Source organism: Limnoraphis robusta BA-68 BA1 (genome assembly GCF_034932365.1).
In the GTDB taxonomy this organism is placed as follows: domain Bacteria; phylum Cyanobacteriota; class Cyanobacteriia; order Cyanobacteriales; family Microcoleaceae; genus Capilliphycus; species Capilliphycus robustus.
Genome location: NZ_JAYGHR010000087.1, coordinates 1 through 57,671 on the forward strand (window position 1 = coordinate 1; position 57,671 = coordinate 57,671).

The window sequence follows — 57,671 nt, forward strand, 5'->3', positions numbered from 1 at the left end:
TTGCATCGATTAGATGCTGGGTTTTTCAACTGGTTGAATACCCTGCCAGTAGAGTTATTATAGCATTTGAAAGAGCCTTATATCCCCATACCTAAAAGGTAGGGGCGTGTGCGGCAATTTTTGGTAACAAGCTGTTGGATGTTAAAACATCCCTAAAAAGGATGATGATTTGATTTGGGCGAGCATTGCCTTCACAATAAGATACCAGAAAGCGCATCTCTGCTTTCAGCTTTTTTTCACTCAGCCCGATCAGCCACTCGAACCTGCCGCTTTGCTGCCGACTTCTCCTGAGTCCCGTTCACCGACTCTCGGTTAATTATCGCCACTGAATTGACTCACCCACGGCTTCGGTGATCGAAGGTTCGATCACTTCTCCCTGAAGCAATTGGGCGATCGCCTGTTTGAGATAGGGCCTACTGATTGACTCGGCTGAGTCTGGGTTATCATCAATTTGGCCACGATAACAAATAATGCCCTGTTGATCCAGTAAGAAGGCTTCTGGAATGACACGCGCCCCAAAGCAATTCGCGACATCTTGAGTCACGTCCCGAATATAGGGAAAATTCAGGTGATTGCCTTGGGCAAATTCCTTCATTTTCTCAAAATTGTCTTCTGGAGATCGGATCGCATCATTGGCGTTAATCCCCACCAGAGTGACACCTTGATCCGCATACTCCTGTTGAAGCTGTTTGAGACGCTCAAGATACAAAAGCACACTAGAGCATTGGTTCGACATGAAAATCACAGCAACTGCCCTATACCTCTCTAAATATCGAGCTAAATGATGCACCTCGCCATCTACTCCAGGCAGTTCAAAATCAGGAGCATAACTATTAATTGCAGTACCCTTCATGTTTAGACGTATTGCCAAATCTCTATCACAACAATAAACCAGCACGTACTCGTTTCAGTAGACCGATGCTCTAACCCCTACTTTAACTCACAATCTGAAAATCCCCTAATTCGTGACAGGGGAGGCGGGGGAAGTGGGGGAGAATCACAACAATTGCATTAAAAATCTCTACTGGAGTAAACCTGTCGCTAGGGCATGATATCCAATTAATTTATAAGTCAGTTTTGCGGATGTAAATTCAGAAACCACACAATCTGCTACAGGCGCCAACTCCATGACATCACAGCCAATAACAGTATGAGTGGTAAATAAACGCCGCAAAAACGCCAGTAAACCATACCAACTCAATCCTCCCGGTTCGGGTGTGCCGACTCCGGGCATGGAACTAGGGTCAATTCCATCTAAGTCTATCGTGAGAAAGACTCGTTTTGTGGGAATTGCGGCGATCGCTTTTTCGATCCAGTCAGGTTGAGTGGCGATGTCTCGCGCCCAAAATATGGGGAGTTGTTTTTCTTTGATTAAATTGGCTTCTTCGAGACACAAACTGCGAATTCCCACTTGAACTGTGGGTAGTCCCATCTCAACGACTCGCCGCATCACACAAGCATGATTGTGGATTGTCCCTTCATATTCATAGCGTAAGTCGCCATGAGCGTCAATTTGAACGACGGTAAACGGTTCATCGGACAGTTGTTGATACCCGGCAACGACTCCTGCGGTAATACTATGTTCACCGCCCAAGGCAATCACAAATTTACCGGAACTTGCCAAATCATAAACGGTTTGTTGGGTAACTTGCAGCATTTGTTCAGAAGAAACCGTTTGGCTGCGAGTATCAGCGATGGGAGAATGGGTGTAAATTCCCACTGCAAAACAGACTTCGCACTGGAGTTCGTCATCGTAGCATTCAAGCTGATGAGAGGCATCTAATAGGGCTTCTGGGCCGTTTTGACAGCCTTTGCGGTAACTGGTTGTTGCTTCAAAAGGAATCGGTAAAATGGCAATCTGGGCGGTTTCGGCGTCGGGTACAATTTCTGAGCCTAAAAAATCAACGAGGGAAGTTGAGGTTTGGGTTGATGTCATCGGGGTAATCAATCGGTAACTAGGGGTTGAATAATATCACCCTAGATTTTGACATATTCATACCCCATCGAGAGCTAATTGAGCAATAAAGGGATACGGTTGCCCCTGTTGGCGGCGATTCTATCATTTCCGGATTGAAAATCCATCGAATACTTGCTAGAGTTTTTATAGTCAATTCATAACAGCTTCCGAACATCTGTCAACCAACAATCATTCAATGATCGCTTTGATTAGGGAATTCAATCGTGTATAAAATTATCACCGTAGGCAAAGTCATTTTGGGAAGTTTTTTGATTTCTGTTCCTTCAATTGTCTTGCCCCTGGGTTGGGGTTTTAGAACTTCAGTTGCACAAGCTCAAACCATCCAGTACCAACTTGATGAAGAACTTAACTTCAAGTCTGAATTAAAACCGATAACGTCTAACGAATTTTGCGATCTCGATAGTACAATCTCTAACTTTCAACTCGGTCAACTGCAAGGGGATTTTCAAAAATGGCCGGAGGTTGAAGATTTTATGATTAACCAGATGTCAAAAGATTTGAAGAAGATTTTATTAACTTTCGCGGCGTTTGAAAAATCCTTTGTATCTAGTTTCTTAGAGGCCATAAATGAATCCCTCATAATAGAAAACTTCTTTACCACAGTATTGGTTGGCGGTAACGTTAAACAAGTCTTTGTTGATTTTCCAAAGTTATTTGCCAATACTCTCGCTAATTTTGGCGTGGCTTTCCTGTTCAATCAAATTATTCAACCCGGTCAGAAGAAAAAGCTAGCCAACTTAATGAATGAAGCTTATAACCTGGGCAACTATTACTACAACTTGAGACAATCCGACAGAGCATTTAAATTATTTGGTATCAGTATAGGATCGGCATCTAAGCTTGAAAATGACTTGATTACAATCCGAGCATTAAATCAAACTGCAAGTATTGCTAATGATTTAAAATACTATGACGTAGCCTTAGCGCAATACGCTCAGACCTTGAATATTTCTCAAGAGCTAGGCGATGGGATAGAAGCTGGAAATTCCCTTAACCAAATCGGAGAAATTTATAAACAAAAGTCGGATTATAAACAAGCTTTAGAAGCTTTTCAAAAAGCTTTGCAAGCGGTTCGAGAACCCAATCAAACTCGAATCACACTGGAAGAAGATGAGGATAAAAATCTACAACTCAATGAAAAGGTTGTTGAAGGAGAAATTCTAAACAATCTCGGCGAACTGTATAATCAGAGAGAAAAATACAATCAAGTAATTGATTATTCTCGCCAAGCAATAGCTCTTGCTCAGGAAGCTTCCGACCGAAAAATCGAAGCAAAAGCGCTCAATAACTTGGGAGTAGCTTACAAAAATCTCGGCAAATTTACCGAAGCACTAGAGGCTCATAAACAGGCTTTAATCATTTATCAAGAGATTGCCGATCCGGCTGAACTAGCCCAAACTCAAACCCATCTCGGGAGTGTTTATAATAGCTTGGGAGAATATGCTCAAGTTGCTCAACTTCATCAAAACGCGATCGCAACGGCTCAAGCCATTAATAACCCAGAACTCCAAACCAATATTTTCAGTAATATTGGTTACTTTTATAATAGTATAGGACAAGATGATCAAGCTTTACAATACCATCAACTAGCGTTAGAGATTGCCCGAGAAATTGAAAATACTTTTCTAGAAGGACGGGCTTTAAACGACATTGGAAATATTTATACACAACAGGGAAAATACGATGAAGCGTTGAATTTTAATCAGCAGGTTTTAGCCCTTGCTGAACAATCAGAGATTCAACAACTAGAAGCAATCGCCTTAAGCAGTATTGGTCGCATCCAACAAGAACAGGGGCAATGGATGGAGGCATTAGAATCATATCAAATCGGTCTTGTTCTTCAGCAGCGATTAGAAAATCGGGCTGGAGAAGCGGCGATATTAGCTAATTTAGGAGAGGTTTATATCAATCGACTGAGCTACGATAAAGCTCTAGAGTTACTGCAACAATCTTTATTAATTTATCAAGAAGCAGGTGACAAAGCTGGCGAAGGATTTACGTTAAATTTGATCGCCTCAGTCTACAATAGACAGGCAAAATATGCGGAAGCAGAACAAACATTATGGAAGGCGTTGAAAGTTCTAGAACCGCTACGAACCGACTTGAGCGACACGCAAAAAATTTCGATTTTTGATACCCAAGTTTCGACCTATTCTAGATTACAACAAGCCCTAATTTATCAGAATAAAATAGAGACTGCATTAGAAGTTTCCGAACGAGGACGTGCCAGACCTTTAGTTGAACTTCTGTCAGAACGATATAATCAATCCACATTTACATTACCCGATCTGGCAAAAATTCAACAAATTGCTAAAACTCAAAATGCAACCTTAGTACAGTATTCAATTCTCTACGAGCAAGTTCAACTTGACGGTCGAGTTCAATCCAAAGAATCCGAACTGTATATTTGGGTAATCAAACCGACAGGTGAAGTCGAATTTCGTCAAACCAATCTCCGACCCCTTTGGCAACAAAAAACCTCTCTTTCGGGATTAGTTCAAATCAGCCGTCAATCGATAGGAGTAGAGCGTCAAGCCTTACAATTTGTAGAGAACCAAGAGAGTTCGATAGACTCATCTACACCCCAACAAAATTTACAACAACTCCATCAACTTTTGATCGAACCCATTGCCGAACTGTTACCCACTGATGAAAATGAACGAGTTATTTTCATTCCGCAAGGTGAGCTATTTTTAGTTCCTTTTCCGGCGTTAAAAGATGCTGAAAATAACTATTTAATTCAAAAACATACAATTCTCACTGCACCTGCAATTCAAATCTTAGAACTGACTCAACAACAGCGCCAAAAAGTATCAGGTCAGGATATATTAATTGTAGGCAATCCCACGATGCCAACCGTGCCATCACAAACCAATCTTTCCGCAGAGGAAATCACCGCTCAGTTAAGTGATACCCGAGGCGAACAGTTAAGCGATCTTCCGGGTGCGGAAACAGAAGCTAGAGAAATTGCTCGGATTTTTCAGACTGAACCTTTACTCAAAGATGACGCCACCAAAGCTGCTGTATTAAGAAAAATGCCTTCCAGTCGAATTATTCATCTGGCAACTCATGGACTACTGGATAATTTTGGTTTGGGAATACCCGGAGCAATTGCTTTGGCGCCCGATACATCAATCCCTGAGAATTCTACAAACAATTCTAACTGTTTATTGAAGACCAAAAACTTGACTGAAAGCTATTGGGTTGATATAATTTCTTATTTAGCAAATCCTCCCAAAAAGCTTTTAAACTTCGATGGCTTTCTCACTTCTAGAGAAATTCTTGACCTAAAATTAAATGCGGAATTAGTGGTTTTAAGTGCTTGTAGTACCGGAGGTGGAGAAATTACAGGAGATGGTGTTCTGGGTTTATCTCGTGCGTTTATTGCTGCGGGTGTACCGAGTTTAATTGTTTCGCTGTGGAATGTTAAAGATCAACCGACGGCTGAATTAATGACAGCATTTTATCAAAACCTCAAAGCCAATCCTGACAAAGCTCAAGCTTTGCGTCAAGCGATGCTAACTTTAGCCGAAAAATATTCCGAACAACCCCAATTTTGGGCGGCGTTTACACTCATTGGTGAGGCTCAATAACAACTGAATTTTAAACTTTTAAAATAGGGGAATAGGTTTATGATTAGGCGCCGTCGCTTCCTAGAACTGACAGGTTCTACGACTTTAGCCACTCTCGGACTCAACGCTTATAATCTTCAACAAAAAAGCAATCGCTATGGTAAAGTTATCGCTCAAGATACCCCTCGCAAACTGGCACTTTTAGTTGGAATTAATGATTATCGCTCTTGGCCAAATCTCAAAGGTTGTGTCACTGATGTTGATTTACAGCAGGAACTTTTAATTCATCGTTTTGGTTTCAATCCTCAAGATATTATTCGGCTGACAACAGATTCAAACGATCAAAAACCGACCCGAAGTAATATTTTAACTGCATTTGAAGAACACTTAATTAAACAAGCTCAACCAGGCGATGTAGTCGTTTTTCACTTTTCGGGTCATGGTTCTCAACAGATGGACCCAAACCCAATTCAAGACTGTCCAAATAATCCAATTCCTGCTCAAAGTAATCCCGCAAATAGCACGTTTGTTGTGGCTGATACCGATTCAGCCCCCGATATTATGGGACGAACATTGTTTTTATTAATGTCTCTTTTGAAAACGGAAAATGTGACTGCGGTGCTAGATAGTTGTTATTCTGGCGGAGGAACAAGGGGAATTCATCGAGTGCGTTCTGTCTCAAAAAATGCAAGACTTGTTTTTGAAGAACTCGATTATCAGCAAAGTTTATTAACTCAACTTCAATGGTCTCAAGAAGAATTTTTTCGCCGTCGTTGTAGAGCGCGAAAAGGGGTTGTAATTGCTTCAGCCAGAGCGGATGAAGAGGCGATAGATGCTGATTTTGGTGACTTTCATGCGGGAGCTTTTACTTATTTTATGACTCAATATCTTTGGCAAGAACAGTCTACTGTTGAACGAACAATTACTCAAGTTCGTCGTTCGATTAGGAGGAAATCCAGACAGAATCCGCTTGCGGATGGGACTGAAAATAAACCTGTTTATTTTCAAAAGATTACAGCACCGCCAACCGATGCAGTAGTTACAAACGTTCAGAATAATGGAGCGACGCTTTGGTTGGGAGGACTCGATGAAAACAGTTTAGAAGCCTTTTCGTCGGGTTCAGTTTTTTCGATTTTAGATGAAAATAATCAGTCTACGGGGGATGAAATTCGTTTAGAAAAACGTCAGGGATTAGTGGGAGAAGCGACTTGGCAAAAACCAACGCCTGCGTCTCTCCAACCGGGAACATTATTGCGTGAAAAAAGCCGCACAGTTCCCACAGATTTAAACTTACGCATTGGACTTGATATTTCTATTGCTTCAGACAGCAAAACCGTTGAACGCGCAATTTCTAACATTAAGCGCTTAAAAGTTATTCCCATGCAGAGGGGAGATATTCCCTATCCCGGTGGAGTTGACTATATTTTTAGCCGGATAACTGCTGATATTCAACAACAATTACAGTCTCAAGAATTGACGGATTTACCTCCCATAGGAAGTTTAGGTTTATTCACCCCAGAACTCAATCCAATTCCTAAATCTTTTGGTGAACCCGGTGAAAGTATTCTGGCTGCAATTAATCGTTTAGAGGCAAAATTAAAAGCATTTTTGGTTGTTCGTTTAGTTAAAACAACTCTCAATGCTCAGTCTTCTCAGTTAGCAGTTGATGCCTCTGTTCGTTTAGTTGATCAACCTAATCAAATTTTAGCACGAACCCGCACCCAAAAAGCAAACAGTGAAGATGATTTTGAAAGCTCAATCGCTCAACTTAAATTGAAGCAACCCTTTCAATTTCATGTAAAAAACTACGGACTGAGTACGCTTTATGTGCTGATGATGGTAGTTGATTCTCAAGGTGGGCTTTACATTACTTTTCCGGGAGCGGGTGAGATTTCTGATGAGGAAATGCAACTTTTACCGAATCAAATTCAACAGAGTGAAACCTTACAAGCCGTTGAAATTGTAAGGGGGGAAGCTTTAATCATTGTCAGCCGTGATCCGATGAGTCAAACGATGAATATGTTACGCTCTCTAGCCAGTGAACTGAATCAAAATGAAGGGACTGTTTCACTTCAAGAAGAAAGAACAGATAAAGGAAAAGATAGAGGACTTGATTTTATGAGTAAGTTATTTAATGATTTACGGGAGCGAAGTTCGGGTTCGTCCAGTGGACAGTTAAGTACGACGGATATAGCAACTTTGTCTATTTCCTTTGAGATTTCAGAGTAGGTTCAATTGGCTGATTTGGTAATAATTTCCCGTTCAGCCAATCGTTATCTAATTTAATCTTCGCAAAAGTTATGAGCAAGAACTTGTTGAATACTTTGTTTTAACTCGACGGAAGGATTGGCTACAGAAAAAATTTCTCGTAAAGCATCTGACCACCATCCTTGTTTGGCTAAATAGTGAGCTTTTTCTAAAGAAATTTCTTCAACAGAGGCTCCTTGAGACTGAAGTTGATTTTCTAGCTTTTTTAATTCTTCCTGAATGCGGTTTTGCTCTGGTATAACTTGAAAATAGGTTTGCTTCTTCGGTCCGATGGCTGTCAATCTCCAGTAGTAAACTTTTCCGGGTTTTAAGGGTTCACCTTGATACAAAATATGCGTCTTTCCGTTGGGAATATCAGCTTTCCAAATCGGATCTTTGATGATTTCTGATTCTTCAAATACTTCAATTTTTGTCGCATTTTCTCCATTGCTTTTCCAGAAAAAAAGCGGTTGAGAACTGACAACTTTTACGGGTTCTAAAGCAGCGTTTTCATTATTGCTATCAACCCAAGTTTTAGGCGCAATGGGACAAATTGGTCCTCGACCGCCCCCCGGCTCTTTCTTGCGTTGGAGGAAAAATAAAGGTCCGGTAAAGTGATCGGGTAATTCTATGGATTCAGATTGACGTTTTTGGCTACTTGAAGCAAAAAAAGTTTGTGCTTTCAAAGGTAAAATGGAAGAAAAAACTATCAAGATTCCGGTCGTAATTAAAAGAGTCGAGATTAACTTTTTATTGGTCATCGTTCGATTGTCCTCTACTTACATAAGTCCAAAAAACGACAAGTGGAAAAAAATAGGGAATCAGTATCCCTGGAGACATATAGATTTGCAACCCAACTAATATATAAACAACTGTAGCACCTTTTAAAACTCTAATCCAGTATTTTCGCTGATGAAGGTTTTCTCCCAGAAATAACAGAGTCCCTTTTCCAAAGATTGCTGCTAATCCTATCATCCACGCATCAGGAATGGCAACCACAAATCGCTGTCTCAATATATGATGAACCATATAAGCATGGATTTCTCCACCCGTTATACGGTCTGTGTCTCTCCCCCAAAATTTCACGGCTAGTGGGAGAGAAAAATTATCTTTTCCTTGACAGTTTAATCCCGCTTCTGGATGACCTCCGGGTGCAATAATAATAACTTGTTCATCAATATAGGGGGGAACTTGACCTGTTAGTAAATTCTGGGCGGAAATCGTTTCATAAACTTGAGTCGGTGGAAAAGAATAATCAATAATAGGATGCAGCCATTGAAAAAAACTTGCGGTTAAGGGAAGCTTTAGGTTGTAAATTTTCTGAGTTTTTTTATCCAAATCAACTGTTTCTAAACTTTTCAATAATGTCGCACGCAAAAACTGCTCGTTTTGTAAGTTCGGTTGCAGGAAATCAGCAAAATTTGTGTCAGCCTTAAGCTGATGAATCAGCGCTAAAAGATAGGAAAATGGACAACTTTCTACACAACTACCGTGATTCGGTAAAAGTTCGAGATATTGAGGAAAAAAATAAATATCTCCTTCTAAACTCCAATTGAGACTCGCAATGCGATCGCTAACTCCCAATTGAGGTTCTTCATTTTCAACCGCACCAAAGACAAACCAAGTATTTTGTTGGATGCTATTTCTAACTGCTTGAGCAAGTTTATCTGTATTTTCAGGCTGTTTTTGGTCTTGATCTAAAATATAATCAATTCCGATAGTATGTGCTTTTAGCTGAGACAGTCGAGTAATAAGTTTAGCTAAATAACTATAATTAATCGGACAAATTTCTTGGAATTTTTCTGGGGAAGCTTTGATGGATTCCCGATCGACTTGTACAATGAGTACGGGGGATTTTTGTTCTAGAGGTGAGATAAACTCGGGCTGTATCAGAAAACGATAAATTGCTTGTGCAAAGAGTCTAAATTCAAGTAATTTTTCTTGTACGGGTATTAATAAACTGAAAATCACAATGGTTAACAGAGAGAAAGCTTCCAGAGAACTGGGTAGCCAAAGTTTCCATCCCTGTTGTTTCAAGCGAAATAACTCAGCTTCAGGATGACGAAAAATAGATGGGATGAGATACGCTGAAGGATAGTGAATTCGCTTTTCTTGCTGTTGCAAAAACTCACAAGCATCCTGCATCGCTTCATGGGCGTCTTTAAACTCACTCAAGCTTTGTAAAAATTGCTGAAGAAATTCACCTGCAACTTGATTATGAATCGGTTCGCGCATGACTACAACTTGATTGAGTCCTAAATTAATCAGGGATTCAGCAATATTAATTCCATTGCAAGAGTTAAAAATAGCAAATTGAAGTCCATTTTGTTTGGCTTGTCTGAGTGCGGGTTCAATTTCACGAATAGAAATGGAAAGTTTGGGTGCAATACTAATTTCGCCTCCGGTGAGTTCAGTTTCATTACTATGTCCGGCAAAGAATAGAATATCCCAACCTCGTTTATCAGCTATTGCTTGATACATTATAGACAAAATCGCTTCGATATTTTCGTCTTTTTCCTCATCTTTTTTCCACTCTTTATCTAATCGAATCTCAGCAATATTACTCAACTTTTGTTGAAGAATTTCCCAATCTCCCGTAAAATTGAGTCGGTTATCTTCGCCAAGAATAGCTAAAACTCGAATTTTTCGACGCAGTGGATGTACAGATTCACAAAGAATATTATTCGGTGTACGAGCAATCCGAATTTTTCCAACTGTACCTAAATCTGTGCCGATTTCCCACGTTTCCCAAGGAAGCCGTGCTAATTCTAACGGAGTACAAGTCAAAAATACATCGACTCCTCCGGTTTCAGAATGAATCGCAGTTTGAGCAATTTGACGGCGGATAGCAGCCAATTCAGGACTCAATAACCAGTGATGAAATCGATCTAATAATTTGGCTTGTGCTTGCACAAGAGAAGAACGCCAATCTTGAGAAGAAGGGGTGATCTTGACAATTTTTTTCACCCTTCCCCGCAGGTGTTGATAATAATTAAGATAGGCGTTTTTCCACTGTTTATAAAGTTCGATTAATTCTGGAGAATATTCTAGCTGACTCGTGAGTATTTGTCCTTTTCCCCAAGAGAGTTCAAAATCGCATAAAGAAGCAATTTGACGAATTCTCAGCTTAAATGCGGTGCGGTTCATGTTGTCAGTTAATTAATAATCTCTGAGTTGGGTGAATTGCGATATTCAAATAATCGAGAAACTTGTATTTCTCCATCTGTTGTCGTAATAGTTACGAGGAATTTTTCATCATAGGTTCCTTCTATTTGTGCTAACAAGTAACTTTGATTGTGTTGAGAATCGAGTTTTTCTTCTGCTAAGATTCCGGTTTGATCGCTAATTCTTAACTCAATTTCAGGTAAAGAGGGTTGACCGGGAATAGGAGTGACAATCAAAAATAATGTCCATTCTTCCTGGGAATCTGCCAGTGACCAACTGAGTGGATATAACCGTATTTTATTGAGGATATCTTGATAAGCACCAACCGCTTCTTCAGGAATTTCTACCCCAAAATTATCTCGAATTTCATTAAAAATATTTGCTTCAAAAGGAGATGATGATGTTAGGTTTTGCCGAAAAACTCCCATAGGTAATGGTTGCCATGATAGTTCTTGTGCGAGTTCATTGACTTGAGACTGCAACCATTGTCCGACATTAAGGGCTTGTTGAGTGAGAATTTGTAATAAATCGGATAAATAAGTCGTTTGTTGTGGGGTATTTTCTGAATTAGAATGATGCAACCAGTTGAGTAATTCCGGATGGGTTAATAGCACAGATCCTTGTTCCCAACTGAGGCTATTCCATAAGGGACGAGATTGCAATTGTAGCAATTGAGTAGCGAGTTCGTCACGAATTTGAGAGAGTTCTGCTTGGCGAGTTGAGGGGATAGCAGGTAAGGGAATTGTTGCAGGTTTTAAACATTGCAAATACAGCAGCAACTCATCAGGTTGGGGGTTAAACCATTCCTTCTGTAAGGAATAAGTCCAGTCAATTTGAGGTTGTAATTGAGGGTGATAGGAGTTGAGTTGATCGTAACGTATAAATCCTAAAATTGCCGCAACTTCTAAGCTTTCGTCTATTCCCACGATCACATAAAAATGGGCTGTAAATTCGGGTAAATCAAGGATAGCTCTAGGAACATTTACTTCCGAATCACTCCAGTAATTTGTCGGAATCAAACAGACTTTAAACTCTCCAACTTGTAAGTGACAAACAACATCTAAAATATTAGCATAAGCAGGTTGCATAACGGAAGCTTTTTCTACAATAATCGTTAGCTCAGGTTCCCGTTTTTTCAACCAATCTTCAAAGCCAAACAATGCTAATAGCTGTAAATAAATTTGCCATTGCTGAGTTGATTTGTTAAGCTGTTGACTGAGTTCTAAAGCTTGGTCAATCTTTTCTGAATTGAGTGAGATGATTTCGGCTTCTTCTGCAAATTCAATTAAGTCATCAGTTAAATCGGTGATATAACTTGTCATTTTAATTCCTCCTAATTGGTGAAAATATAGATTAAATTTATCGCTTTTTCCTACAAAGTCTATTTTAGCATTGAAAATTGTAGGATTTATCGAGATATTCACAGATTAGTTTTGAAAGCTGACTTCGCTCTTTCCGTTTTTCTAAAGGTGTTTGAACTTCTTGACTGTGGCGATTAACAATTTTAGAAATTTCTTCTCCCAAAATATCTTGTACTTTTGATTCTAAGTCTAAAAGTTGCTCGGGACTCACATAATTTTGTGCAAGTTTAAAAACGCGATCGCATAAGCATTTTAAAGTTGTTCGACCGATATCGTTGCGTAATGCTTTTAATTGAAGTAAACGAGTTACATTTGTTTGGTCATTGAACTGAAGTTGATAAGCGATCTGACTCATCGATATTTCGCGACAATGAAATAAATGCAATGCTTTGAGAAAATTATCCGTCTTTATTTGGGCTTTTTGTTGTGCTTTTAGAGTGTTTTTTTGACCCTGATAATAGGTAATACGACCTTGAATAACTCGCCCGACTGCATGAGTTAAGCAAGCTTCAATCTGCTGACGATAAGCAACAGCAAAATCTTCTTGTTTTTCGGTTTCAGAGTCTATTTTACAAGGGAAATCAACCTCAACCAAAGTTTCTATTTTCTGAATTTCAACCTGTCCTTTTGTTAAGCGGTAAATCCGTTCTTGTCGCAAGAGTTTTGCTAAGTTTTGCAACTGTTCTAAGATCTCTTCCGGAGAATATTCACAAACGTTTGATAACAATTTTGCCATTTCAGACAACTGCTCTAAAGTTGGAGCCGGATAGGGTTTAGTGGAAGCAGATCGCCGTTGATTTAAAAGTTGGTTTCGATAAACACTATGATAAGAATTGAGCAGTTGCAAGGCATTTTCAATTTCGGTATCAGTGCGTTGAAACTCCGATAATAGACGTTGCAATTTTCCCGGAGAAGTCCGATTCAAAATCAACCAATCTGTTATCTGTTCAATCCCATGTTCAAGGAGAAATTGTTTAATTTTCTGATCCGTTTTGAGAACAGGATTTGTCCAAGTTGAGAGGGTTCCTTTTTCTGGATCGAAGTTTTGAAGAATGCGACTATAAAGAGATTCAGGATGCAGCGTTGGGGCTTGGCTTTTTGGAGCATATTCAAGAACTAAAGGGAAAATTTCATCAGAAGTAAAATTATGATTTTGACCAAATTTGTTTTCGAGTTCTAGACAAATATCTCGGATTTGATTAGAGATAAAACAGCACAGACAAACTTCTGCTAGTTGAGAAAATTTACTCTGATGCCATTGTACCAGTTGACGTTGAATCTGAGCATGACACTCTGAATGATCTAGTTTACCAAAGTGTTCTAGAACAAAAGCTTTTGCAGCTTCTACTTCTTGAATTTTACATTTCCCAAAACTGTCAACTTTCACCCACAACCAGTATCTTGATAGCACACTCATACCATTTTTCCTAACGCTTCGCCTCAGATTTTTAAGCAGTACATCAACTGTAAACAATGACCTCTAGCTTGTCAAGCTCAAGAAATGATCCCCTGGTTTTTAGGAGAGCCTGAATTGATTTCCGAACGATTAAACCGTTATAAACCTATTTTGAAGTTGTTCTGGGCTTACATTAGGAACAACAGCGATCATTGTTCCCGTAGATGCCTCTCGAATTAAGGTTCCAGAAACGTTACTATTATATCCCGAGAATAGTATACTTGAGGTTTGATCTCCTACAATTACCGAATCTTCTAACGCTTGATTGATATCTAAATTAACTGTAATTGAAACCTCCTGGATTTCTTCTAAAGCAATATTATTAGCCGTTAATCCTCCCGTCAAGCCGAATTGATCGACTCCCACTAAAAAATTTAAAATTAGATCGGCTCTGTTAACATTAAAGACATTGGGTTCTGCCTGAAGTAGATAAAGCTTACGGTTTGTGTCACTGAATAGATTATCTCTTCCGAGGATCATATCTCGCCCTAAATCTCCTGATAAAGTATCATTTCCCCCTCCCTGTCCTCCTATCAAATCATCTCCTTGACCCCCAAAGAGTTGATCGTTTCCCACACCTCCTAGTAAGAGATCATTATCCAAGTTACCCAACAAAACATTATTACCGAATAGGCCAGTCAAAACATCTTTACCCTGACCTCCATATAAAGTATCATTTCCTCCAGAACCTCCATCGATAAAGTCTTCTCCTTGATTGCCAAAAATCAAGTCATTTGAGGATGAACCGAAAACCGAATCATCTCCTTCTAGCATAAAAATACCGTCCGGAAAATCTGTCGCCTGCTGAGAGGTGATGGAAATATCTTCAGAACTAGCATCACCAATCAAACGTAATCCAGATGAGTCAGGTGTCAAAACCATAGTGCAGAGTTCCCCCGTATGAGAATGAATTATTGCTGTTCACTCTCCTCTATTTGCAACCGGGTGGAAGTTATGCAATTTTGGTAAATTGTGATTTTCTTCTAAAGCTGTGCGAATGTATTGCTAAAGGTTTTCTGCTTGTATTCTTGTTCACAGGGATGAGGCTGTTCGATGAACCAATGTTCACATCTGTCTAAAGAGAGAGAAGAAATTTGACTTCCGGTGGTTTCAAATTTGCCGTGCATACAAACATTGCCTTTATGATCGCGTAAAATGGCTTGAGCGGTATCGAGTGTAAATTCACCTTCGTTAAGTTGACACAAGAGTTGAACCCGTCCTTCTCGCGAGTCGTGAGAGGGAACCTGTACCCCACCTTCGGAAAAAATCTGAGCAAAATCAAAATCTTTTTCTCCTTTGCACCATCCCATTTCTATCGCGTAAGGAATCAGTTGAGGATGTCGTAAATCGCCTTGATTGCGGATACTTAAATCATTAGAAATTGAACGAGTTCCGCTTGTAACCTGTTCGGCTATCCAATATTGACCTGCTGTTTCTAAAACCCATGCTTCTGTCGGGTCAGCTATTATAAATGAGTTGTGATAAATCAGGGCAAAATGTTCGGCACTGTTTCCCCCTTGTCCATATTGTTCTAATAATTCTACTATACAATTTAGGGCTAAACTGGCAGTAGGGGAACGTTCTAGGGCGAGTCGCAATAAATCCATCCCCAACAAACCCGCACTATAATAAGGTTCAGTCGTCCAAACCGCTTCATTTCCGATGACAACTCCACACTCATTTGCACCCATTTCCGCCCCCCACATCCAGCGAGGTTTTGATAATATTACCGCTAATGTTTGGTTAACTTGAGGAATAGAAAGATAGGTACATTCTACTAATTCACCGGGAGGATGAGTCGTCGCGGGAATTGTCACCACATCTTGAATTTCTCCTTGTGGGCGATCGCTATTTTTCCCAAAAATCACATCCCCATTGAGGGTAGCATCGCTTAAGGCAACGAAGGTATCGCACATTGCAACAAATTCCCCTGAATTTAGTCTTTACTTATTTTGTCTCGTTCACCTGTCGATCTACAGTCCCAAATATTAATGTTTTCTTTAAATTTTTGGCTGGACTCCAATACTCTTGATTTTTGATTCATTTCATAATGACTTAAGTCCGGTTTTAATTAATTCTGACAAAATCAGAAATTGTCAAAATCCTGCCAATCCTGAAGATTGGTTTGAATCCGATTTACAGAATTTTGCAGTTCTTTTAACAAACTGTCTATTTTCTGGATAAACTCTCGTTCTTCGGCGTTTAATTTCCCCTTTGCCGCTTGAATTTCTAACTGTGACTTGGAAAGCAGAAACCGAATCAAAGGATCTAGATTAGATAAATTTTCTACCTGTAAACTTGTTAATTTTTCAAAAATATCCAGATAATTTGCAAAGTTTAAATCGCTAGGGAAATCAGTATAATTGCTAGGATTATCGCTATCGTTAATGCGGCTTGAGTCGTTGTTTTTTTTTGTTTAGACAGAATGAGTCTAGAAGTTGGAGAGGCTAACAATTGATTGCTATGGGGGATAATTTCCCATTCTTCATTTTCTATTCTATCAGATAAACCCCGCCAGACTCCCGACAGACTTAAAGCAGATTTGGCTTTTAAGGTCGTGATAATGATCAAAAAACCATCTCTTAAAGGAATAGAATAGTTTTGCAGTTCTTCAGCTAATTCTTGGCGTAATTTGGAGGAATTTTTACCCAGTTTACAAACGGTTTTTGCTGGCTGTGATTCTATCTTTTCTGGTGATGCTAACTGTTCAATTGCGTTTTTATTAACTTGAAAACCGTATTCTGCGCCGATGTTAATAGCCCGATCAATTTCTAATTCTAGTTCATTTTTTAACGCCAGAATAGCGAGAGAACGCAATTTTTTTTCGGCTTCTTCTGAGTTATAATCAACCCAAGCGATAGAATTTCTCACAGAACGCCCCATAAAATCTGCACGTTCTTCTCTGGCTTTTAATCCCGTTACAAGTAAGACAAATTCCGAATTTTGACGGGCGAGAATCATGGAAGGTTTTTGATGATCGATAACGGTTTCAACAGGTACTCTTTTAAAAATCGGTGGAGTTTCACGAATTAGACTCTCTGTTTTGATTTTAAACCAAGAATAATCTTGATCTTCTTTTTGACCTCGACTCAAAATGTAAATAGTCATCGTTTGTTCCTCTAAATTTTCAAACTCGGTTTACATCTATTTTAAATCTTTAACCATTGTTCACCTTTCAAAACCACAAAACCCTCGCTGGTTTTACAGCTATTAGCAAATTGTTTAACTGCGGTTCTCAGGTAAGCATCCCGGCTAAACCAATCTCGCAAAAAGTTAAAAATTCCCCAACTTTTTGAACGATCATCAAAATGCAATTTTAGCAAAAATCGCAAAAGATATCTGAGAGGTTGTTCGCTATCTTTCGGACTATATTGAGCATCGTGTCGGGTTTTCCGAAAGTAGAAATGAGGATTTTTGTTTTGATCGTATTCAACCCGAGAAAAGATCACACTTCCCACCGTTTGAACGGGAGTAATAACACTCGCTATCCAAGGGCTAACTTTCTCAGAATCAAAATATTGAATTAAATTTTCATAACTCTTTTTAACCCGTTCTATTAACTCTTTTGACTGTTTTTCATCTTTTAAATATTTCTCGCACTTGATTGGAGCAAAAATCACCAACCGGGGGGAATCTAAGCCTTGATAAGCGGCATTGAATAAGTCTTTAATTTGTTGGGGTCGATTAACTTTTTCGTTCAAAATCCCTTTTGGATCTTCCATCAAGGCCGGAGCGTCAATTGCAATTAAAACCGCTACAGATTCTCGCAACAGTGTTCTGACAAATTCTCTTTCTTCTTTGGAGGCTTTGCTTCCCAAATAGCCGCCCGGATAATCTCTAAACCGCAGTTGTAAGGAAGGTTTCTCTCCTTTTCGACCCAAACCAAAGGTAAAAGAACGCAAAGAATCGGGGCCAGAAATGGCTTCTGTTCCTTGAATTCCCATTCTTCCTCTCGGTTCAAATACATCCAGTAAACTCTTGAGATCGACTAAGTTATCTTGCAAAATTGCCGAGCTTTCATCATCGGGAGTTAGCTGTAAATCCGTCGAACCTATATTACTCTCAAACTGCTCATACATGGCGGTGAGAAGTGTTGTTTTACCGACTCCACTGGGGCCGAGCATTGTAATTTTAAGTTCCTTCATTTGTATCCTAAATTAATCCAAAAACGTCATTAAATTTAACTGGTTGGCTGCCGTTGCTCGTTCAACAGAATCCATCCATTCTCGTCGAGTTCGTGTCCGTTCTCCCAACTGTTCAAATTCGTTAGGCCAAACATCGTGACGAATTTCTTCTAAGAAAATACGCCATTCATTTTTTACTTCTTTCGCTCGCAAGACTCGATCCATAAATTCTTCTACGATAGCAAATCCGGCTTGACTCGGTTCGGCTAATAAATCATCTAAGGCTCGTTCGCATTTATAAACGGCTTCTGCTTGCAGAGATTTGAGACAATTTAAGACTTCTTGAGCGTTGGGAGAAGGAGAAAGTTGCAGGGAGGTTTCATCGGGAGTTAAATCATCAAGATGTTGGCGGATTCGGTGTTGAATTAAACCTCGATAGGAGAGTTCAAAGTCGGCTAAAATTTTAAAGCCTCGCCACAATTCACTGGGTTTATTTTCGACGATTTCTTCGGGAATCAGTTCGGAAATTTTTTTCAGGAATTCTACCCCGGTACTCTCGGTTAAACTGCCCAAACGACCCCGCTCTATTAACACTTGAGCGACTTGAGATTTTACCCGATCTAATCCTCGTTTTAACCCTTCATCTAGGGATAAAAAATGTTGAGATAAATGGGAGCGAACTTCGTTGAGATATTCATAATAAGCGTTGGGATAGCCGCCCACACCATCACGCTTGCGATTAATTTCGGCTTCGGTGGGAATACCCGCATCTTCTCGACAGGCTTTAATAGTGTTTTCTACTTGTTGCTTGAAGTCGGCATCTTGTACATCCCGTTGTTCTCTGAGTTCTCGCAAAAGGGCTTCTAAACCTGTGGTTAAATCTTCCCAAAGTCGATCAAATAAGGTCACAAATAAGGGAAACCAATTGTCGCGTCCGGTGACTCGTTCTAGGGCTTTTTCGGCTTTTTCGAGTTCGGAAGAAACGGTCTTTTGCAGTTGAATTAAACGGTCTTGAGTTGAGGAGGCGTATTCAGCATCTAAAGCCGACATTTTAATCGCTAAATAGTTGATAATTGGCTCTAGAATTTGTTGGTTGACGGTTTCTACATCCGCACAGTTTGCAATAATATGATCGACCACATATAAATGCTTTTCTTCGCGAGTATTTGCCAGGTCTTGACAATAGAGGGAGTTGTCGGTAATTAAGGAATTATTATCTGTACGATTGAGAACAAGAAATGACCAAAGTTTTATGGGAAGTTCGGTGAGTGCAGAACTGGCAATATCATACAGTTTAACATCAACATCTGCCCAATATTCTCTCGGAGGTCGGGGCATTCTCACGAATAAAACAATATCCACATCTTGTCCGAGGGTTTTGATTAATCGTTCTTCATCTCCGAGTCCAGTATCACCCAATCCCGGCATATCAATTAAAGCAATTTGTCCGACATCGGAGTTGGGAAAAGTACAAACAATTTTGGCTTCTCGAACGGCTAAATAATTTACATGAACACGATTTCCACTGGGATCATCTTGAGCAATATATTCTCGAATTTGAGACTTGGGAATGCGACGGGGCGAAGGTTCGCCAAACAGATGACGGTATTTTTCGAGGTTTGTATGATATCGACGCAAGTGTTCATACATCGCCCCACATTCGGCTTGTTTAGAGAGGTTTATCGGTAAATCTGGAAGCGGTTGGGTGGCAAATTCTTCTAAACTTAAAGGTTTGGCTCCTAGATAAAGTTTATCGTAATAAGGGGCAATTATTTCTTGTAAAAAACTTCGCTCGGTATGAAACCAAACTTCTCCATAAGTATCAACGCTGGGATTATGGTAAATTGTACTGCGAACTCCGGTACAATGTTGGCGATCGCCTGTGGGAATTTCCGAGGTTGTTAGACCGGATAAACTTTGTAATAAACGGCTTTTTCCTTGTCCGGCTCGTCCGACTACACCAATATTGAGAGTATTACGAGAAAAACGGGATTTGAGTTGATTTAAAGCCAGCAATTCCGATTCAATACTTCTGATAATTAACGAGCAATCAATTTCTTTTAAATCTCCGCTTACATAGGAATCATTAACTGTTGTCAGAAGGTGATTTCGGTGTTCTTGAAGACGTTCAAATTGAGTGGAAAGTGATCGAAGATTCTTCTCAACTTTTTCGATTCTCAAGGCGAGAGGCTGACGTTGGTTAATAATGCTGGCAATCTGGGCAGCTCTATTCATGGGGATGGCTTTCGGATTCCAGGATGATGCAATTGATCATAACTTAAATTTGGCAAACTTGTGTATATTATCGTTAAATTTATTGATCGTGCGTTTTATTGATTTATAAAATTATATCACATTTTATCGATTGATTCCCCAATCAAAAATGCTTGAAAATTCCTTCGCTGTTTTTAAGTTCCGGTTTAACTTTCCGATCTTCCCTAGATAGAATATTTAAAATGTGTAACAGTAGAAGAATAAAAGACCCTGAATACAGGAGCATTGCAGATGACGACAACTACACCCTCACCGACTGCAAAAACTTTTAAACAGCTTCATCTTGTCAAAACCCCTGCTTGGTGGCAAACAGCACGAGCGCTTTTTAATCATTTAGACTATCTTGAAGAAAGTCGGGCGCGTTACGGAGATAATTTTGGCGGCGCATCAACAGGCTTTCCAAATTATGCCATATTTAGTGATCCAAAAGCGATTGAACAAATTTTTACACTGAACCCAAGTTGTTTTGATTCGGGTAATAGTAACAAAAGTCTTCAACCTTTATTGGGGGATTTTTCTTTAGTGCTTTTGGATGGGAATACTCATGCTCAACAACGCAAACTTTTGATGCCTCCTTTTCATGGGGAACGAATGAAAGCTTATGGTAAAAGAATGTCTGAAATTACCCAGCGAGTGATGCAATCTTTGCCGAAAGATAAACCGTTTCAAATGCGAAATGTAACACAAGAAATCACTTTGAGGGTGATTTTGAATACGGTTTTTGGCTTAGATCAAGGTGAACGCTTTGAACAATTGCGACAACTGCTGAGTGAATGGTTAGATACGTTTAATTCGCCGTTTAAAGCCAGCTTTTTGTTCTTTCCTAACTTGCAAAAAGATTTGGGGGCTTGGAGTCCTTGGGGGCGATTTATACGGCTAAGAAATAAAATTGATCAACTGCTGTATGCCGAAATTCGCGATCGCAAAAATCAACCGATGAGTGAAGATATTCTAAGTTTAATGATGGCGGCGCGAGATGAAAATGGCGAACCGATGAGTGATCAAGAATTACGAGATGAGTTGATGACGTTGCTGTTTGCAGGGCATGAAACAACCGCTTCTGCATTGGCTTGGGCGTTTTATTGGGTTCATTCTCAACCTGAAATTTTAGATAAATTATTGGATGAACTCAGCCAATGTGATCTGGAAACTGATCCGAGTGCAGTGATGAAATTACCCTATTTGAATGCCGTTTGTTCAGAAACTTTGCGAATTTATCCGATTGCTATATTTGCGTTTGTTCGCAAGTTGAAAGTTACGATGGAAATTCTGGACTATCAGTTTGAACCGGGAACACAATTAATTCCCTGTATTTATTTAGTACATCATCGGGAAGATATTTATCCCAATTCTAAACAGTTTCGCCCTGAACGTTTCCTCGAACGTCAGTTTTCGCCCTATGAATTTTTCCCGTTTGGCGGTGGAAATCGTCGCTGCATAGGGTATGCGTTTGCGTTGTTAGAAATGAAGTTAGTGTTAGCGACAGTATTGACTCAAACACAACTCACATTAACTGAAAATCGCCCGATAAAACCTGTCCGTCGAGGATTAACGTTTACTCCCGAAAATGGGGTTCCAATGCGGGTTAAAGCGTAGAGATGGAACTGAAAAAAGGAAAAGAATAAAAACCACAAAGACACAGAGACACAAAGAGGAAATCCGCGTGTTTTTGTGGTGAGTTTTTCGTTAAAACTCTGGATTATCCTAGAATTAACCGCCAATTCCTAAGCGACTGGCTAGGGCTGGAGTTAACGGAAATAGGGTAGCAATCATTAGAAATAATGCTAATAATCCTAACGCTGCGCGAGTATCATCGGGTTCGGTTAATTCGTTTAAACTGGGGCGTTCTAGGTTGCGTTGTAGGATTAAAATAACCACTGCCCAATACAATGCTAGAGAGTTTGCTAAGGAAGCGATTGCCAGTACAATAAAGGTGGCTAATGTTGAACGTCCGGCAATTTTACGCCCATAAATTGCTTGTAGAATGCGTCCCCCATCTAGTTGTCCGGCTGGCATCAAATTAATCGCTGTAATTACTAATCCTAACCAGCCAATAATCATTAAAGGATGAACATCAACAATCGGTTCATTTAATGCTGAACCTAACACCGCTTTGGCTAAGGTTCCGACTAAAACTGATCCTTGAAAATATTCAGTGGGAATTTGAAAGAAACTGCCGGGATGAGATAAAACTAACCCAACTAACAGCATTCCCAGTGAGAGTAAACCGCCGGCTGCTGGCCCTGCTAAAGCGACATCAAATAAAACGGTTCGGTTGGGAAGAATAGATTCAAAACGGTTAAACGCCCCAAAGGTTCCAATTTGAATGGTGGGAATAAAAAACGGCCAGCCAAATTTAACTTGATGACGTTTTGCCATCAGTTGATGAGCAATTTCATGGATAGCGAGAATGGAACATAAACCGATCGCAATGGGTAGAATTTCAGCATAACGGTTAGGTTCAGTAAAAAAGTCAAATCCGAGTAACAAACTTCCCGCTTCAAAGGTGGTGAAAACGCTGACTAATAGTAAAATAATCGCTAAGACCTTTTGGGGAATTGTTGTCGATTGAGGATCGTTTTTACGGGGAAGAACGATAATAACGGGTTTTCCTTCGGGGTTTTCAACTAAAAACAGTCGGAAGCGATCGCCTGTTTGTTGCTGCAAATTCTCGGATAAGCGAGTATAAGCTTTATCGGCGTCGGTTCGCAGGTTTCCTTTGAAGATTACTCCTTCTTGATAGGGTAGAGTTTCGGTGGCGAAGAAAGTATCGATCCCAAAAATACTTTGAATAATTTTCAGATCTTCGGCGGGAATAGGTGTCGGTTTGTCTTGAGAGAGTGAGAGGGTTTCAACAGACTCGACGGGTGTTTTTTCTTCGGGTTTGCTGGGTTTGTCGCTCTCGGGGACGGTAGAATTAGCTTGAGACTCCGAACGTTTTTGCTGATCCTCACTGGCTAAAACCCGCAGTTTTCGACCGAAGATGATGTATAGTCCTGTTGAAGCTAGGAATAAAAAGAGGATACTGGCTAGATTGAGGTAAATTCCGGCAGCCGCCAGTGCAAAAAAGAGCAACCAAGGTGCCATTAAAACCACTGACTGCAACCAAGATAGAACCCCGAGTTTACCATAGGGTTGAGCGCGATAGTAACCCCAACCCACGATTCCCAGGGCAATGAATAGGATGAAAATAGTTGTATTGTCAAACGCAGTAAACATTCTAGACCTTCAAACTTGGAGCAGACAACGCTTGAGGCGATCAAGCATCCCTCTAGTTTAGGATAACGCCTCAGCAAAATCTTTCAGAATCTAGTCAGCCGTTAAAAATAGACTATTTTCTCCCCTTCAGCCAATAAGTCATCATACGACCAATGCCTTTGACCTGAATGAACCCTCGTTCCTCAAAGATATACTGATCTTTCAATAACCCCTGAGTTGCGGTGGTGACTTGTATTCGACCCGCTTCTCCGTGAGACTCCATCCGGGAGGCTACATTAACCGCATCTCCCCATAAATCATAGATAAATTTGCGGGTTCCGATGACTCCGGCTACGACTGGCCCGGTATTAATGCCAATTCGCAGACGAAACGGCTGACCATCATGGCGTTGGAAGCGGCGTATTTCCTGTTGCATATCTAACGCCATTTCTGCGATCGCTTTTGCATGATCATCTTTTGGCGTGGGTAAACCGCCGACAACCATGTAAGAATCTCCAATGGTTTTAATTTTTTCTAGGTCATGTTTTTGGGCTAACCCATCAAAGGCTGAAAAGATCTCATTGAGTAAATCGACTAATTCTGTGGGGGCAATTTGAGAAGAAAATCCGGTAAAATCAACGATATCTGCAAACATGATCGTCGCTTTATCAAAGCGTTCAGCAATCGAATGGGGAGCTTGTTTGAGTCGTTCGGCAATAGATCGGGGTAAAATATTCTGCAACAAACGCTCAGATTTTTGCTGTTCTGTTCGCAACGCATCAAGTACCCGACGCCGTTCAGTGGTGTTTCGTGCTACCCAAATTACGCAGTTATTGGGCATCGGAGAAACGGTTGCAGCAAACCAAATTAATTCTGTGCTTTCGGGGTTGAGGGGAGAATTTGTCGTTTGCAGTTTACCCGATTCTGATTGTTCTAAGGGCAAACTATACTCAACATTCAGGGTTTTTCCGGTTTCTAATACTCTTTGAATGTGACTATAAAACATTCGAGCTTGTGCAGGGGGAAACACTTCAAATATACTTTTTCCTAACCGATCTGGTGTCGGACTGTACAAAACTTCTGAATTTGTGGTGACAATTTTCTTGTAATTTCCCTGAGCATCAAAGACGGTAATTACATCGGTCATGGCTGCAAACAAGGCTCTGAGTTCGGCTTCTGACGATCGCAAAGCCCCTTCAATACGCCGACGTTCTGCTATTTCTCTGACTAATTCAGCCGTGCGTTCTTCTACTCGTGACTCTAAAACATCCATTGCCTGTTGAAGTGCATCTTCGGCTTGTTTGCGTTCGGTGATATCAACGACTGTTCCTTCATAATACAACAGGTTTCCCTGATTATCTCGCACGGCTGAGGCATTTTCAGAAATCCAACGAAACTGACCATCAACCCGGCGAATTTGGGACTCAAAATTGACAACAGCGCCCTGTTGGTGAATGATTTGTACAAATTTCTGACGACGCTCGGGATCAACATAGAGTTGATTTCCCACATGAGTCAAATTGTTGATTAAAACTTCGGGAGATTCAAAACCATAAATCCTTGCTAAAGCAGGATTTGCACTCATAAAATATCCCTCTGGTGTCGTTTGAAAAATACCTTCAACGGCATTTTCAAAGATACTGCGATAGTTGGCTTCTGCTTGTTTACGGGCGGTGATGTCTATTCCGACAAAAAAGGCGGCTTTCTTATGATTATATTTATGAGCAACAATCAAATAATTCCGCAGTTCTCCTCTGACGATTGAGACAACTTCTCGTTGAGCATCCGATTCTGAACTGGCAAAGAAATCTCGGACAAATTGGTTAAATTGCGGACTAACATCTAAAAAACCAATATGCTTGTTAATGAAATCTTCCGGGTTTAATTCAAAGGTTTTAGCGAGATAACGATTAACGCCTAAATAATGTAGGTCTGAACTAATCCAAGAAACCGTTCCGGGTACAACATCTAAAACGGCTTGTAACTGATCTTGAGTATTTTCTAAAGCGGCTTCTGCTCGTCTTTGATTACTCAGATCAATCCCCACAACAAAAGCTTCTTTGTTTTGATTGTACTTTTGAGCAACAATCATATAATGTCGTCGTTCACCTCTCACCCGAGCCGAAATTTCCCGATAGGCATTCACTTCAGGTTGGTTAAATAATTGTTTAACAAATTGGTTAAACTGGGAACCACCACCCAAAAATCCTATCGGTTGATTGGCAAAATCTTCACGGGGGCGGCTGTGAATGTTGGCTAAGGTTTGATTGACTTCAATGTAGCGCAGATCTGAACTTATCCAAGATACTGTTCCGGGTACCGCTTCTAATACGGTTTGTAGACGAACATTGGCTTGTTTGAGGGCTTCTTCAGCGCGTCGGCGTTCGCTGATGTCAATTCCGACGACAAATGCTGCTTTGTTGTTATCATATTTCCGAGCAACGACTAAGTAATAGCAGGGTTTGTTATTGATGTTGGTCATCACTTCCCGAGACATTTCGAGATCCCGACTAGCAAATAATTTTTGTACAAAGTCGTTAAAATCAGAGCTAGATCCAAGAAAACCAATGTGCTGACCTGCAAATTTTTCCCGAGGTATATTGAACATATCGGCGAGTTTTTGGTTCACCTCGATGTAGCGCAGATCAGACTCTACCCAAGAAACGGTTCCGGGTACGGCTTCTAATACGGCTTGTAGGCGAGTATTGGCGGTTTGCAGGGCGAGACGGGCTTGTTTATGTTCGACGATTTCTTCGACTAAACGATCATTGGATTCTTTGAGGGCGGCGGTACGTTCTTCAACGATTTGTTCCAGGTTTTCGTTAATCTTTTTGAGTTGTTCTTCATAGCGCTTGCGAACTTCGATTTCTTGCTTGAGTTGGGCTTGAGTCGCTTCGAGTTCAATGGATTTTTGTTCGAGTTGTTCGGCTCGTTCGATGCTATGACTGACTTCAGCTAGTAAATGAGTCACCATTTCCGAGGTATTGAAATGGCTTTCTTCAAATCCGAGCCAGGGAAGGGGTTTGATGCGGTTGGGTGTGGAGTATATCACTTCAAATTGTCCGTTGGGTAAGGCTTGACCAATGCGACAAACTTTGGAAACATGATGATTGGGTTTGATGCACACAAATCCCCCCGGAGCCGCAAAACTCACCCCATAGGCAGCCGTGCGAATGCGATCAACATCAAAGGAATGAGCCAGTTCAACGGCTTCTTTCCAGAGGTAAACTTGGGTATAAGCAGCTTCAATCGGATCGCTGGTGACGCGAGTATCCCCGTATCTGGCTTGAAAGTTGGCAACAAATTGCCGATTTTCAGGGGTGTCGAGACTTTGGAAGTAACTCCAACAGCTTAAATGTCCGACAGCCGCTTCTCGGATGGTTTGGAGTTCGGTTTCGGAGACAGATGTCGCCATAATCGGGATGTCTTGAGCGGTTAAACCTGCCCCTTGAAACTGACGATAAAAGGCGATATTGCTATCCCCGGTGAGGGTGTTCAAAATGACATCCGGTTGGGCTTGTTGGATGCGAGTGATAATGGCGCTGAAGTCTTGTGTTCCCATAGGGGCATAGGCTTCCCCGACTACTTTTCCCCCCAGTGCTTTGAGTTGGATTTTCACTAATTTATTGACGGTGTGGGGGAAAACATAGTCGGAACCGAGGAGATAAAACCGTGATCCGATGTTTTGCATCAACCAGTGAACGGTGGGTTCGACTTGTTGATTGGCACAAGCTCCGGTATGAAAAATATTAGGGGAGTTTTCTAGTCCTTCATAGTGGATGGGATACCACAGTTGAGCGTTGTAGGCTTCTACGATCGGTTTGACTGCCAAACGTGTCGCCGATGTCCAACAGCCGAAAATGGCATTGATCTGATGTTGTTGAATGAGTTTTTTAGCTTGTGAGGCGAATGTTGCCGGACTGGATGCACCATCTACAATCACGGGTTCGATGAGCTGACCTAAAACACCTCCAGCTTGGTTAATTTCAGCGATCGCCATTTGTTCAGCATCAATGAGCGGAGATTCGCTAATCGCCATTGTCCCACTCAATGAATGCAATATTCCGACTCGTACACCTGGCATAGCTTGTCACTACTGGTTTAAAGAACAACAACCCGTCACGGGTCCTGTGATCTCCTGCACCCTGATCTCACACTGATGAGTGTTAACACCCAGCAGATACACTCTTGAATTTCATTAACGACGCAGATGCAGATTGGTCAAGTCTGATCTGGCGATCGCACGCCCGAAAAACGTCAAAGAACTCGGTGGGCTATTCAGCTGCTTACCGCTTGGAGTCCAGTGTTTCTCCGCAAGCTCCCGTTATAATCTTCGATTTAACGGGAGAAGCTGACTGGTCTGCTGTAGAGACATTCATTCAACCTCTCTACAATCTTCTATCACCCCGGTTTCTTCGGATTTAGAGCTTCTTCTCTACAGAATCGTATACACTTAACAGCTTCCCCAAATGCTTACTTCCCTGAGAGAAAAATGGTTTAGAAGCCTACTGATTATCTTTCCTAATCGGTCAATTCAGCTTAACTTTTTACCTAAAACTCTACCCATATTTTATACCATTTGTAGAACAGCTTTTAGGTTAAAAAAGAGTGAACGACTTTGGGAAAGTTAATCATTACCCGATGCGTGTAGATTTGATAATTTTCTAATATTACCATTTTTCACAGATATATTAATAATGCGTTACAGAGTTTAACGTTGCTTTATATCGAAGGTGAACTACCCAACGCCAAGCTTACGCTATAGCGTGGGCTTCTGACTTCACAGGGGATTGCTTAAAGGAGTGGTGTTGACATAGACTGATTCACCCATCCTAGACGGCGAATGGCTTCCCCCCCTGTCCTTGATCGCTGCACGGGCGGGTTGAAACAGTTTACAGTTTACAGTTTACAGTGACCAGCTTTTACAGTTATCAGTTATCAGTTATCAGTGACCAGTTTTTACAGTTATCACTGGTTACTGTTCACTGTTGACTGTTCACTGTTGACTGGTCACTGTTGACTGGTCACTGGTCACTGTTGACTGGTCACTGGTCACTGGTCACTGGTTACTGGTCACTGGTCACTGGTCACTGGTCACTGTACTATACAAGGCCACATTCAACGACCTTTTCAGACATAACCTGAGCGTGTTGCCACCAGTGGCCCGAACCGATAATCCAAATTCGAGACGGTAAATGGCCAATCGGAGCCGAGCGATTAAATCTAAAGCCTACTGAGGGATTATGGGGATTGTAAGTTAACCAACCGAGGCGATCGCAAAATTGAGCATAATCTCCCTCAACCTCTTCATAAATGCGAGTCTGTACACTAAACCCAAAGCGTCCTTGACTATATTTGACCCATAAACGATCGATTGTTCGCAAATCTTGACTAGGCAGTTGTTTCAACTCAAGAGCATGAAGATAACAGCGTTTAGGATGACCCAACGCTTGACACAATACGCCCCAAGTTTCCTCGTCGGCGGCTTTCCAATTTTGCGCGGCTAAAAAATGTTGTAACTTGCTATAATCAACGCCAACCGCAGAACTAAGATCATCTATCGGTTGACTCAAACCGGGTAAAAACTGAGTCACAATCCCAGGTAATCTCCAGCGAAATTGAGCAAGACTCGGCTGTTGTTTGGGGCGAGAAGGGGGCTTCAGAGGAGTCCGGGTCGTAATTGCTGTTTTCGGTGTATTCAGTGCTTGTAAGACCTGTTCGGCGTTGGCGTAACGTCGGTCAAGAGAATGTTGGACTAAGCGATCTAATATTGTCCCTAAACGTTCACTCACCCGAGATTGAGGAGTCAGGAACTCTCGCCAAACCCAGCGTTGATTGACTTCATCATACAATTGCCAAGGCGAAACTCCAGTTAGTAAATACAAACAACTTGTCCCCAAACCATACAAATCACTCGCTGGAAATGCCTTTCCTCGGGTTTGTTCGGGCGCCATAAACTCCGGAGAACCGACTACCGTTCCGGTTTGATTGATTGCGGTATTGCTCAGTAGTTTAGCGACTCCAAAATCAATTAAAACCCATTGATGTTCTTTGCGGCGTACAGAGGGCGAACTTAAAATAACGTTTGAGGCGCTGGTTTTAGAGATTCCAGGGCGAGTGAGGATGGGTTCAACAACTTCGCTTAAAGCGTTTTCTGCTTCCAAAGCCAAGGGAGAACGTCGTAAAATATTCGCAGGTTTGAGATCCCGATGAACGATCTGATGTTGGTGAATATACTGCAACACCGGAAGCAAGCCCCGCAAGAGTTCCCATATTAGGGCTTCGTTAAAGATTCCCTTTTGCTGAAACTCTTGTTCTAAGGTTTTTCCGGCAATATATTCTTGAACGAGAAAAAGTTGTTTATTTTGCTCGAAATGGGCGAGTAATTGGGGAATTTGTGGATGTTTCCCCAACTGTTCGAGACGCACGGCTTCTTGACGAAATAGTTTAGCGGCTTTTTGATAACGGTTAACCTGATGATTGGGAAAATGAAATTGTTTGATCGCACAAGGCGGTTTTGAGGGAATGTGTTCATCGACTGCGAGGTAGGTCTTCCCAAAACCGCCTTCTCCTAAGATTTGAATCGGACGATAACGATTTTGTAATAACAGTTGTTCACCGCAACTTTGACAACATTCGGCGCTATCTGGATTAACAGGACTGAGACATTGAGGATTTATACAGTAACTCATCGTTGTGTAATGGCTGGAAATATTGATTCAATTCTGCCCTTGATTTCGCGATTCTGATCAGATGACTTTTAGTTTAAAGCATCAGTTTCAAACGGTTTTCCGCTTGTTTTAAGGCATCTTGCGGGTTCTCGCCGAGTAGAGAGGCTTCTATGGCTCGACCTAAATTTTCTGATAAGCGACGATATCCTGCAATAATCGGCCGTGATCGCGCCCAAGCCATCTGTTTTAAAAATACTTGTAAACCGGGTTGTTGGGATAAATAATCTTGATATTTTTGACTTTGACGAGTTTTTAAATTAACGGGTAAATATCCGGTTCCTAAACTCCATTCTGCTTGAAATTCCTCACTCAACACATAGTCTAAAAAGGTCAGGGCGGCTTGTTGGTGTTGGGGAGTGGTTTTCATCACAAATAAATGTTCTCCGCCAATAACGGTGGCTTGTTGTTTTTGGGCGGGAATGGGAAAGACTCCATAATCTATTCCCGCAGCTTCTAAATATCCGAGTGTCCAAGGCCCGGTAATTTGCATTGCCACCTTACCCGAAATAAAGTTATCCTGTTCATAGCCTCGTTCTGGTGCAGACAGGATCGCCGAATTGTCGGTGATTAAATCTGACCAAAACTGCAACGCGGCGATCGCGCCGGGATTCACTAAGTTGACTTGATCTTGATCGATTAATTCACCTTCGGCGCTATACATAAAAGGCAGCCAGGTAAATACTGTCCATTCTCCTTTTCCCAGGGGTAAAACGATACCATGTTGATCGAGTTTTCCATCTCCATTGAGATCACGGGTGAGTTTTTGGGCGGCGACGCGAAATTCTTCCCAGGTTAAAGGGAGTTTGGTGATTCCTGCTTTTTCAAATAAACTCGGACGATAAAATATTGCGGTATTATTTGTTGCCATTGGAATTGACCAAATCTGTCCATTTAGTTCCATCGCTTCAAATAATCTCGGATCAATTTCAGCTTTTCTTGGCGATTTATTCAGCCATTCTTCTATCGGTTCAATCGCATCGAGTTCAACCAGTTGACCTGTAATTTGAGGACTATACCAGAGAATATCAGGCGAGGCGTTTCCAACAACTGCTGTTAAAATTTTCGGCATTTGTTGATCGGGTTGACCAATATAATAGGCGTTGACATTAATTTGGGGATGAGTTTGATTAAACCCATTGACTAATTTTTGAAAGACATCTCGGTTGGGCGGGGGATTAATTCCATGCCAAAGGGTTAAATTAATCACTCCCGGTTCAGTTGGGGTTTGAACTTGACAACCGCCACAGACGAACAAGCAAAGACTGAGGAGGATGACTCCCCAGGTTTTCAAGCCTTGATTAAAAATTCGCCAACACCGAGAGAACATTTGCATGATAAGATCTGATTTGGGGAACTTTCTTAGTCTTTTCTTGCTCATGTTATCATTTTCAATGCCTAGTATTTGGCAGAGCTATCAGCAGGATGCTTTTCATCTCAAGCAACACTTACAAGATTATTTAAACTTGGATCAACCGACTCTCGAAGCACAACTACAGTCGAGTCAGCAATTACTCGCTGAACTGGGTTATCGGGATTTTGACTGGGAAAATGCTTCTCTATTTTACCGTGAAAAAGTCGGTGAGATCTATTTATTTGAGTTGGGAGCTTGGCATCTCTCCAGTCAAGATTACATTGGGAATACCTTGCGTTTGATTACGGATTATGCTCAAGGTCATGTGTTAGACTTTGGTGGAGGGATTGGGACTCATGCGATCGCCGCAGCTTTATCTCCCCAAGTCGAACGGGTCACTTACTGCGATATTAACCCGATTAATCAAGCTTTTTTTCGATATCGCATTGAACAATTAGGACTGAGTGATAAACTTAAGATTCAGTCTGAGATTTCATTATAAAATCAGTTTGATACGATTCTTTGTTTTGATGTTCTTGAACATTTACCTGATCCCAGTCAACAGTTACTCACGTTTCATAAGTTGATGTCTGATCAAGCCAAAATTATTCTCAATTGGTACTTTTTCAAGGGAGAACATCAGGAATTTCCATTTCATTTAGATGATCCTAAAAAAATCGATGTATTTTTGAGAACGATTCAACAGAATTTTCTAGAAGTTTTTCATCCCTATTTAATTACTGCTCGCTGCTATCGCAAGTTAATTGTTCCAAACTAATCTCAATTTGAATCGAAGTTCTCTAGCCTTGGGGAAGATTTAAAAGACGTTGGCTGTATGGCGATCACAATTCAACTCAAATCTTTGGTTAAAGTTGGTTTCACCATAGAGATTAAAGCATTAAAACAGACCAACCTGTTACCGGATCGGGGGGTAAAAAGTTAAATTGCAACCACTCAGAACTGTTGAGAAGCCGACGAATTGACTCTTGAGTTTGGGGGCGATCGCCGTTTTTTTTCTCAGAGCAAAGATTTTCCTAAAAAAAAGGCTGAAATTGCTTCCAAGTTTAGGTTTTAGCGATCGCCAAAAATTTGAATGAAACAGCCCTGCTGGGGGGGCAGGGGGGATCTATAATGATAATAAATTGTTGGATGTCAAAGGTTACAATTCGCCAAACGAGAGAAAACTAATCGATATATTCCTAACAGTTTACCCTCATGGCGACCTAGAGGACCCAAACCCCTCGGAAGGTGTCCTTTTGGTGCCGATAGAGAAAAGTTGAGGTTGTCAGTTGTCAGCCATCCATGCTTCGTTTTCCAGCCAATTTCCTCCCCAAAACGATACCATCCGGTTTGATTGTATTGTCCTAATTTGTTTCCGGTTTCCAGATAAATCTGTTTCTGAACAGTAAAACCAAAACGGACATTACTATATTTAATCCAAAGGTTGTTAATCGTGCGAAGTTCTTCACAGGGAAAATTGTCAATTGAGCCTGTATCTAACCATCCATCTTTGTCCCTTCCCGCCACTTTTAACATAAGTTTAGCCGTTTCTTCGTCCGCATCTTTCCACTGTTTCTGACTCAAAAAATATTGCAGAATAGAGTAATCTACTCCTCTGGCTGAAACTACTTTTATTAACTGTGTTGGGGGCGGTGGCGGTGGCGCTGCAATTACTTTTGTTAACGATGTTGGGGGCGGTGGAGGGGGAGGTATAGAAACGATTTTAGAAGGTGCAGCTTGAGATGAAATTGCATTCACAATTTCCCGAATAGACTGATACCGTTTTTTCATCGCCTGCTGTAACATCTTATCTAAAACTTCCCCCAATTTTTGATTAATAGGATTGGTTAAATAATCCCGCCAAACCCATTCTCCCTCGCTGACATCGTACAATTGAAAGGGTTCAACTTGGGTTAACAGATGAATACAAGTCACCCCCAAACTGTAAATATCACTGCTAAAATTTGCTTTTCCCAAAGCTTGTTCGGGTGCCGCATATCCAGCAGAACCAATAGTTGTTCCGGTGACGGCTAAGGCGGTACGAGTCGCCAATTTCGCCGCACCAAAATCTACTAAAAACAGTTGTTTATCGGAAGCTCGACGAATCAAATTGTCCGGCTTTACATCCCGATGAATCACTTGATTTTTGTGAACAAAATATAAGACCGGAAGTAATTTTTTGAGCAGTTGTAAAATTTGAGTCTCGTTAAAAGTTCCCGACTCCTCTAACTCTTGTTGCAGGTTTTTTCCTTGAATATATTCTTGAACTAAATACTGACGTTTATCTTGGGTAAAATAGGCGTAAAGTTCGGGAATTTGCGGATGTTTTCCCAACTCATCCAAACGAACCGCTTCCTGTTCAAAAAGTTGTTTGGCTTTCTCTACGGTTTCTGTTCCCTGCGCTTGCGGAAAAAACTGTTTGATCACACAAAAGGGTTTTGAGGGTTTGAACTCGTCTATCGCTTTGAAGGTGCGACCAAACCCGCCTTGACCGATAATTTCTACTGCTCGATAACGTTCGGCTAATAGTAATTTTACACCACAACGCTGACAAAATAGAGTGTTTGGCGGGTTATTAAACAAGCAGTCAGGATTCAAACATTGGCTCATCCCAGGCGACTCCAAGCAGTTCCATTTTCCTATTTTAGATCGGTTTTTGCTAGGAATTTTAACAAATTTTTTTGGTGTTTCAGAGTTGAAGAATTTATGCTAATTTTACCGTGTATTTTCTGATGCACCCGAAGTACAAGTCAAAAACCCGGTTTCTGTGAAAAACCAGGTTTTTTTAGTCTCTATATTTTAGCGTTTAGAGGTTGAAACCCCAACGGTAACTTTAGAAATAGACTTTTTTTGCGTTTGAGAAACTGACGGTAACAAAGCTGATTTCAGGCGATCTGATAACTGCTGTAAAATCGTTAACGCAACGGGTTCGAGTTGACGCCGAGAAAGGGGTGCGATAAACTTATCCAAAGGATTAAAATCGACCAAATATTGACCGATTTGAACGCCAAGCGGTTCAAGGTGCTTTCCAGGTATTTCTTGATGAATGAGGTTTTGATTGTTGAGTTGCTGAATAAACCAGTAAACCCCTTTTTGTTTATTACTCTCATTTCCGGCGATATCATCGGATTTAAACGAAATCAAGCCCGTAATATTAAACAGTTGACTCCGATGAATCATACATTGAGTTTGACTGCGACTCGGTAACACTCCTAAGCCAATTTTATCGATAAAATGAGCGATAGATTTAATCGGAATAGCGCTTTCTGTATCGCTAATATCAGGGGCGAGTAACAGCGAAGGTTGATTGAATATTGCTTTTTGATCACCTAACCGACGACGAATTTGATCAATTTCTTCTTGATCAATACAATCTTGAAGATAAGTTAACCCATTTTGATCGCTCAAAAGTTCTAGCAAAGCGATATATTTGCAGCCCAAACTATGACCAACCCAGAAGTAATTAGAATTATCTAAATAGAATTCTGAATCATAACCTGCGGCTTTTGCTTTCTCAACGAGCAAATTTTGAACCTGATTTTGTTCTTCTAATAAACTCAGTGAAACTGACCAATGCTCAAAGGTAAATCGAAAGGGAATTGCAATGATAGTATAACCAGATTTAAATAATGTTTGCAGAAAATAGCGATAAGATAAAGTTGGGAATGAACCAAAAAACGCGCCGCCAATAAATCGAATAATCCCTTTGGGTTGAGGATGTAAAGCAACCCAGCTAAAGCCTAAAGGTTCAAAGCGAAATTGAGTAGACATAATTAAATTCGAGTGTGATTAAAAGCAAGTTGATTAACCTATCTCTAACTTAACGTTTGTTATAGAGTGATGAATAGTCGCTTTTTTGCATTAACTCAGGTGAGTGTCACTCATTTGTGCTTTCAATCTTTCCCAAAAACCCGGTTTTTATTCAAAACGTTTTCAATTCTGTAGGGGCGGGTTCTACAAGTTCTGTAATACCCCTCGACAATTGAACTAAACCCGCCCGACCCCACCATTGGCGCAGTCTGTAGGAGCGGGTTCTACAAGTTCTGTAATACCCCTCGACAATTGAACTAAACCCGCCCTACTAATAACTATAAAAAAAGGCGAGTATTTTTAAGACTCACCCTCTATTTTAACTCATTCAACAACAGAAAAGATTGAGTTAACTGCAATTTAACTTTGAGTAACAGCCTCTTTTTCCTGGGATGCTAAAAACTTCTCTAACTCGGTTAACGCATCCGCATCAACTTTGGTTTGCATCGGGCAGAATTTCGGCCCACACATTGAACAAAATTCAGCCGTTTTGTAGATATCCGCAGGTAACGTTTCATCGTGATATTCACGGGCGCGATCTGGGTCGAGAGACAGTTCAAACTGACGGTTCCAGTCGAAGTTATAACGCGCTTCAGACAGTTGATCATCGCGATCGCGGGCGCCCGGACGATGACGGGCAATATCAGCAGCATGAGCGGCTATTTTATAGGCAATTAAACCATTGCGAACGTCCTCTGCATCAGGTAAACCGAGGTGTTCTTTTGGCGTGACATAACACAACATTGCGGTGCCATACCAACCTGCCATCGCCGCCCCAATAGCAGAAGTAATATGGTCATATCCTGGCGCAATATCTGTTACTAACGGCCCCAAAACATAGAAGGGTGCTTCTGAACATTCCTCCATTTGTTTTTTAACATTAAATTCAATCTGATCCATCGGCACATGACCCGGCCCTTCCACCATCACTTGTACATCATGTTCCCAGGCGCGACGAGTTAATTGTCCGAGGGTTTTGAGTTCCGCCAGTTGCGCTTCATCAGACGCATCATGTTGACAACCCGGGCGTAAAGAGTCCCCTAAACTAAACGAAACATCGTATTTTTTGAAGATTTCGATAATCTCATCAAAGTGAGTATACAGGGGATTTTGTTTGTGATGATGCAGCATCCAACGGGCAATAATACCACCGCCACGAGACACAATTCCAGTAATTCGATTGCGAACTAAGGGCAAATGTTCAATTAAAATTCCCGCATGAATTGTCATATAATCCACACCTTGTTGGGCGTGTTTTTCGATAATATGCAGGAAATCTTCGGCCGTTAATTTCTCAATGCTGCCATGAACACTTTCTAGCGCTTGATAAATGGGAACCGTCCCAATTGGCACCGGAGAAGCCTTAATAATTGCCGTGCGAATCACATCTAAATCACCGCCGCCTGTAGACAGATCCATCACCGTATCTGCCCCATATTTTACAGCAAGATTCAGCTTTTCTACTTCTTGATTAATATCAGAAGAACTCGGGGATGCCCCGATATTTGCATTCACCTTACATTTAGAGGCAATGCCAATACACATCGGCTCTAAATTGGTATGATTAATGTTAGCCGGAATAATCATCCGACCTCGGGCAACTTCATCGCGAATCAACTCAACCGGAAGATTTTCCCGCTTGGCGACATAGTGCATTTCTTCAGTTAATACACCTTGACGGGCGTAGTGCATTTGTGAAACATTTGCTTGACCACGCCGTAGATTAACCCATTCAGTTCTCATTTTTAATTCCCTCTGGTGATAGCTTCCCTACGCCGGTACTAACCGGACTCAGGTTCCAAGGGTGTCGTCTCAGCCTGGACTTCGCAGGCACCCCTAGCTTATTAGGTGTTGATGGTATCACAAATCGGGGGAGTTTGCAGGGGAGCAAGCCGAACAAATGTAAAAAAGTATAGCGAGATGCAATCTGTATTAAAATCTACTGTAACAATTAACAGATTTGACGTCAATTGCGTCAAACTCTTTTAAGTTGAGACAGACTTTATTGGTTAAAGTAGAAAGCATGGAATTTCGAGTTACAGACACACCCCGCATTGATTGGACAGGAGATGCCCTGGCAATTGGTTTATTTGAACATGAAGTCGAGTTACCGGGTGAATTAGCCCAGTTAGATGAAAAACTCGCAGGCACCTTGAAAGAGTTGATAGAAGAAACAAAATTTGATGGTAAACCTAGCAGTAATGCTTCCACTCGGGTTGGCAGTAATAGCCCTATCCGCAAGGTGATTTTAATCGGTTTAGGTTCATCAGAAAAGTTGTCGTTAGATACCTTACGTTTGGCAGCAGCAACAGCCGCACGTCTCGCAAAAACGATTAAATGCAAAACCCTTGGTTTGAGTTTTCCCCTCTGTGAAACGCCCGATGCAACCACTCAAGCCTTAGTCGAAGGGGTTGAATTAGCCTTGTATCAAGATAACCGTTTTAAGTCGGAACCCGAAGAAAAAGGCCCGGCAATTGAACAGGTTGAATTATTAGGTTTAGCCGGAACCGAAGATGCCATTACTCGCGCTCAACATATCTGTTCAGGAGTGTTTTTAGCCCGTGAATTAGTGGCAGCCCCCGCGAATGAAGTTAACCCAATTACGATGGCAGAAATGGCGGAAGCCTTGGCATCTGAATATGGGTTTGAGATTGAAATTTTGGAAAAAGAAGATTGTGAAAAGTTAGGAATGGGTGCATTTTTAGGCGTTGCCCAAGCGTCTGATTTGCCGCCAAAATTCATTCATTTAACTTACAAACCCGAAGGAACTCCGAAGCGAAAATTAGCGATTATTGGCAAAGGATTAACCTTTGATTCGGGTGGACTCAACCTGAAAGTCGGGGCGAGTAGTATTGAAATGATGAAAACCGACATGGGCGGCGCCGCAGCAACGTTTGGGGCAGCCAAAGCGATTGGATTGTTAAAACCCGATGTGGAAGTGCATTTTATTAGTGCCGTCACAGAGAATATGATTAGCGGTCGGGCAATGCACCCTGGAGACTTTCTAAAAGCTTCCAATGGCAAAACAATAGAAGTGAATAATACCGATGCAGAAGGCCGTTTAACCTTGGCTGATGCGTTGGTTTTTGCTGATAAATTGGGTGTCGATGCAATGGTCGATTTAGCCACCTTAACCGGGGCTTGTGTGATTGCGTTAGGCAATGATATTGCAGGCTTATGGAGTCCCAATGATGACTTAGCCAGTCAGTTGGAAACCGCCTCCAAATCAACAGGCGAAAAACTCTGGCGAATGCCCATTGAGGAGAAATATTTTGAAGGGTTAAAAGCCGTTCATGCCGACATGAAAAATACCGGGCCAAGACCGGGCGGTTCCATTACAGCAACTCTGTTTTTAAAGCAGTTTGTTGAGAAAACAGCTTGGGCGCATTTAGACGTTGCTGGCCCCGTTTGGACAGACAAAGATAACGGGTATAGCAGCACAGGTGCGACGGGTTTTGGGGTGAGACTTTTGGTTAATTGGGTCTTACAATAACCTGTAAAATTGGGGGTGGGTTCTGCTCACCCTATTTTCACTATTTCTTTGGGTAAAGAGTTTATTATTAAAGAATTTTATGGTAGGCTTATAGATAGCGATTTAATGCGCCCTTTTCAAAAATAACCGTGTAATTTAGTTGTTGATTTGTCATAGGAAATGATTATAGAGTGTCTTCTGTGTTTTCCAATTCCTGTGAAATCAAATTCTGCAAGTCTTCATCACAGTGAGTTTGTAAATGAATCGTTGCTGTTAATAATTCTGCTAATATTTCTACTTTTTGTTTGGCACTCAGATTGGCTAATTGGAGTTGGTTGGTGAGTGCAAGCACATTTTGACATTCTTCGCCCAATTCAAGAATGAGTTGACTTAAGGTAGAGTTATCTATGGCAATTTTGTTAGTTTCTCTCAGTTGCATCATTTCCTCCCTAATCGTTTCAAGGCTTGTTCAATTCCTTTTTGAAAAGCACGGATTTCTTTTTCCCAATGTTTGATTAAACCCCTATCTGGATTCTCTTTTAACAATTCTAGCCGGATTTTTTCCTGATGTTCTGCAATTCTCTTTTCTAAAGATTGAATGGCTTTGCGATGGTTTTGTTTGCCCATGAGCAATAAAGATATTCCCAAAATTGGTAGTAGCAGATAACGACAACGATAACCTCCTTTCATTATTCATAATTCAGCATTCATCATTCACGAATGATTCTTTAAAAAATCTTGTATCCCTTATATGTTACAGTCTACAAGTCTGGATGCGAGAGAAGAGTTACCCTCCTCAACCACAAACAAAACCTCCAAAAAACCCCAATATTTACTCTATACTGATCAAAAAAACTCGGGAGGTGGGCTTGGGGAGCTAATGTGCTATCCCATACCAGGTCCCTCAATCCTCTTATCCATTCTCCGTCTTTTCGCCATTCCACTTGGTCACTCAACTTGATAAACGCTTTTAGTGCAGCATCACGATCTTCTCCATAGTCTAGCTTACCACCCACATCGATCCAAATTTGTTTCTGCACGCTAAAACCGAATTTTCCGTTGCTGTATTTGACCCAAAGCCGATCAATCACTCGCAAGTCAGCACAGGGGAAATTTTTGAGTCCCTCAGTTGAGAATCCACCCATAACCCGATTCATAACATTAAAAGTTTCTCTGTCGGCTTTTTGCCATTGCCCGGTTTGTAGATAGTATGCCAGCTTGAAATAGAAAGGCTGTTTACTGATGGCATAGTCGCGATCTGTCTCATCAAGGATTTCTAGGGGTTGATTGCTAACAGTTAAGAGTGCTTTCTTTGCCTCAGATCCAACAAACCCTTCCTGACAAAAATCCCACGCCAACAATAATTTTTCTAAATTTGGTTCTTGCAAAATGGCATTCACCAACTCACTCGCATCATTCTGCGCCGCATATAGCCGCATGGTTTCCGCCCACCAGGAGAGCTTTTTCGGGTCATGCAACGCCTCTAGAAAAATGTGTTCCTGCTTCGTTTCTTTGACTTCTACCGCAGCCAAATATTGCTGAAAACTCAGGTGGGCAAATACATAATCCCCCTCTCGTTCTTTGGCAATTAGCGCATCCACCGCCTGCAACTGCTTCAAAAACTCCAACGGTTCGGGTGGATTAGGTAATTTCCCTAAATGCTCCCCAAACAAGGTTTCAACTTCCTCTAGTTGGAACTGGCGGGTTTGTCGCCCCATCAACTCCAACGCCAAGGGCTGCAAAACCGAGAACTTCTCCCGAATGGTGAGCGGACTTTGTATCCCCTTCGCTTCCTGACGTTTACCCAAGATCACCTCACAAATGCTCTGATAAAGTTCCACCCGTTTCAGGGGAATGCTTTGGTTTTGTTGGTGTACCCTGGCAATTAGCGTTAACAGCAGGGGGTTCGATGCCAAAACCTGTAACGCCTGGTGTTGATTAATTTGCTTGAGTAAATCCTGAGCATTGCGAGAAGCGGCTTCTTTTGTGGCTAAGTCATCCTCACCCATTCGCCGAGTCCGTTCTACCTCTTGATACCAGTTGTTCACAAACTGTTCAATTTGTTCTGAACTTAGGGGTTCGACTTCCAACACCTGCACCGCTTGTTTCAGTTGCGCCTCCTCGTAGCCCAGTTTTTCCGCTTCCTGTTCCGCCTCCGCCATGAAACTTTTACTGTAAGATCCCCACAGCAATGTCGCCCCGGTTAAGAACGCAGAGGCGATCGCAGCCCCAAATTTTTGACTGCTCGCGAGAAAAAACGTTAATCCACTGGTGCCAACGAGGGGAGACCACTGGACGAGAGTTTGTTGCCATTTCGGAATCGATTTCGGCTTTGCCATTGTTCCAGACTCAACACCGATTTTATATACAAATTAGTTTAGCAGGTCTTATTTACCAAATTACGACTGGCGTAGAACTGTTAACTGTCAATACGGAATGCGGGTTGCTACATAAGGATTAAACCTGATGTTGATGTTTGAATTTATTAAATTAAAAAACTGGATAAATTATTGCGCTCTCAACCAAATTTTACTCTCGGCTGTGGCGACGCTGAAAAATATGAATGAGTCAATTCAAAAGACAATAGAATACTTGAAGTTTTATGAGGAAATCACAAAGACAAATGTCAGGCGATCGCAAAAATGCTATAGTGCATTAAACAGCAACAATCGGAGAAATTGTACCAATGACAATTATTCATCCGAATGAACTCGGTATTACTTCACTTCCAGACCATACCCAATTGCCGGAGTCTGATGGTACATTTGTGAAAAATTTCCAAGAACATCCCCAGAGTATTCTATTAACCGATTCTATCCGATCTACTCTAGATCAACTCCATCCTGACGGACGATACGCTATTGGTCAAGACTGTGGCATTTATTGGCGACTAACAGAACCGCCAGAACGAGGAGCCGAAGCACCCGACTGGTTTTATGTTCCCAATGTCAAGCCGTTAGTTAATGGAGAAGTGCGACGTTCTTATGTATTGTGGCACGAATATGTTGCCCCTTTAATTGTATTAGAATTCGTTTCGGGGAACGGTTCAGAAGAACGGGATAAAACCCCACCCGCATCTTTAGTTAATGGGGATGGAAAAGCGGGTAAATTTTGGGTCTATGAACAAGCAATCCGAGTGCCTTTTTATGGCATTTACGAAGTCAAAAAAGCCTCTATAGAAATGTATCATTTAGTAGAAAACCATTATGAACAGTTAGAACCCAACGAACGCAATCATTATCCTATCCCTCAAATGGGTGTAGAATTAGGAATATGGCAAGGACGTTATGCTAACATGGAATTGCCCTGGTTGCGCTGGTGGGATAGTGAAGGGAATTTGTTATTAACCGGAGAAGAACGAGCGGAAGTTGAACGACAACGCGCTGAAAATGAACGACAACGCGCTGAAACCGAACGACAACGCGCTGAAACCGAACGACAACGGGCAGACCGACTAGCTGAAAAATTGCGAGAAATGGGAATTAATCCCGATGAATTATAGCCGCAGAGAATCTTAAATGAGTAAAGGTTTGGGGGATAATTTAACCGATGGGAAACTTATTGCTAAAATCTCTAACAATTCTGCCCATTTTGGGCATATTTTCATCCGTAGCAACGGCGCAAGTTATCCCAGACAAAACCTTACCGAATAATACCATTGTTACCCCAGAAGGTAATATTTTTAGAGTCGAGGGCGGAACTCAAGCAGGCGGAAATTTATTTCATAGTTTCCAAGAATTTTCTATCCAAACTGGAAGCGGTATTTTTTTCAACAATGCCGTTAATATTCAAAATATTATCAGTCGAGTCACAGGCGGCAACTTCTCTTTAATAGACGGTTTAATTCAAGCTAACGGAACCGCCAATTTATTTTTACTCAATCCTAACGGGATAATCTTCGGCCCGAACGCACAACTGAATATCGGCGGTTCATTTGTTAGCAGTACCGCCAATAATTTAATCTTTAACGATGGGACTGTATTCAGTGCAGTTGATTCCCAAAACCCCCCTTTACTGAGCGTAAATGTTCCGCTTGGTTTACAATTGGGAAGCAATCCCGGTCTGATTACAAACCGTTCCCAAGCGATTGGAATAGGTTTAGATTTCAATCCCGCCCCCACAGGTTTACAAGTTCAACCCGGACAAAACATTACTTTAGTTGCTGGAAATTTACACTTAGATGGCGGAAATCTAACCGCTTTTGGAGGTCAAATTGAACTGGGAACCGTTCGTAATGGCGTTTGGCAATTAGGAAGCGGTACCTCGCCCACAGCCGCAAATTCAGGACGCATTTTACTATCTAATAATAGCCAAGTCACAACAAGCGGTTTAAGTGGCGGCGCAATCAACCTACAAACTGGAAATATTACGATTACTGGAGGTTCAGGACTCGCCGCTAATACCTTGGGAAATTTTGACGGGAACGGAATTAATATTCAAGCCTCCGAAGTGAATCTTCAAAATAAAGCCTTCTTGTCCGCTTCCACATTTTTAGGCACAGGTGCAGCAGGCGGAATTACCATTAATGCAGACAAAGTAACAATAACCGGAACCGTTCCCTTTCAACTCGTTTCTCAACTGTTAGCCTTGGGCGACCCGGAACAAGCCGACTCTGTACAATTTGACCCCTTAAAACCCCCAGATGGGTTGTATAGCCTCAGTGGTGGCGCAGGTGATGCCGGAAATATTACGATTAATGCTAATCAGTTAATTGTCCGAAATGGTGCCGGAATTTTGACCACCGCTTTAGGGACAGGTGATGGCGGAAATATTACCCTCAACGTTCAGTCAGCCGAACTCAGTAACGGTTCTCTACTCGTTACAGGAACCACTAACGCAGGGAACGCAGGTCATTTAGAGATAAACGCCAACCAACTGCGAGTGATTACAGGAACTTCACTCAGTACCACGCCCAATAGTTCCACAGAAAAAGGTCAAGGCGGAAACGCTACGATTAACGCAGATTTTATCGAACTCAGTGGCACACCCGCAGGCGCTCAAGTACCCGCCGGAATTTTTACCGCAACACTGGGGTTAGGTGATGCAGGAGATTTAACGATTAATGCTCAGAAATTAATCGTCGCAGACGGCGCCCAAGTTTCGAGTTCAGCATCCGGCGCCGGAGAAGGGGGAAATCTGAGCGTCAATGCGACAGATATTGAATTAACTGGCATTTCTGCCGATGGTCGGTTTATCACAGGTTTATTAACCTCTTCGTCGCTGTTAACCGTACAAGGCTCCCAAGGAACGGCATCTGCTGGCGATTTAACCGTTAATACCCGTCGGTTAGTGGTGCGAGACGGTAGTCAAATTTCTGCGGCCACAGGAGGCGAAGGAGCCGCCGGAAATTTAACGATAAACGCTTCTGAGTCTATTGATGTGATTGGGATAACCACCAATGCTGACCCTAGTGTAGAAGCGGTTTCCTTTGGAGTCGTTGGCGATGGGATTATTCCCAGTGCGATTGAATCAAATACCAGTGGAGAAGGAACTGCGGGGAATTTAAACATCAACACCCATCGTTTAACCATACGGGATGGGGCGGAAGTCGGTGTGCGGGGAACTCGTCAAGGTTCGGCGGGAAACTTAAATATTACCGCTCAGGCGATTATTTTAGAGAATCAAGGGGCGATTAGTGGGGCGACGGTTTCAGGAAGCCAGGGAAACGTTACCTTGCAAACTCAGACGTTAGAATTGCGGGGAGAAAGTCGAATTACAACCAATTCTGGAACGGCTGATGGCGGAAACATTACAATTAATGCTCAGACGTTGGTGGCTATCGACAATAGCGATATTACGGCGAATGCTCAACAAGGACGAGGAGGCGGGGTGAGGATTAATGCTCAAGGGGTATTTGGGACTGAGTTTCGTCAAATCCCAACGCCGAAAAGTGATATTACCGCAACCAGTGAGTTAGGGGCAGAATTTAGCGGCATCGTTGAGATTAATCGCCCGGAAACTGATGCGAATTCAGCCTTAGCAGAGTTACCGACAACGATTATTGATCCTAGCACGTTGGTTGTCGCAGGTTGTGCCAGTTTTGCAGAAAGTGAGTTTATTATTACAGGGCGAGGCGGTTTACCTCCGAGTCCCAGTGATTCTCTCAGTAGTGATGGAGTAATTGTCAATTGGATTGATGCAGTCATTCGTCCCGATTTGAACCCAAAATCCTCTAGGGAAAATCGCCAACAACCCCCCGAAAATCAAACTCCTCACCCTACTCCTCTGATTGAAGCACAAGGTTGGATTGTTCGTCCTAATGGCAGTGTTGAACTGGTGGCGGTTCCTCCTGATGTTACACCCCATCGTTCGGGGTTGCAACCTGTTCGATGTCAGGGTTTCTTGAAATCCCCTCTATCAAACCCGGAAGAGGGATAGAATTTGCAGCAATTGTTGTCTATGATAAAGCAGTTTGATTAATCTAGATGTTAACCTCATATTGCAGTGATGCGTCAGTCCTTACTGTTTTTTCTGTTGTTTTGCTTGATTGTGATTGTGTTGGGTTCAATCTTGAATATTACTGCTGAGGCTAAAATCATCACGATTCTACAAACGAGTGATCTTCACGGCTATCTCATGCCTTGGGATTATTATACAAATAAACCGGCGGAGTTGGGATTAGCTAAAGTTGCCACTTTGATTGAACAGGAACGAGCCAAAAATCCCAATTTAGTTTTAATTGATGATGGGGATACGATTCAAGGATCACCCCTGGCTTATTATTATAATAAAATAGAGACTCAATCTCCTCATCCCATCGCAACAGCATTTAACACTCTCGGTTTTGATGCGGTTAGTCTAGGAAATCACGATTTTGATTTCGGAATGGAGACGTTATCCCGTTGGGTTGAGCAATTAGAAGCGCCAGTTGTCTGTGCGAATCTTCGTCGGATTGATGGGATTTCTGTTTTTAAACCTTATCTTATCAAAGAAGTTGGAGGGGTGAAAATCGGAATTTTGGGGTTGACAACTCCTTCGGTTAAAAACTGGCTCCCTCCCGAAAATTTTGGCGGATTTTCGTTTATTGATCCGATTAAAACGGCGCAGGAGTATGTCCCGCAAATGCGACAACAAGGCGCAGATATTCTGATTGTTGCTCAACATACAGGTTGGACGAAAACCCCTAAAGATTATCGTTCAAATCCTGCGTCTTGGTTAACTTCGGTTGACACTTGGAAAAATACAGGCGCAACGGTTAATGAAAATGTCACCATAGAATTAGCTCAAAAAGTAGAAGGAATTGATATTATTCTAGCAGGTCATTCTCATTTTAATGTGCCGAAAGCCGTTATCAATAATGTATTAATTGCTGAACCTTCTTATTGGGGAAAGGCTCTCAGTAAATATACGATTAAACTGTCGCGTCAGGGTAAAAAATGGCAGATCATTGATCACGATGCTACAAATTTATCCGTTCAAAAGATTCAGCCTTTACCTCGTTTTGTTCGGCTTTTACAGCCTGAACATCAGAAAGTTGTAAGTTATCTCAATCAACCCATTGGAAAATCAGAAGCTGAGTTTGTTGGGGGGATGGCTGCTCGTTTTAAGGGGAGTGCTTTAGCTCATCTTATTAATACGGTGCAGATGGAAGCGGCTCGTTCTATGGGGTATCCGGTTGATATGTCTTTGACTTCTATTTTTACCAATCAGGGTAAAATTCCATCTGGAGAAATCACCCGACGGGATGCTTACAGTATTTATGTTTATGATAATCGTTTATTTATTCTAGAAATTCATGGAAATATTTTACGTCGAGCCTTAGAAAAAAATGCCGCTTATTTTAAGCAGATTAACGGTAATTTACCCGATGCTCCTCAAGCCATTATTTCTGAAAATATGCAAGATTACCACTGGGATATTTATCAGGGAATAGACTATACTATTGATATTACTAAACCTGTCGGTCAACGAGTCACGAGACTTCTGCTTCAGGGAAAAGAGATTCAACCCGAAAAAGTTCTGCGTGTGGCTATTAATAGCTACCGGGCGCTAGGTGGTGGAGAATTTTCAATGTTTACAGAAGGGAAAGTTCTGGATAAATCTAAACAAGAGGTTCGAGAGTTGATTGCTGAATATTTGATCAATAAAGAGACGATTCACCCTCAAGACTATGAAGATGATAATCTTAAGATAGAGCCGGATATATACAATTACTACTTGAGATAGATGAATCAAGAAAGTCTAAACAACTATCTTGGTTTGTTAGTTTCCGAACTAAATCAATCAAGTTTTACAGAGGTTATACATCAGACGAATCCAGATTTAAGAGTTTACATATTGCCAAAATAATAAAATGTCTATACAATAGAAGTTAGGGGAAGAAGAGCCAGCTATTGGACTCTCGTCTCCCCCACTTTAAAAAGCTTAATCTTTAGGCTTTTTAAAAGTTTAGCTTGAATAGAAGATCAGCTTCAGGAGGAGTTTCGATGGAACTGAATGATTTTTTGTATCCGGGTTACAAATACAGAGGGAAAGCCACAATAGAAAATATCGCCTTTGATGCTAAACTGCAACAATTCGCTCAAAGGATTAATATTATTGCGGGCTTACATACAGGCGGTAAATTATCTTCTCAAGAATCTTACGATCGCATCAAATCTTCTTGGAAAGAGGTTGAAGTGGCTCGCCAAGAATTGGGAATTAATAAAAGTCGCTGAGATTTTCAACCCATCAAGCAGTCAGATTAAGCCACTCGAGAGCGGACAACCGCTCTTGTTGAGTGTTTAAGGGTGTTGTTGAGCGGAGCGTATCCTTGGCGTTGAGGGATGGCTTAGAGAAAGCCAAATTGACATACTCCCCATTTCTAAAGAAAGGGGATTCTCCAAGCCTCACGGCTTTGGATTACTGATTCATTGACAACCCTTACAGCAAGCTGGTTTCCTAACCTACTCCAGAGGGGTGAGTCTCCCCAGTCGTTCATCCCATTTCAGAGATAGTTTCGGTATGCCCTACCGTACTTGAGAAAAAATGCTTTATTCTCTGTACTTGGTGCTTTAAGGTTTTATCTTGCCAAAGCATTTCTTGCAAGAACCCCATACCTTAAGTTTTCAAGGTTCATTGCATCCATTAGATGCTGGGTTTTTAGACTGGTTGAATACCCTGCCAGTAGAGTTATTATAGCATTTTTCCTGGCCTTATATCCCCATACCTAAAAGGTAGGGGCGTGTGCGGCAATTTTTGGTAAAGAAACAGTTGACGGAGAACCCACTCACAGAGTAGGCTGATAGGTATTCCAGTTCAATCCGAAAACCGAACGCCAGGTTAAGTTTCAGGGTAGGCATTGTCACAGCTTAGGAAAAGATTCCACATTAACAATGATCACCGGATGCACCCAGAAAATGCGGTTGATTTTGTAAAGGGTGTTTATTTTAATGTAAAAATTTTGTAAAGATAGGCCATTACAGTAGTTTCCCGGAGAAAGGGTAGACTAGACTGGGGAAGGCAAACCTCAAAACCTCCGTGTTTTCAACGAGGATTGCGACACTGAGGAAGCGATCACTCGTCCCAAGTACACTAACTGGTTGAAGAAAGTAGACCCCATGCAAATCAAACCATCAACGCAATCTAGATGTCAATTTCAGTCATCGTTTTCAGGCTTTAGAGATGACAATTGTGTTTAACGTCGTGACAACAAGCAATATTGAGTTCAGAATTGATATAAGCTCTGTAGATTTGATGCCCTCTCTAACCAACTTGTTATGTCCTCAGTAAAAAAGCAGGCTGTTAAAGGCACAATCTGGACATTGGTGGGCTATGGTGGCGCTCAGGGACTCCGTTTAGTTAGTAACCTGATTCTCACTCGCATACTGGTTCCAGAATTGTTTGGTCTGATGGCACTGGTGCATACATTCATCATGGGTGTAGCCTTGTTTTCAGACATTGGGATTCGTCCTAGTATTATCCGCAGTCCTCGTTGGAACGATCCCGTTTTTCTCAACACCGCCTGGACACTACAAATCCTCAGATCCTGTTGGATTTGGATCGGATGTTTGATTCTTGCTTGGCCGGTATCTCAGTTCTACAACGATTCCCGGTTGCTTTGGTTGCTTCCTGTTGCCGCTTTAACCATCCTCATTAATGGATTTGCTTCGACCTCCTTAGCCACTCTCAGCCGCAAACTCGAGATTGGTAAAATCACAATCGTGGAGTTCGGAACTCAAATTATTTCCCTAGCGGTGACAATTATTTGGGCTTCTATAACCCCCACAGTTTGGGCTTTGGTCGGAGGAAATATTGTTTCTAGTATCATCAAAACAGTCTGGAGTCATCGTTTAGACCCAGAAAGTTCAAATTGGTTTGCTTGGGAGAAAGAGACACTCAAAGAAATTCTATCTTTCGGGAGATGGGTTTTTGTCTCAACGATGATGACCTTTTTAGCTTCCCAAGCTGACCGATTAATTTTAGGAAGGCTGTTTACGCTTCAGTTACTGGGGGTTTATACCGTTGCTTTTACCTTTGCCGATTTGCCTAGACAAATCGTTCACCGTATTAGCCAGCAGATCATGTTTCCGGTTATTTCCAAATATGCTGATTTAGATCGACCGAGTTTACGAGCTAAAATTTTACAAAAGCGTAAGCTTCTGTTAATGGGGTTAGCCGTTATGGTTACAGTTCTTGCAAGTTTCGGAGATATTATCATTGAAATTCTCTACGATGAACGATATCAAGAAGCCGGCTGGATGCTGCCGATTCTAGCCGTTGGACTGTGGCCTTTACTCTTGTCTGCAACCATCGATCGCGCACTCTATGCGATTGGAAATCCTAAATCTGTAGCCTTCGGTCATTCTCTCAAATTTTTGTACATGATCACAGTCCTTCCGGCTGGATATAAGCTATTTGGGATTGTCGGTGCAATCACAGTCATTGCCTTCAATGACTTACCCAGCTATTGTGCTGTGAATTATGGGTTATGGCAAGAGAAATTGAGTTGTTTTCGACAAGATATGCTAGCGACTCTACTGATGTTAGGGTTGCTGTTTGTCGTTTGTTTAGGTCGGTATTCTTTGGGTTTTGGGTTGCCTATTGATGGCGTGTTGTGACCCCCATGATCATTTTTGTTGGATCGATTTTATTGGAGTTGGATCGTTCTTGAAGCCAAAACTAAAATATAAGCCAAAACTAAAATAAAGTCATCTAAAGTCCAATTATATTCAGTAGCGAATGACTCCTCAAGCTCAACTTGCACTCCTGATCTGGTTGCCAATAGTCCTGGCTTTGTTTAAGTTTCTGCCAGCTCGCAAAGCCGTCGTCTTTAGCTTTATCATTTCCTGGTTATTTTTACCTCAAAGAGTTGCATTTATCTTCCCCGGTATTCCTGACTATAACAGGACATCTGCAACTTGCTACAGTATCTTACTTGCTACTTTTATTTTCGATTCAAAACGCTTGAATTCCTTCAAATTTGGCTGGCTCGATATCCCCATGTTGGTTTGGTGTATCTGTCCTTTAATTTCATCCATGACTAATAATTTAGGACTCTACGATGGGATATCCGCACTTTTGGATCGAGTCATGCAGTATGGAATTCCCTATTTTCTCGGTCGAATTTACCTCAATGACCTATTAGGTCTTCGCCAACTGGCGATGGGAATTTTTGTCAGTGGGTTGATTTATGCCCCTCTGTGTCTGATTGAGAGCGTGATCAGTCCTCAGTTGCACCGTTTGGTTTACGGTTATCATGGGATTCACGAATTTGGTCAATCCGTTCGTTTGGGAGGCTACCGACCCAATGTTTTCATGATACACGGTTTAAGTGTTGGGGTGTGGATGATGGCTGCTTTGCTCGTCGCGATTTGGCTGTGGCAATCAGGAATCATCAAAAGCTTTTGGAATGTTCCGATGAACTTGCTCGTCGCTGGACTGTTTGTGACTCATCTTTTGGTGCGCTCGACCGGAGCCTATCTCTATACCTTCTACGGCATTATTATTCTACTGACTGCGAAGTTTTTGAGAATTTCACTTCCTTTAATGATATTAATATCGGCTTTATCATTTTACCTTTATCTAGGATCAACAGGAAACTTTACTGGAGAGAAAGCGGATCAAATTATTTCTGTGGCTACAGATATTGCAGGTGAAGAACGCGCTCAGTCCCTAGCATTTAGATTTGACAATGAAGAATTACTGGTGGAAAAAGGTCTAGAACGAATAGTTTTTGGATGGGGTGGCTGGGGAAGAAATCGTGTATTTGAATATGGCCGACTCGGAGATCTAGAAGATATTTCAGTAACAGATAGTTTATGGATTATTGCCTATGGCGTTAATGGAGTCGTCGGTTTGAGTGCTGTTTTTGGCTCTATATTTCTACCCGCTTTGGCTTTTGCATTCCGTTACCCTGCTAGCACTTGGTTAACGCCGAAGGTGGGTCCTGCTGCTGTGATTGTCGTTATTACTGTTTTATATGCACTCGATTGCTGCTTAAATAATCAGTTTAATCCGGTTTTTACTTTAGCCAGTGGAGGTATAGCCGGGTTGTGTTTGAAAGAACCCGAACCAACCCGACCCTTAAAATCCGTGAAACGCACCCCAAAACTTCCTGCGGTTCGCTCTGGGAGTTTAAACTTAAGATAATGGTTCAAGTCATTGAGTCAAAAAGATATCAACATCAAAAAGCTTTCTTATTTTTAGTATGAAAACCTCACCGTTCAAACTCAAAAATTCTTTAATATTTTTTAGTGTTGGAATTGTTTTGTTTTCGACTTTACTGCCCAAACTTTATGCTCAGGCAAACGCCTGGTTATTTCCCCCTGTTCCTCAAATGACTTTGAGTCAAAACTCCAACTCAAATCCCTCAAATGATCGTTCTTCTCTCGGAATCAATTTAAGTGGAATTGCAGCATGGTCATCACAACTGCCGTTTTTAGATTACTTTAAATCTTCTCAAGCCTGGATTACTCAGTGTACTAAAACTGATCCCGGTTGTCAAGGAGAATGGGATACTAAAGAAGAAGATATTTTAGACTTGGATGAAAACGGCTGGGTCAAGTCCTTACCCGCTCCAGAAGACTCTCCTAAATATACTCGTGTCAGTTCATTATTATTGCGAGGAATACCCAAACATTTTGCTTCGGGTCAATATATTGTTTTCTATGAAGGAGAGGGAACAATAGAATATAGTTTGTCAGCGAAAAAAGATCAACAAGCGTCAGCACCCGGTCGAGATATCATCAATGTAGACTCCTCTCAATCGGGTGGAGTTTTAATCACAATTACCGCAACCGATCCCAACAAAACGGGGAAGTATATCCGAAATATTAGAGTGATTTATGCTGAAGATGAAAGTTTATATCGCAGTGGAGAACTTTTTAATTCAGCCTTTCTCGAAAAAATTAATAAATTTCGCTCCTTGCGTTTTATGGATTGGATGGGAACGAATCATTCCCAACAACAAGACTGGCAAGATCGACCCACACCTGAGATTGCTTCTTACAATATGAAAGGTGTTGCTCTGGAAACTATGGTCAGTTTATCGAATAAAATTAAAGCTGATCCTTGGTTTAATATGCCTCATCGGGCGACCGACGAATATATGAGGAACTTTGCTCAATCTGTTAAGCAGAGTCTCGACCCCAATCTCAATGTTTATGTCGAGTTTTCTAATGAGGTTTGGAACTGGCAATTTAAACAAACCCATTATGCTTTGGAAGAAGGTCAAAAGCGTTGGGGAAAAGACAAGAAAGATGCTTTTCGACAATGGTATGGAATGCGAACCGCTCAGATGTGTGATATTTGGAAAGATGTTTTTGCTGATCAAAAAGATCGGGTGACTTGTGTGATCGCGACTCAAGTCGGCTGGAAAGGATCAGAAAAGGGGATTTTAGAATGTCCTTATTGGGTTGCTGAAGGGAATAAAGCTTGTTATCAACATGGGATCGGAGCTTATGCGATCGCGGGATACTTTGGCGCTTCTTTGGGTCATCCTGATAATGTTAACAAAGTTGAGTCTTGGCTGAAAGATAATGACGGAGGCTTTCAAAAAGCAATTCAACAGTTGAAAACCGGAAATTTATTGGAGGCTGGAAGAGAGGATAGTTTACCTCAAGTCAAAGAACTGTTTTCCTATCATGCTCAGGTGGCTCAAGAAAAAGGGCTGAAGTTAATGGCTTATGAAGGTGGACAGCATATTGTTGGCCGCAAAGATGCAGTTAATAATGAACAGTTGACGAACTTTTTTATCGAACTCAATCGCCATCCCCAGATGTATGAACTCTACACCCAGTTGTTCAAAGACTGGAAAGAAGTCGGGGGAACAATGTTTATGCACTTTGTTGACGTGGCAAAACCTACGAAATGGGGAAGTTGGGGGGCATTAGAATATGTAGACCAATCCGAGTCCCCAAAATATAATGCTTTAATGGACTTTATGGCTCAAAACTCTTGTTGGTGGGAGGGATGCTAAGTTGGGGAAAATTTAATAAAATTAAAGAAACAATGATAAACTGAACAAAGGGTGTTTAGGATTGAATAAATCGTGTTTAATTACACTATTTTTTGAGTGGTTGGTCTCCTTAAAACTTCCCATTCCAGAGGCAATAGATTAATGCAGGACAATTCTCATTGGATTTCTGAACCGACCTTTCTTGTGGGCGCTGAACGCTCAGGTACAACTGTTTTGAGATTGATGTTAGGGCATCATCCCAAAATAGCTTGGTGTAATGAATTTGAATATGCTACAGATTTATTGTCTGATCAGGGGCAATTCCCAGATTTAAATCGGTATTATGACTGGCTAGAGACTCATCGAGTCTTTCGAGCCACAGGTTTTGAAATTGACCGTAGCCTGAGTTATCCTGAACTGATTAATAGTTTTCTCGTTCAGAAGCGGGATATAGAGGCTAAGAAAATAGTAGGTGCTACAGTTCACCGTCACTTTGATCGAGTGTTGAAGATGTGGCCTGATGCTCGTTTCATTCACATTATTCGAGATCCTAGAGATGTCGCTCGTTCCTGTCTGGGTATGGGTTGGGCTGGTAATGTGTGGTTTGGCGTAGAACGTTGGCGTGAAGCTGAACAGTTATGGAATCACATCAAACAAATGGTTCCTGAAAGTAGACGATGTGAACTTAGTTATGAAGAATTAATTGCCGAACCCGTTTTAACTTTGACAAGGGTTTGTGAATTTCTCGGGGTTCCTTATGATCAGGAAATGTTCGATTATACTAAGAATAGTAAATACGAGTTTCCCGACCCGAAATACATTGCCCAATGGAAACGTAAAATGTCTGAACGGGATGTGCAGTTAGTTGAGAAAAAAATCGGCAATTTATTAGTCGAACGGGGCTATGAACCGAGTGGATTTCCGACCATTGAAGTCACTCCAATCCTGGAGAAAAGACTGAAAATACAAAATTGGTGGGGAAGACTACAAGGCCGAGTGGAACGCTTGGGATGGCCTTTAGTTATCGAAGACTTCGTTGCCCGAAAGTTTGGCTCCAAGCAGTGGCAAAAGAAAGTTCAACTCCAAATCAATGGGGTTTATCAAAGCCGACTCAAGTAGGGAATACCATTCTCGAGAGCCCAACGGTTCTGTGATTTTCCTTCTACATTTGACTGAAATGGTGAGGAATGAGTCTAGAGAACCCTAGCCCGACCTAAAAGTTCAGACCCTTTTCTGAAACGCTGAAGCTTGTAAATGTTGTAATTCATAAAGCTAATGCACCTGGCAATTATTATTCTCAATTACCGTACACCGAAGCTGGTCATTGATTGTTTAGCTTCTCTAGAATCGGAAGTTCAAATTGATCGAGACACCGTAATTGTCGTTGATAATGCTTCTGGTGATCAGTCCGTAGAAATCATTGAAGCTGCGATCGCCGAAAACAATTGGAGTGACTGGGCGGCAGTGTTGCCCTCTCCGAACAATGGAGGTTTTTCAGCAGGAAACAACTGGGGAATGAAGTCCGTAAAAGCTGATGCTTATCTGCTTCTAAATAGTGATACAATTGTCAGGAAGGGTGCAATTGATTCACTGTTAAAGGCAATGCAAGCTGATCCAGAAGCAGGGTTAATTAGTCCTCGTCTGGAATGGCCTGATGCCAAACCTCAAATCAGTTGTTTTCGTTATCATTCTCCTTGGAGTGAACTCATTGCATCGGCTGGAACTGCACCCGTCACCAAATTTTTGCAAAAATATGATGTTCCGATTCCTGTCTCTAACGTTCCCTTTGAACCTCAGTGGACAAGTTTTGCTTGTGTATTAATTCGACAGGAAGTCATAGAGCAAGTGGGTTTAATGGATGAAGGATATTTCATGTATTACGATGACGTAGACTATTGTCGTCGAGCCAGAAATGCAGGCTGGAAAATTCTTCACTGGCCCGAAGCTAGAGTTGTTCATCTGCGAGGCGGAAGTGGTTCTGTCAAAACCGATCTAGCCGCTCGCAAACGACCGAGACCTTACTTGTATGCGTCACGATCGCGATATTTTGCTAAGTTCTACGGAGTTCTGGGTTTGGGTCTGGCTAACTTTTGCTGGTTAGTCGGTCGGAGTATTTCCCTGGTTCGCGAATTAGTGAAACAGAAACTCCCTCATACCTGCGAGTACCAAGCTCAAGATATTTGGATGAATTGGCAAAATCCAATGAAACCCCCTTTGCTACCAGAAAAACAACAATGAGTAAATATCCAGACTTGATCATCATTGGTGCGATGAAATGTGCGACTAGCACCTTGCATAAGCAACTGGCTTTGCAACCGGGTATCTTTATGAGTGAGCCAAAAGAACCCTATTTTTTCAGTAATGATGAAGTATATGCCAAGGGAATCGAATGGTATCTTTCTCTGTTTAAAAATGCCTCGGAAAATGACCTTTGCGGCGAGTCCAGTACCCACTATACCAAGTTACCGACCTATCCTCAAACCATTAAACGTCTATACCAGCATTGTCCGAATGCCAAGTTTATTTATGTGATGCGTCATCCGATTGATCGGTTGATTTCGCACTACATCCATGAATGGACAATGCGAGTGATTTCGGTGGATATTAACTCAGCCGTTGATCAACATCAAGAACTGATTGATTATAGCCGCTATACAATGCAACTAGAGCCATACTTTGACACCTTTGGCTCAGATCGCGTCCTTCCCATTTTCTTTGAAAGGATGTTGAAATATCCTCAAGAAGAACTCGTTCGAGTCTGTGAGTTTATCGGTTATTCAGGTCAACCACAATGGGATTTTGAACTCGATGCAAAGAATGTTTCGACGCAACGATTACGTGAAAGTGCTTTGCGTGACTTTTTAACAGAAACACCCGGCTTACGAGAAGCGCGACGGTGGTTTGTTCCTAAAGGCGTTCGGGATTGGGTGAAAGAGTTCTGGACGATGAAGCAAAAACCCAAGTTAGCACCCGAACAAATCGAGAAACTGGAGGCTATCTTTGATCAAGACTTAGCAATCCTCGGATCTTGGTTAGGATTAGAAGTGAATTGCAAAAACTTTAAAACAGTTGTCCGAGAAACCGAAATAAATTGGGAATCAGTCCCCAATAAATCCCTGTCAAAATCCGTTTAACTACCGAGATATTTTTCAGGTTTCAAACGGCTCCGTTATCATTCAAAAACGAGGAAAATAAAATGATTAAAGATTTGATCAAAAATGTAGCTTATCCAATGCTTAAATCTCGCCCAGATTTTTTGGTCATTGGAGCGCAAAAAGCCGGAACGACCTCACTGTATAACTATTTGATCCAGCATCCTAAAGTGGTTGGAAATGAATCTTGGAAAGAGATTCGCTATTTTGACTTACATGAAAATTACAATAAAGGGTTAGGTTGGTATCTGGGTAATTTTCCCTCGAAACGAGAAAAGGGAGACAGACTAACCTTTGATGCTTCACCAAGCTACCTCTATTTTGATTACATTCCCGGATTAATTAAGAAGGACTTAGGCAACATGAAAATGATTGCCATCCTCAGAAATCCTGTAGATCGAGCCTATTCTGCATGGCAAATGTATCATAGCTTTGCGGATAATCCTCACGATCATCTCCGCAACATTGCCGATGAAAGAACGTTTAAACAAGCAATAGACGACGAGCTAAATAGTCTCTCAGCGAAATATCCCTTCGATTATATTAATCGAGGAAAGTATGCTTACCAACTCAAGAACTACTACAAGCAGTTTGACAAAGAGAACTTGCTGGTCTTAAACTTCAATCAGTTTAAAGAAGACGTAGAAACTTTACTGAATAGTACCTGCGACTTTCTGAGTATAGAACGTTTCTCGCCTGAAAAACTGCAAGAATTCAAGCAGACAAAATACAACGCTGGCAAGTATAAAGTCGAGAAAAGTGAGTCTGATCTTCAGGTAATTCAGCAGTTGAAAGAGTATTTTGTTCCGTACAATGAGGAACTTTATACTTTGTTAGGACAGCGCTACACCTGGTCATAAAATCCAGTGGCATAAGGCTTAATTTCAAAGCTTGTTATACAGTTGAGAAGATATTATCATGGTCAAACAACTTGTTAAGGAGGTGATCTATTCTACTTACCCGATCTGGAAGTCAAAACCTGATTTTCTGATTATCGGGGCTCAAAGATCGGGAGTCACTTCACTGTATCGTTACCTGGCTCAACATCCTCAAGCTTTGATTACATGGACATGGAGAGAAACCTACTATTTCGATGTCCATGAAAACTATAACAAAGGTATTGGTTGGTATCTCAAACATTTTCCTTCTAAACTTCGCAAGGGAAATAAATTAACCTTTGAAGCCGCACCAAGCTATCTCTATCATCAATATATTCCTCAACGAATTCAACAGGATTTAGGAAATATTAAGATGATTGCCATCCTCAGAAATCCAGCAGATCGAGCTTATTCAGCATGGCAAATGTTTCAGAACTATTCTAACAATCCTGATCCGTATTTAAGAGGAATTGCTGATGATAGAACCTTTGCTGAGGCGATCGCACAGGAGTTAGAGCTGTTAAA

41 protein-coding genes and 1 riboswitch (1 of these 42 running past the window's edge) are annotated in these 57,671 nt (G+C 41.5%); of the genes, 19 read left to right on the forward strand and 22 right to left on the reverse strand.

Annotated elements, in window-relative coordinates:
- Positions 1-316: 316 nt before the first annotated feature.
- Positions 317-853, reverse strand: coding sequence for a thioredoxin family protein (locus VB836_RS25415; protein ID WP_323223687.1), 537 nt, complete (start codon positions 851-853; stop codon positions 317-319).
- Positions 854-1,021: 168 nt separating this feature from the next.
- Positions 1,022-1,936, reverse strand: a complete 915-nt coding sequence (speB, locus tag VB836_RS25420; protein ID WP_323223689.1) for an agmatinase — start codon at positions 1,934-1,936, stop codon at positions 1,022-1,024.
- Between the two features lie 245 nt (positions 1,937-2,181).
- On the opposite strand from speB, the gene VB836_RS25425 reads away from it, so the two are divergent.
- Both VB836_RS25425 and VB836_RS25430 read left to right on the forward strand, forming a co-directional pair.
- Positions 2,182-5,571 carry a CHAT domain-containing tetratricopeptide repeat protein gene (locus VB836_RS25425; protein WP_323223691.1) on the forward strand — a complete coding sequence of 1,130 codons (3,390 nt, stop codon included), beginning with the start codon at positions 2,182-2,184 and terminating at the stop codon, positions 5,569-5,571.
- Positions 5,572-5,610: 39 nt separating this feature from the next.
- Entirely contained in the window at positions 5,611-7,779 is a 2,169-nt protein-coding gene (locus VB836_RS25430) for a caspase family protein (protein ID WP_323223693.1), read from the forward strand.
- Positions 7,780-7,832: 53 nt separating this feature from the next.
- On the opposite strand, the gene VB836_RS25435 is transcribed toward VB836_RS25430, so the two are convergent.
- The 10 genes from VB836_RS25435 to VB836_RS25480 all read right to left on the reverse strand — a co-directional run bounded on the left by VB836_RS25435 (position 7,833) and on the right by VB836_RS25480 (position 20,138).
- On the reverse strand, positions 7,833-8,558 hold the full coding sequence (locus VB836_RS25435) for a hypothetical protein (protein WP_323223695.1): 726 nt from the start codon (positions 8,556-8,558) through the stop codon (positions 7,833-7,835).
- Entirely contained in the window at positions 8,548-10,944 is a 2,397-nt protein-coding gene (locus tag VB836_RS25440) for a CHASE2 domain-containing protein (protein WP_323223697.1), read from the reverse strand. The genes VB836_RS25435 and VB836_RS25440 overlap by 11 nt, the downstream gene beginning before the upstream one ends.
- A gap of 8 nt (positions 10,945-10,952) precedes the next feature.
- On the reverse strand, positions 10,953-12,284 hold the full coding sequence (locus VB836_RS25445) for a DUF1822 family protein (protein ID WP_323223699.1): 1,332 nt from the start codon (positions 12,282-12,284) through the stop codon (positions 10,953-10,955).
- A 64-nt stretch (positions 12,285-12,348) separates the two neighbouring features.
- Positions 12,349-13,740, reverse strand: a complete 1,392-nt coding sequence (locus tag VB836_RS25450) for a hypothetical protein (RefSeq protein ID WP_323223702.1) — start codon at positions 13,738-13,740, stop codon at positions 12,349-12,351.
- A 129-nt stretch (positions 13,741-13,869) separates the two neighbouring features.
- Complete coding sequence (locus VB836_RS25455; protein WP_323223704.1) at positions 13,870-14,661, reverse strand: calcium-binding protein; 792 nt, start codon at positions 14,659-14,661, stop codon at positions 13,870-13,872.
- A gap of 101 nt (positions 14,662-14,762) precedes the next feature.
- On the reverse strand, positions 14,763-15,695 hold the full coding sequence (locus tag VB836_RS25460; RefSeq protein WP_323223706.1) for a C69 family dipeptidase: 933 nt from the start codon (positions 15,693-15,695) through the stop codon (positions 14,763-14,765).
- A gap of 170 nt (positions 15,696-15,865) precedes the next feature.
- The gene (locus tag VB836_RS25465; RefSeq protein WP_323223708.1) at positions 15,866-16,042 is read right to left on the reverse strand and encodes a hypothetical protein; all 177 of its coding nucleotides are present in this window, start codon (positions 16,040-16,042) and stop codon (positions 15,866-15,868) included.
- 74 nt (positions 16,043-16,116) lie between these two features.
- A complete protein-coding gene (locus tag VB836_RS25470) occupies positions 16,117-16,887 on the reverse strand; it encodes a hypothetical protein (protein WP_323223710.1) in 771 nt (256 codons plus the stop codon).
- Between the two features lie 41 nt (positions 16,888-16,928).
- On the reverse strand, positions 16,929-17,924 hold the full coding sequence (locus VB836_RS25475) for a hypothetical protein (protein WP_323223712.1): 996 nt from the start codon (positions 17,922-17,924) through the stop codon (positions 16,929-16,931).
- 12 nt (positions 17,925-17,936) lie between these two features.
- A complete protein-coding gene (locus VB836_RS25480) occupies positions 17,937-20,138 on the reverse strand; it encodes a hypothetical protein (protein WP_323223714.1) in 2,202 nt (733 codons plus the stop codon).
- A 270-nt stretch (positions 20,139-20,408) separates the two neighbouring features.
- Here VB836_RS25480 and VB836_RS25485 point away from each other — a divergent pair, with 270 nt between their 5' ends.
- The gene (locus tag VB836_RS25485) at positions 20,409-21,773 is read left to right on the forward strand and encodes a cytochrome P450 (RefSeq protein WP_323223715.1); all 1,365 of its coding nucleotides are present in this window, start codon (positions 20,409-20,411) and stop codon (positions 21,771-21,773) included.
- A 114-nt stretch (positions 21,774-21,887) separates the two neighbouring features.
- Here the strand turns inward: VB836_RS25485 and VB836_RS25490 are convergent, their stop codons facing one another.
- The 4 genes from VB836_RS25490 to VB836_RS25505 form a co-directional block, all read right to left on the reverse strand.
- Positions 21,888-23,396 (reverse strand): site-2 protease family protein, encoded by a 1,509-nt coding sequence (locus VB836_RS25490; RefSeq protein ID WP_323223717.1) that lies wholly within the window; start codon positions 23,394-23,396, stop codon positions 21,888-21,890.
- A 112-nt stretch (positions 23,397-23,508) separates the two neighbouring features.
- On the reverse strand, positions 23,509-27,459 hold the full coding sequence (locus tag VB836_RS25495; protein ID WP_323223719.1) for a transporter substrate-binding protein: 3,951 nt from the start codon (positions 27,457-27,459) through the stop codon (positions 23,509-23,511).
- A gap of 1,018 nt (positions 27,460-28,477) precedes the next feature.
- On the reverse strand, positions 28,478-30,067 hold the full coding sequence (locus VB836_RS25500) for a serine/threonine-protein kinase (protein ID WP_323223721.1): 1,590 nt from the start codon (positions 30,065-30,067) through the stop codon (positions 28,478-28,480).
- 73 nt (positions 30,068-30,140) lie between these two features.
- On the reverse strand, positions 30,141-31,433 hold the full coding sequence (locus tag VB836_RS25505; RefSeq protein WP_407659763.1) for an ABC transporter substrate-binding protein: 1,293 nt from the start codon (positions 31,431-31,433) through the stop codon (positions 30,141-30,143).
- A 64-nt stretch (positions 31,434-31,497) separates the two neighbouring features.
- Between VB836_RS25505 and VB836_RS25510 the strand changes: the two genes are divergently transcribed.
- Together VB836_RS25510 and VB836_RS25515 are read left to right on the forward strand one after the other, a co-directional pair.
- Positions 31,498-31,959: a class I SAM-dependent methyltransferase gene (locus VB836_RS25510; protein WP_323223725.1), complete on the forward strand. Its 462-nt coding sequence runs from the start codon at positions 31,498-31,500 to the stop codon at positions 31,957-31,959.
- A gap of 84 nt (positions 31,960-32,043) precedes the next feature.
- A complete protein-coding gene (locus VB836_RS25515; RefSeq protein ID WP_235441081.1) occupies positions 32,044-32,235 on the forward strand; it encodes a hypothetical protein in 192 nt (63 codons plus the stop codon).
- Between the two features lie 374 nt (positions 32,236-32,609).
- Here VB836_RS25515 and VB836_RS25520 read toward each other — a convergent pair whose 3' ends face one another.
- The 3 genes from VB836_RS25520 to thiC form a co-directional block, all read right to left on the reverse strand.
- On the reverse strand, positions 32,610-34,067 hold the full coding sequence (locus tag VB836_RS25520; protein ID WP_323223728.1) for a serine/threonine-protein kinase: 1,458 nt from the start codon (positions 34,065-34,067) through the stop codon (positions 32,610-32,612).
- 189 nt (positions 34,068-34,256) lie between these two features.
- On the reverse strand, positions 34,257-35,228 hold the full coding sequence (locus tag VB836_RS25525; RefSeq protein ID WP_323223729.1) for a DUF1350 family protein: 972 nt from the start codon (positions 35,226-35,228) through the stop codon (positions 34,257-34,259).
- Positions 35,229-35,627: 399 nt separating this feature from the next.
- Positions 35,628-37,010, reverse strand: coding sequence for a phosphomethylpyrimidine synthase (gene thiC, locus VB836_RS25530; protein WP_046282141.1), 1,383 nt, complete (start codon positions 37,008-37,010; stop codon positions 35,628-35,630).
- Positions 37,011-37,017: 7 nt separating this feature from the next.
- Positions 37,018-37,115: riboswitch (TPP riboswitch) on the reverse strand.
- Between the two features lie 175 nt (positions 37,116-37,290).
- Between thiC and VB836_RS25535 the strand changes: the two genes are divergently transcribed.
- The gene (locus VB836_RS25535) at positions 37,291-38,760 is read left to right on the forward strand and encodes a leucyl aminopeptidase (RefSeq protein ID WP_323223732.1); all 1,470 of its coding nucleotides are present in this window, start codon (positions 37,291-37,293) and stop codon (positions 38,758-38,760) included.
- Positions 38,761-38,923: 163 nt separating this feature from the next.
- Here the strand turns inward: VB836_RS25535 and VB836_RS25540 are convergent, their stop codons facing one another.
- The 3 genes from VB836_RS25540 to VB836_RS25550 form a co-directional block, all read right to left on the reverse strand.
- On the reverse strand, positions 38,924-39,181 hold the full coding sequence (locus tag VB836_RS25540; protein WP_235441070.1) for a hypothetical protein: 258 nt from the start codon (positions 39,179-39,181) through the stop codon (positions 38,924-38,926).
- Positions 39,178-39,429, reverse strand: a complete 252-nt coding sequence (locus VB836_RS25545; RefSeq protein WP_323223735.1) for a hypothetical protein — start codon at positions 39,427-39,429, stop codon at positions 39,178-39,180. Before VB836_RS25545 ends, VB836_RS25540 begins: the two co-directional genes overlap by 4 nt.
- Positions 39,430-39,500: 71 nt before the next feature.
- A complete protein-coding gene (locus VB836_RS25550) occupies positions 39,501-41,078 on the reverse strand; it encodes a GUN4 domain-containing protein (protein ID WP_323223737.1) in 1,578 nt (525 codons plus the stop codon).
- 127 nt (positions 41,079-41,205) lie between these two features.
- On the opposite strand from VB836_RS25550, the gene VB836_RS25555 reads away from it, so the two are divergent.
- The 13 genes from VB836_RS25555 to VB836_RS25615 form a co-directional block, all read left to right on the forward strand.
- On the forward strand, positions 41,206-41,448 hold the full coding sequence (locus VB836_RS25555; RefSeq protein WP_323223739.1) for a hypothetical protein: 243 nt from the start codon (positions 41,206-41,208) through the stop codon (positions 41,446-41,448).
- Positions 41,426-42,241, forward strand: a complete 816-nt coding sequence (locus tag VB836_RS25560) for a Uma2 family endonuclease (RefSeq protein WP_323223741.1) — start codon at positions 41,426-41,428, stop codon at positions 42,239-42,241. Before VB836_RS25555 ends, VB836_RS25560 begins: the two co-directional genes overlap by 23 nt.
- A gap of 47 nt (positions 42,242-42,288) precedes the next feature.
- Positions 42,289-45,117, forward strand: a complete 2,829-nt coding sequence (locus tag VB836_RS25565; RefSeq protein WP_323223744.1) for a two-partner secretion domain-containing protein — start codon at positions 42,289-42,291, stop codon at positions 45,115-45,117.
- Between the two features lie 69 nt (positions 45,118-45,186).
- Positions 45,187-46,905: a bifunctional metallophosphatase/5'-nucleotidase gene (locus tag VB836_RS25570; RefSeq protein ID WP_323223746.1), complete on the forward strand. Its 1,719-nt coding sequence runs from the start codon at positions 45,187-45,189 to the stop codon at positions 46,903-46,905.
- 260 nt (positions 46,906-47,165) lie between these two features.
- Positions 47,166-47,396, forward strand: coding sequence for a DUF7219 family protein (locus VB836_RS25575; protein ID WP_049559966.1), 231 nt, complete (start codon positions 47,166-47,168; stop codon positions 47,394-47,396).
- A gap of 1,041 nt (positions 47,397-48,437) precedes the next feature.
- Positions 48,438-49,778 (forward strand): oligosaccharide flippase family protein, encoded by a 1,341-nt coding sequence (locus tag VB836_RS25580; protein ID WP_323223748.1) that lies wholly within the window; start codon positions 48,438-48,440, stop codon positions 49,776-49,778.
- A 121-nt stretch (positions 49,779-49,899) separates the two neighbouring features.
- On the forward strand, positions 49,900-51,309 hold the full coding sequence (locus VB836_RS25585; RefSeq protein ID WP_323223750.1) for an O-antigen ligase domain-containing protein: 1,410 nt from the start codon (positions 49,900-49,902) through the stop codon (positions 51,307-51,309).
- A gap of 58 nt (positions 51,310-51,367) precedes the next feature.
- A complete protein-coding gene (locus tag VB836_RS25590; protein WP_323223752.1) occupies positions 51,368-53,137 on the forward strand; it encodes a cellulose-binding protein in 1,770 nt (589 codons plus the stop codon).
- Positions 53,138-53,278: 141 nt separating this feature from the next.
- Positions 53,279-54,235, forward strand: a complete 957-nt coding sequence (locus VB836_RS25595; RefSeq protein ID WP_323223754.1) for a sulfotransferase family protein — start codon at positions 53,279-53,281, stop codon at positions 54,233-54,235.
- A 156-nt stretch (positions 54,236-54,391) separates the two neighbouring features.
- Positions 54,392-55,354, forward strand: coding sequence for a glycosyltransferase family 2 protein (locus tag VB836_RS25600; protein WP_323223756.1), 963 nt, complete (start codon positions 54,392-54,394; stop codon positions 55,352-55,354).
- Positions 55,351-56,250, forward strand: coding sequence for a sulfotransferase family protein (locus VB836_RS25605; protein ID WP_323223758.1), 900 nt, complete (start codon positions 55,351-55,353; stop codon positions 56,248-56,250). Before VB836_RS25600 ends, VB836_RS25605 begins: the two co-directional genes overlap by 4 nt.
- 62 nt (positions 56,251-56,312) lie before the next feature.
- Positions 56,313-57,128: a sulfotransferase domain-containing protein gene (locus tag VB836_RS25610; RefSeq protein ID WP_046282279.1), complete on the forward strand. Its 816-nt coding sequence runs from the start codon at positions 56,313-56,315 to the stop codon at positions 57,126-57,128.
- Between the two features lie 58 nt (positions 57,129-57,186).
- Positions 57,187-57,671: the 5' portion of a sulfotransferase domain-containing protein gene (locus tag VB836_RS25615; protein ID WP_046282280.1), read on the forward strand. It continues 346 nt past the right edge of the window; 485 of the gene's 831 nt are visible here — the first part of the coding sequence; it begins with the start codon at positions 57,187-57,189; its stop codon lies beyond the right edge, outside the window.

Bases quoted from the DNA above. Each gene is read 5' to 3' on its own strand.
- VB836_RS25415 (WP_323223687.1), bottom strand. From the start codon at position 853: ATGAAGGGTACTGCAATTAATAGTTATGCTCCTGATTTTGAACTGCCT.
- speB (WP_323223689.1), bottom strand. From the start codon at position 1,936: ATGACATCAACCCAAACCTCAACTTCCCTCGTTGATTTTTTAGGCTCA.
- VB836_RS25430 (WP_323223693.1), top strand. From the start codon at position 5,611: ATGATTAGGCGCCGTCGCTTCCTAGAACTGACAGGTTCTACGACTTTA.
- VB836_RS25435 (WP_323223695.1), bottom strand. From the start codon at position 8,558: ATGACCAATAAAAAGTTAATCTCGACTCTTTTAATTACGACCGGAATC.
- VB836_RS25440 (WP_323223697.1), bottom strand. From the start codon at position 10,944: ATGAACCGCACCGCATTTAAGCTGAGAATTCGTCAAATTGCTTCTTTA.
- VB836_RS25445 (WP_323223699.1), bottom strand. From the start codon at position 12,284: ATGACAAGTTATATCACCGATTTAACTGATGACTTAATTGAATTTGCA.
- VB836_RS25450 (WP_323223702.1), bottom strand. From the start codon at position 13,740: ATGAGTGTGCTATCAAGATACTGGTTGTGGGTGAAAGTTGACAGTTTT.
- VB836_RS25455 (WP_323223704.1), bottom strand. From the start codon at position 14,661: ATGGTTTTGACACCTGACTCATCTGGATTACGTTTGATTGGTGATGCT.
- VB836_RS25460 (WP_323223706.1), bottom strand. From the start codon at position 15,695: ATGTGCGATACCTTCGTTGCCTTAAGCGATGCTACCCTCAATGGGGAT.
- VB836_RS25470 (WP_323223710.1), bottom strand. From the start codon at position 16,887: ATGACTATTTACATTTTGAGTCGAGGTCAAAAAGAAGATCAAGATTAT.
- VB836_RS25475 (WP_323223712.1), bottom strand. From the start codon at position 17,924: ATGAAGGAACTTAAAATTACAATGCTCGGCCCCAGTGGAGTCGGTAAA.
- VB836_RS25480 (WP_323223714.1), bottom strand. From the start codon at position 20,138: ATGAATAGAGCTGCCCAGATTGCCAGCATTATTAACCAACGTCAGCCT.
- VB836_RS25485 (WP_323223715.1), top strand. From the start codon at position 20,409: ATGACGACAACTACACCCTCACCGACTGCAAAAACTTTTAAACAGCTT.
- VB836_RS25490 (WP_323223717.1), bottom strand. From the start codon at position 23,396: ATGTTTACTGCGTTTGACAATACAACTATTTTCATCCTATTCATTGCC.
- VB836_RS25495 (WP_323223719.1), bottom strand. From the start codon at position 27,459: ATGCCAGGTGTACGAGTCGGAATATTGCATTCATTGAGTGGGACAATG.
- VB836_RS25500 (WP_323223721.1), bottom strand. From the start codon at position 30,067: ATGAGTTACTGTATAAATCCTCAATGTCTCAGTCCTGTTAATCCAGAT.
- VB836_RS25505 (WP_407659763.1), bottom strand. From the start codon at position 31,433: ATGTTCTCTCGGTGTTGGCGAATTTTTAATCAAGGCTTGAAAACCTGG.
- VB836_RS25510 (WP_323223725.1), top strand. From the start codon at position 31,498: ATGCCTAGTATTTGGCAGAGCTATCAGCAGGATGCTTTTCATCTCAAG.
- VB836_RS25515 (WP_235441081.1), top strand. From the start codon at position 32,044: ATGTCTGATCAAGCCAAAATTATTCTCAATTGGTACTTTTTCAAGGGA.
- VB836_RS25520 (WP_323223728.1), bottom strand. From the start codon at position 34,067: ATGAGCCAATGTTTGAATCCTGACTGCTTGTTTAATAACCCGCCAAAC.
- VB836_RS25525 (WP_323223729.1), bottom strand. From the start codon at position 35,228: ATGTCTACTCAATTTCGCTTTGAACCTTTAGGCTTTAGCTGGGTTGCT.
- thiC (WP_046282141.1), bottom strand. From the start codon at position 37,010: ATGAGAACTGAATGGGTTAATCTACGGCGTGGTCAAGCAAATGTTTCA.
- VB836_RS25535 (WP_323223732.1), top strand. From the start codon at position 37,291: ATGGAATTTCGAGTTACAGACACACCCCGCATTGATTGGACAGGAGAT.
- VB836_RS25540 (WP_235441070.1), bottom strand. From the start codon at position 39,181: ATGATGCAACTGAGAGAAACTAACAAAATTGCCATAGATAACTCTACC.
- VB836_RS25545 (WP_323223735.1), bottom strand. From the start codon at position 39,429: ATGAAAGGAGGTTATCGTTGTCGTTATCTGCTACTACCAATTTTGGGA.
- VB836_RS25550 (WP_323223737.1), bottom strand. From the start codon at position 41,078: ATGGCAAAGCCGAAATCGATTCCGAAATGGCAACAAACTCTCGTCCAG.
- VB836_RS25555 (WP_323223739.1), top strand. From the start codon at position 41,206: ATGTTGATGTTTGAATTTATTAAATTAAAAAACTGGATAAATTATTGC.
- VB836_RS25560 (WP_323223741.1), top strand. From the start codon at position 41,426: ATGACAATTATTCATCCGAATGAACTCGGTATTACTTCACTTCCAGAC.
- VB836_RS25565 (WP_323223744.1), top strand. From the start codon at position 42,289: ATGGGAAACTTATTGCTAAAATCTCTAACAATTCTGCCCATTTTGGGC.
- VB836_RS25570 (WP_323223746.1), top strand. From the start codon at position 45,187: ATGCGTCAGTCCTTACTGTTTTTTCTGTTGTTTTGCTTGATTGTGATT.
- VB836_RS25575 (WP_049559966.1), top strand. From the start codon at position 47,166: ATGGAACTGAATGATTTTTTGTATCCGGGTTACAAATACAGAGGGAAA.
- VB836_RS25580 (WP_323223748.1), top strand. From the start codon at position 48,438: ATGTCCTCAGTAAAAAAGCAGGCTGTTAAAGGCACAATCTGGACATTG.
- VB836_RS25585 (WP_323223750.1), top strand. From the start codon at position 49,900: ATGACTCCTCAAGCTCAACTTGCACTCCTGATCTGGTTGCCAATAGTC.
- VB836_RS25590 (WP_323223752.1), top strand. From the start codon at position 51,368: ATGAAAACCTCACCGTTCAAACTCAAAAATTCTTTAATATTTTTTAGT.
- VB836_RS25595 (WP_323223754.1), top strand. From the start codon at position 53,279: ATGCAGGACAATTCTCATTGGATTTCTGAACCGACCTTTCTTGTGGGC.
- VB836_RS25600 (WP_323223756.1), top strand. From the start codon at position 54,392: ATGCACCTGGCAATTATTATTCTCAATTACCGTACACCGAAGCTGGTC.
- VB836_RS25605 (WP_323223758.1), top strand. From the start codon at position 55,351: ATGAGTAAATATCCAGACTTGATCATCATTGGTGCGATGAAATGTGCG.
- VB836_RS25610 (WP_046282279.1), top strand. From the start codon at position 56,313: ATGATTAAAGATTTGATCAAAAATGTAGCTTATCCAATGCTTAAATCT.